This is a genomic window from Pseudomonas sp. MAG733B, from assembly GCF_036884845.1.
Classification (GTDB): domain Bacteria; phylum Pseudomonadota; class Gammaproteobacteria; order Pseudomonadales; family Pseudomonadaceae; genus Aquipseudomonas.
The window spans coordinates 3,827,809-3,885,479 of sequence record NZ_CP145732.1; the positions used below are offsets into that span (position 1 = coordinate 3,827,809).

General features: G+C 59.6%; 45 protein-coding genes and 3 pseudogenes (1 of these 48 running past the window's edge). 32 read left to right on the forward strand and 16 right to left on the reverse strand.

Annotation, left to right across the window (positions count from 1 at the left end; translation table 11 throughout):
• The first annotated feature begins 163 nt into the window (after positions 1–163).
• From V6Z53_RS17560 to V6Z53_RS17600, 9 genes are all read left to right on the forward strand, one after another.
• Positions 164–1,348, forward strand: coding sequence for a lipid-transfer protein (locus tag V6Z53_RS17560; protein WP_338580873.1), 1,185 nt, complete (start codon positions 164–166; stop codon positions 1,346–1,348).
• Positions 1,349–1,405: 57 nt separating this feature from the next.
• Positions 1,406–1,843: a MaoC family dehydratase N-terminal domain-containing protein gene (locus V6Z53_RS17565; RefSeq protein WP_338580874.1), complete on the forward strand. Its 438-nt coding sequence runs from the start codon at positions 1,406–1,408 to the stop codon at positions 1,841–1,843.
• 10 nt (positions 1,844–1,853) lie between these two features.
• Entirely contained in the window at positions 1,854–2,288 is a 435-nt protein-coding gene (locus tag V6Z53_RS17570) for a MaoC family dehydratase (RefSeq protein WP_338580875.1), read from the forward strand.
• A gap of 33 nt (positions 2,289–2,321) precedes the next feature.
• Positions 2,322–3,155 carry an SDR family NAD(P)-dependent oxidoreductase gene (locus V6Z53_RS17575; protein WP_338580876.1) on the forward strand — a complete coding sequence of 278 codons (834 nt, stop codon included), beginning with the start codon at positions 2,322–2,324 and terminating at the stop codon, positions 3,153–3,155.
• Between the two features lie 71 nt (positions 3,156–3,226).
• Positions 3,227–4,369: an acyl-CoA dehydrogenase family protein gene (locus tag V6Z53_RS17580; protein WP_338580877.1), complete on the forward strand. Its 1,143-nt coding sequence runs from the start codon at positions 3,227–3,229 to the stop codon at positions 4,367–4,369.
• Positions 4,370–4,441: 72 nt separating this feature from the next.
• The gene (locus tag V6Z53_RS17585) at positions 4,442–6,004 is read left to right on the forward strand and encodes a long-chain-fatty-acid--CoA ligase (RefSeq protein WP_338580878.1); all 1,563 of its coding nucleotides are present in this window, start codon (positions 4,442–4,444) and stop codon (positions 6,002–6,004) included.
• A 109-nt stretch (positions 6,005–6,113) separates the two neighbouring features.
• The gene (locus tag V6Z53_RS17590) at positions 6,114–7,934 is read left to right on the forward strand and encodes a DUF1302 domain-containing protein (RefSeq protein ID WP_338580879.1); all 1,821 of its coding nucleotides are present in this window, start codon (positions 6,114–6,116) and stop codon (positions 7,932–7,934) included.
• A 25-nt stretch (positions 7,935–7,959) separates the two neighbouring features.
• Entirely contained in the window at positions 7,960–9,327 is a 1,368-nt protein-coding gene (locus tag V6Z53_RS17595; protein ID WP_338580880.1) for a DUF1329 domain-containing protein, read from the forward strand.
• A gap of 84 nt (positions 9,328–9,411) precedes the next feature.
• The gene (locus V6Z53_RS17600; RefSeq protein WP_338580881.1) at positions 9,412–10,599 is read left to right on the forward strand and encodes a lipid-transfer protein; all 1,188 of its coding nucleotides are present in this window, start codon (positions 9,412–9,414) and stop codon (positions 10,597–10,599) included.
• Positions 10,600–10,784: 185 nt separating this feature from the next.
• Here the strand turns inward: V6Z53_RS17600 and V6Z53_RS17605 are convergent, their stop codons facing one another.
• Both V6Z53_RS17605 and V6Z53_RS17610 read right to left on the reverse strand, forming a co-directional pair.
• The gene (locus tag V6Z53_RS17605; RefSeq protein ID WP_338580882.1) at positions 10,785–11,525 is read right to left on the reverse strand and encodes an NYN domain-containing protein; all 741 of its coding nucleotides are present in this window, start codon (positions 11,523–11,525) and stop codon (positions 10,785–10,787) included.
• A 372-nt stretch (positions 11,526–11,897) separates the two neighbouring features.
• Positions 11,898–13,616 (reverse strand): hypothetical protein, encoded by a 1,719-nt coding sequence (locus V6Z53_RS17610; RefSeq protein WP_338580883.1) that lies wholly within the window; start codon positions 13,614–13,616, stop codon positions 11,898–11,900.
• Positions 13,617–13,809: 193 nt separating this feature from the next.
• Between V6Z53_RS17610 and V6Z53_RS17615 the strand changes: the two genes are divergently transcribed.
• A complete protein-coding gene (locus V6Z53_RS17615) occupies positions 13,810–14,925 on the forward strand; it encodes a CaiB/BaiF CoA-transferase family protein (RefSeq protein ID WP_338580884.1) in 1,116 nt (371 codons plus the stop codon).
• A gap of 39 nt (positions 14,926–14,964) precedes the next feature.
• A pseudogene (locus V6Z53_RS17620) lies at positions 14,965–16,011 on the forward strand (LuxR C-terminal-related transcriptional regulator); the annotation flags it as partial.
• A gap of 96 nt (positions 16,012–16,107) precedes the next feature.
• Here V6Z53_RS17620 and V6Z53_RS17625 read toward each other — a convergent pair.
• A complete protein-coding gene (locus tag V6Z53_RS17625; RefSeq protein ID WP_338580885.1) occupies positions 16,108–18,594 on the reverse strand; it encodes a LuxR C-terminal-related transcriptional regulator in 2,487 nt (828 codons plus the stop codon).
• Between the two features lie 294 nt (positions 18,595–18,888).
• On the opposite strand from V6Z53_RS17625, the gene V6Z53_RS17630 reads away from it, so the two are divergent.
• Positions 18,889–20,796 carry a DUF1302 domain-containing protein gene (locus V6Z53_RS17630; protein WP_338580886.1) on the forward strand — a complete coding sequence of 636 codons (1,908 nt, stop codon included), beginning with the start codon at positions 18,889–18,891 and terminating at the stop codon, positions 20,794–20,796.
• A 26-nt stretch (positions 20,797–20,822) separates the two neighbouring features.
• Complete coding sequence (locus tag V6Z53_RS17635) at positions 20,823–22,190, forward strand: DUF1329 domain-containing protein (RefSeq protein ID WP_338580887.1); 1,368 nt, start codon at positions 20,823–20,825, stop codon at positions 22,188–22,190.
• A gap of 48 nt (positions 22,191–22,238) precedes the next feature.
• On the opposite strand, the gene V6Z53_RS17640 is transcribed toward V6Z53_RS17635, so the two are convergent.
• Positions 22,239–23,204 (reverse strand): LuxR C-terminal-related transcriptional regulator, encoded by a 966-nt coding sequence (locus V6Z53_RS17640; protein ID WP_338580889.1) that lies wholly within the window; start codon positions 23,202–23,204, stop codon positions 22,239–22,241.
• Positions 23,205–23,393: 189 nt separating this feature from the next.
• Between V6Z53_RS17640 and V6Z53_RS17645 the strand changes: the two genes are divergently transcribed.
• The 6 genes and pseudogenes from V6Z53_RS17645 to V6Z53_RS17670 all read left to right on the forward strand — a co-directional run bounded on the left by V6Z53_RS17645 (position 23,394) and on the right by V6Z53_RS17670 (position 32,654).
• A complete protein-coding gene (locus V6Z53_RS17645; RefSeq protein ID WP_338580890.1) occupies positions 23,394–24,257 on the forward strand; it encodes an MBL fold metallo-hydrolase in 864 nt (287 codons plus the stop codon).
• A 214-nt stretch (positions 24,258–24,471) separates the two neighbouring features.
• The gene (locus tag V6Z53_RS17650) at positions 24,472–28,443 is read left to right on the forward strand and encodes an autotransporter outer membrane beta-barrel domain-containing protein (RefSeq protein WP_338580891.1); all 3,972 of its coding nucleotides are present in this window, start codon (positions 24,472–24,474) and stop codon (positions 28,441–28,443) included.
• 115 nt (positions 28,444–28,558) lie between these two features.
• Positions 28,559–29,386: a transposase gene (locus V6Z53_RS17655; RefSeq protein ID WP_338586511.1), complete on the forward strand. Its 828-nt coding sequence runs from the start codon at positions 28,559–28,561 to the stop codon at positions 29,384–29,386.
• A gap of 55 nt (positions 29,387–29,441) precedes the next feature.
• On the forward strand, positions 29,442–30,602 hold the full coding sequence (locus V6Z53_RS17660) for an acyl-CoA dehydrogenase family protein (protein ID WP_338580892.1): 1,161 nt from the start codon (positions 29,442–29,444) through the stop codon (positions 30,600–30,602).
• An 11-nt stretch (positions 30,603–30,613) separates the two neighbouring features.
• Positions 30,614–31,828, forward strand: a pseudogene (locus V6Z53_RS17665) (CaiB/BaiF CoA-transferase family protein).
• Between the two features lie 13 nt (positions 31,829–31,841).
• On the forward strand, positions 31,842–32,654 hold the full coding sequence (locus V6Z53_RS17670) for a CoA ester lyase (protein WP_338580893.1): 813 nt from the start codon (positions 31,842–31,844) through the stop codon (positions 32,652–32,654).
• Between the two features lie 25 nt (positions 32,655–32,679).
• Here V6Z53_RS17670 and V6Z53_RS17675 read toward each other — a convergent pair whose 3' ends face one another.
• From V6Z53_RS17675 to V6Z53_RS17690, 4 genes are all read right to left on the reverse strand, one after another.
• Positions 32,680–33,531, reverse strand: coding sequence for a LysR family transcriptional regulator (locus V6Z53_RS17675; RefSeq protein ID WP_338580894.1), 852 nt, complete (start codon positions 33,529–33,531; stop codon positions 32,680–32,682).
• A gap of 50 nt (positions 33,532–33,581) precedes the next feature.
• Complete coding sequence (locus V6Z53_RS17680) at positions 33,582–33,662, reverse strand: hypothetical protein (RefSeq protein WP_338586512.1); 81 nt, start codon at positions 33,660–33,662, stop codon at positions 33,582–33,584.
• Between the two features lie 137 nt (positions 33,663–33,799).
• Positions 33,800–34,747: a D-2-hydroxyacid dehydrogenase family protein gene (locus V6Z53_RS17685; RefSeq protein WP_338580895.1), complete on the reverse strand. Its 948-nt coding sequence runs from the start codon at positions 34,745–34,747 to the stop codon at positions 33,800–33,802.
• A gap of 130 nt (positions 34,748–34,877) precedes the next feature.
• Positions 34,878–36,776 carry a sigma 54-interacting transcriptional regulator gene (locus V6Z53_RS17690; protein ID WP_338580896.1) on the reverse strand — a complete coding sequence of 633 codons (1,899 nt, stop codon included), beginning with the start codon at positions 36,774–36,776 and terminating at the stop codon, positions 34,878–34,880.
• A gap of 241 nt (positions 36,777–37,017) precedes the next feature.
• Between V6Z53_RS17690 and V6Z53_RS17695 the strand changes: the two genes are divergently transcribed.
• From V6Z53_RS17695 to V6Z53_RS17725, 7 genes are all read left to right on the forward strand, one after another.
• On the forward strand, positions 37,018–37,500 hold the full coding sequence (locus V6Z53_RS17695) for an MSMEG_0572/Sll0783 family nitrogen starvation response protein (RefSeq protein WP_020294052.1): 483 nt from the start codon (positions 37,018–37,020) through the stop codon (positions 37,498–37,500).
• A 179-nt stretch (positions 37,501–37,679) separates the two neighbouring features.
• Positions 37,680–38,657 (forward strand): Nit6803 family nitrilase, encoded by a 978-nt coding sequence (locus tag V6Z53_RS17700; RefSeq protein ID WP_338580897.1) that lies wholly within the window; start codon positions 37,680–37,682, stop codon positions 38,655–38,657.
• Positions 38,644–39,726, forward strand: a complete 1,083-nt coding sequence (locus tag V6Z53_RS17705) for an MSMEG_0568 family radical SAM protein (protein WP_338580898.1) — start codon at positions 38,644–38,646, stop codon at positions 39,724–39,726. Before V6Z53_RS17700 ends, V6Z53_RS17705 begins: the two co-directional genes overlap by 14 nt.
• Positions 39,727–39,740: 14 nt before the next feature.
• Positions 39,741–40,301 (forward strand): MSMEG_0567/Sll0786 family nitrogen starvation N-acetyltransferase, encoded by a 561-nt coding sequence (locus tag V6Z53_RS17710; protein ID WP_338580899.1) that lies wholly within the window; start codon positions 39,741–39,743, stop codon positions 40,299–40,301.
• Positions 40,294–41,325: a sll0787 family AIR synthase-like protein gene (locus tag V6Z53_RS17715; RefSeq protein ID WP_338580900.1), complete on the forward strand. Its 1,032-nt coding sequence runs from the start codon at positions 40,294–40,296 to the stop codon at positions 41,323–41,325. Before V6Z53_RS17710 ends, V6Z53_RS17715 begins: the two co-directional genes overlap by 8 nt.
• Before the next feature lies 1 nt (position 41,326).
• The gene (locus V6Z53_RS17720) at positions 41,327–41,662 is read left to right on the forward strand and encodes an MSMEG_0570 family nitrogen starvation response protein (RefSeq protein ID WP_338580901.1); all 336 of its coding nucleotides are present in this window, start codon (positions 41,327–41,329) and stop codon (positions 41,660–41,662) included.
• Positions 41,663–41,714: 52 nt separating this feature from the next.
• Positions 41,715–43,016, forward strand: coding sequence for an MSMEG_0569 family flavin-dependent oxidoreductase (locus tag V6Z53_RS17725; protein WP_338580902.1), 1,302 nt, complete (start codon positions 41,715–41,717; stop codon positions 43,014–43,016).
• Positions 43,017–43,074: 58 nt separating this feature from the next.
• On the opposite strand, the gene catC is transcribed toward V6Z53_RS17725, so the two are convergent.
• Complete coding sequence (gene catC, locus V6Z53_RS17730) at positions 43,075–43,353, reverse strand: muconolactone Delta-isomerase (RefSeq protein ID WP_338580903.1); 279 nt, start codon at positions 43,351–43,353, stop codon at positions 43,075–43,077.
• Positions 43,354–43,594: 241 nt separating this feature from the next.
• On the opposite strand from catC, the gene V6Z53_RS17735 reads away from it, so the two are divergent.
• Together V6Z53_RS17735 and V6Z53_RS17740 are read left to right on the forward strand one after the other, a co-directional pair.
• Positions 43,595–44,776, forward strand: coding sequence for an MFS transporter (locus V6Z53_RS17735; RefSeq protein WP_338580904.1), 1,182 nt, complete (start codon positions 43,595–43,597; stop codon positions 44,774–44,776).
• A gap of 121 nt (positions 44,777–44,897) precedes the next feature.
• Positions 44,898–45,536: a dTMP kinase gene (locus V6Z53_RS17740; protein ID WP_338580905.1), complete on the forward strand. Its 639-nt coding sequence runs from the start codon at positions 44,898–44,900 to the stop codon at positions 45,534–45,536.
• 42 nt (positions 45,537–45,578) lie between these two features.
• Here the strand turns inward: V6Z53_RS17740 and V6Z53_RS17745 are convergent, their stop codons facing one another.
• Positions 45,579–46,358, reverse strand: a complete 780-nt coding sequence (locus tag V6Z53_RS17745; RefSeq protein ID WP_338580906.1) for an IclR family transcriptional regulator — start codon at positions 46,356–46,358, stop codon at positions 45,579–45,581.
• Between the two features lie 214 nt (positions 46,359–46,572).
• Between V6Z53_RS17745 and V6Z53_RS17750 the strand changes: the two genes are divergently transcribed.
• The 4 genes from V6Z53_RS17750 to V6Z53_RS17765 are packed head-to-tail and all read left to right on the forward strand — an operon-like array spanning position 46,573 to position 50,034.
• A complete protein-coding gene (locus tag V6Z53_RS17750) occupies positions 46,573–47,355 on the forward strand; it encodes an ABC transporter substrate-binding protein (RefSeq protein ID WP_338580907.1) in 783 nt (260 codons plus the stop codon).
• Positions 47,352–48,020 carry an amino acid ABC transporter permease gene (locus V6Z53_RS17755; protein WP_338580908.1) on the forward strand — a complete coding sequence of 223 codons (669 nt, stop codon included), beginning with the start codon at positions 47,352–47,354 and terminating at the stop codon, positions 48,018–48,020. The genes V6Z53_RS17750 and V6Z53_RS17755 overlap by 4 nt, the downstream gene beginning before the upstream one ends.
• The gene (locus tag V6Z53_RS17760) at positions 48,017–48,769 is read left to right on the forward strand and encodes an amino acid ABC transporter ATP-binding protein (RefSeq protein WP_338580909.1); all 753 of its coding nucleotides are present in this window, start codon (positions 48,017–48,019) and stop codon (positions 48,767–48,769) included. The genes V6Z53_RS17755 and V6Z53_RS17760 overlap by 4 nt, the downstream gene beginning before the upstream one ends.
• On the forward strand, positions 48,766–50,034 hold the full coding sequence (locus tag V6Z53_RS17765; protein WP_338580910.1) for an FAD-binding oxidoreductase: 1,269 nt from the start codon (positions 48,766–48,768) through the stop codon (positions 50,032–50,034). The genes V6Z53_RS17760 and V6Z53_RS17765 overlap by 4 nt, the downstream gene beginning before the upstream one ends.
• A 146-nt stretch (positions 50,035–50,180) precedes the next feature.
• On the opposite strand, the gene V6Z53_RS17770 is transcribed toward V6Z53_RS17765, so the two are convergent.
• From V6Z53_RS17770 to V6Z53_RS17795, 6 genes and pseudogenes are all read right to left on the reverse strand, one after another.
• Positions 50,181–51,584 (reverse strand): DUF1214 domain-containing protein, encoded by a 1,404-nt coding sequence (locus V6Z53_RS17770; protein WP_338580911.1) that lies wholly within the window; start codon positions 51,582–51,584, stop codon positions 50,181–50,183.
• 101 nt (positions 51,585–51,685) lie between these two features.
• A complete protein-coding gene (locus V6Z53_RS17775; RefSeq protein ID WP_338580912.1) occupies positions 51,686–53,053 on the reverse strand; it encodes a DUF1329 domain-containing protein in 1,368 nt (455 codons plus the stop codon).
• A gap of 25 nt (positions 53,054–53,078) precedes the next feature.
• Positions 53,079–54,986 (reverse strand): DUF1302 domain-containing protein, encoded by a 1,908-nt coding sequence (locus V6Z53_RS17780; RefSeq protein ID WP_338580913.1) that lies wholly within the window; start codon positions 54,984–54,986, stop codon positions 53,079–53,081.
• A 323-nt stretch (positions 54,987–55,309) separates the two neighbouring features.
• Positions 55,310–56,410, reverse strand: coding sequence for a CaiB/BaiF CoA-transferase family protein (locus V6Z53_RS17785; protein WP_338580915.1), 1,101 nt, complete (start codon positions 56,408–56,410; stop codon positions 55,310–55,312).
• A gap of 51 nt (positions 56,411–56,461) precedes the next feature.
• Positions 56,462–57,604: pseudogene (locus V6Z53_RS17790) on the reverse strand (acyl-CoA dehydrogenase).
• Positions 57,605–57,618: 14 nt separating this feature from the next.
• Positions 57,619–57,671 carry the final stretch of an acyl-CoA dehydrogenase family protein gene (locus tag V6Z53_RS17795; protein WP_338580916.1) on the reverse strand. Its footprint extends 1,144 nt past the window's final position, so only the last 53 of its 1,197 coding nucleotides appear in the window; its start codon lies beyond the right edge, outside the window — the gene reads right to left on this strand; its stop codon occupies positions 57,619–57,621.

Below are 57,671 nucleotides of genomic sequence, written 5' to 3' on the forward strand. Positions count from 1 at the left end.
CTACTCCCTCCAACCGTTCCTTCGAACGCCTCTCGCTATCTCCCCAACTTCATCCCTTCGACGGTCGAAGCGCACTTGTGCGCAAACCTAGGATGAATGCCAACGAAAACCAGCCGGCCGGCGGGTACGACAACTGAACGTGTACGCCAAAGGAAATTCATCCATGAGTGAAAAAGCCGTAGTTGCCGGGGTCGGCATGATTCCCTTCTCGAAGCCGGGTGCAAGCCCCAGCTACACCGACATGGGAGCCGCGGCGGTGCGCCTGGCGCTGAAAGATGCCGGCATCGACTATGACAAGGTGCAGATGGCCTTTGCCGGTTATGTCTATGGCGATTCCACCTGCGGCCAGACGGCACTCTATGAAGTGGGGCGCACGGCGATCCCGATCGTCAACGTCAACAACAATTGCTCCACCGGTTCTACCGCCTTGTACCTGGCCCGTGCTGCCGTACAGAGCGGTCAGGCCGACTGCGTGCTGGCACTGGGTTTCGAACAGATGCAGGCCGGTGCGCTCAAGTCGCACTGGGATGACCGCCCACAGACCCGCGCCAATTTCGTCCACGTCATGGAAGACCTGACCCGCGACGTCGACCTGCCGCGTGCCCTGAAAACCTTCGGCGGTGCCGGTCGCGAGCACATGCAGAAGTACGGCACCCGCATGGAAACCTTCGCCGCCATCCGCGCCAAGGCCAGCCGTCATGCGTCGAACAATCCGCTGGCGTTGTTCAAGAATATCCTGAGTACTGAAGACGTGATGAACGATCAGGTCATGTGGCCGGGCGTAATGACGCGTCTGATGGCGTGTCCTCCGACCTGCGGCGCGGCGGCGGCGATCATTTGTTCGCCGGCATTCGCCAAGAAGCATGGGCTGCGCAGCGACGTGGTGATCCTCGCGCAGTCGCTGGTGACCGATCCGGTGGAGTCGTTCGATCCGCCTTCGATGATTGCCTATGCCGGTTTTCACATGACCCAGCGCGGCGCGCAGATGGTCTACGAGCAGGCAGGCGTCGGCCCGCAGGACGTGCGTGCCGTCGAACTGCATGACTGCTTCGCCCACAACGAATTGCTGACCTACGAAGGCCTCGGGCTGTGCGCCGTCGGTGGTGGCGAGCAGTTCGTCCTCGATGGCGACAACACCTACGGCGGCCAGGTGGTGACCAATCCGTCCGGTGGCCTGCTTTCCAAGGGTCACCCGTTGGGCGCCACCGGCCTGGCCCAGTGCTACGAGCTGACCCATCAATTGCGCGGTACCGCCGACAAGCGCCAGGTCGAAGACTTGAACATCGCCTTGCAGCACAACCTCGGCCTGGGTGGCGCCTGCGTCATCACCCTGTACGGACGCAATTGAACTGAACCCCGGCGCGCCCTCGACCGGGCGCGCATAACAACAAGAGGAGTGAGACAAATGGCTGACAAAAGCCTGATCGGGCACAAGCTCGATACATTCAGCGTCGATGTCGAGAAGGGTCGCCTGCGTTTTTTTGCCAAGGCCATTGGCGAAACCGATCCGGTCTACACCAATGAGGCCGCCGCCTTGGCAGCCGGGCATAAGGCGTTGCCCGTGCCACCGACGTTTCTCAAGTGCCTGGAAGGCGAGGGTCGTGACCTGGCCGCTTTCCTGAAACTGGTGAATTTCGACCTCGGCCGCATCCTGCACGCCGAACAGTCCTTCGTTTTTCACGGCATGGCCTACGCCGGTGACGTGCTGACCTTCGACGCACACATTTCCGATGTGTACGAGAAGAAGGGCGGCGCCCTGCAATTCGTGGTCATGGAGTCGCGTGTGACCAACCAGGACGGCGTGCACATCGCCGATGTCCGCTCGTCCCTCGTCCAGCGTTGAGGAATTGTCGATGACCCTCTCTAACACCACCCACGCGCAGTTTTCCGATATCCAGATTGGCGACGTGATCCCGTTGCTGAAATTGCAGCCGGTCAACCGCACCACCCTGGCGCTGTACTGCGGCGCTTCGGGCGATCACAACCCGATCCACGTTGACATCGATTTTGCGCGCAAGTCGCGCATGCCCGACGTGTTTGCCCACGGCATGTTGTCGGCCGCTTACCTCGGCCGCCTGCTGACCCAATGGGTACCGCAGCAGCAAGTACGCAGCCTGTCGATCCGCTTCACCGGCATCACGCATCTGGGGCACATCCCGACCTGCACCGGAACCATCACCGAAAAGTTCGAAGAGAACGGCGAGAAGCGTGTGCGCCTGGCGATTCGTTGCGGCAACCAGTACGGCGAAGAAAAACTCGCCGGCGAAGCCGTCGTCGCCCTGGCCTGAACTCCTTACCCCTATTTCGCAGGAAAAAGACACATGAAAAAGCTTGAAGGCAAAGTTGCTCTGGTTACTGGCTCGGGCCGTGGCATCGGTCGCGAAGTCGCGCTGCAACTGGCCGCTTACGGCGCCAAAGTCGTGGTCAACGACCTGGACGCCGAACCGGCTGACGAAGTGGTCGCCGAGATCCGCGCCGCTGGCGGTGACGCCGTGGCTTGCGTCGGCAGCGTCACCGCGCCGGACTTCGCTGACCGTTTTGTGCAGACCGCCGTCAAGAGCTACGGCTCGATCGACATCATCATCAACAACGCCGGTTTCACCTGGGACAACGTGATCCAGAAGATGAGCGACGAGCAGTGGTACGCGATCATCGACTGCCACCTGACGGCGCCGTTCCGCATCCTGCGCGCCGCCCAACCGGTGATCAGCGCCCTGGCCAAGAAAGAAGCCGCCGAAGGCCGTGAAGTGCTGCGCAAGGTAGTGAACATCTCCTCCGGCGCGGCGGGCGGCAACGTCGGCCAGTCCAACTATTCCTCGGGCAAGGCGGGCATTCTGGGCCTGACCAAGACCCTGTCCAAAGAGTGGGGCCGCCTGAAGGTCAACGTCAACGCCGTGGCTTTCGGCCTGATCGAAACCCGCCTGACCCAGGCCCTGGCGGGCGACGAGAGCAAGACCGTGAACATCGAAGGTCGTGAGATCAAGGTCGGCGTCCAGCAGGCAATGATCGAAGGCGCCAGCCGCAGCATTGCACTGGGTCGTCCAGGCAAGCCGGAAGAAGCCGCAGGCGCCGTAGTGATGCTCTGCCTGCCGGAAGCTGACTTCTGCTCCGGGCAGGTCCTGTACTGCGGCGGTGGCCCAGGCTCGAACTTCTAATTGCGCCCAATGATGTATCGCGCCTGTTGACCTTCAACGGTCAACAGGCCTCAGAACCCGAGGTATTTGCAATGCTGGAAAACTACCGCTCTCCCTGGATGACCGAAGACCTGGAACCGTTCAATGACATGGTCCAGCGCTTCGCCAAGGAATACATGGAGCCGAACGAATTGAAGTGGCGCGAGCAGCACCACGCGGACCGTTCAGCTTGGCTCAAGGCTGGCGAACTGGGCCTGATCCTGCCCGACGTACCGGAAGAGTACGGCGGTGCCGGTGGCAGCATCGGTCACTACGTTTGTGTGATTCAGGCAATGAACGGCAATGGCAGTGGCTTGGGCATTGGTCTGAGCCACATCGTCGCGCACTACATCCTTGAATCGGGCACTGAAGCGCAGAAGAAACACTGGCTGCCGAAGATCGGCTCCGGCGAAACCATTTGCGCCATCGCCATGACCGAGCCGGGTGCCGGTTCCGACCTGCAATCGGTACGCACCCGCGCAGTGAAGCAGGGCGACAAGTACGTCATCAACGGTGCCAAGACCTTCATCAGCAACGGCCAGACCTGCGACATGGTGCTGGTGATCGCCAAGACCGATATCAGCCAGGGCGCCAAGGGTGTCTCGCTGTTCATGGTCGACACCAACACGCCGGGTTTCCGTCGCGGCAAGCTGCTGAGCAAGGTCGGCATGCACGCCCAGGATACTTCGGAGATGTTCTTCGACGACGTCGAAGTGCCAGCCGACTGCCTGCTCGGCGAAGTCGAAGGTCGCGGTTTCTACACGTTGATGAGCCAGTTGCCGTACGAGCGGGCGCAGATTGGCGTCGGTGCCGTCGCGGTGATGGAGCGCGCCCTGCGCCTGACCGTGGAATACACCAAGGACCGCAAGGCCTTCGGCAAACCGGTCATTGATTTCCAGAACAGCCGCTTCGTGCTCGCCGATGTGAAAGCAACCGTGCTGGCGGCGAAAACCTTCATTGACCTGATCGTCCAGCGCTGGATCGACGGCACCCTCGACACCACGCTGGCGTCGATGGGCAAGTTCTGGTTGACCGAACGCCAGGGCGAAGTGCTCGACCGTTGCCTGCAACTGTTTGGCGGCTACGGCTACATGAACGAATACCCGATCGGACGGATGTGGGCCGACGCCCGCGTTGCACGCATCTACGGCGGCTCCAACGAGATTCAGCGCGAGGTCGTGGCGCGGTCGCTCTAACCGGCGCAGCGCTGTCCGAGGCGTCGATAGTTCCAAATCGATTGAATAATAAAAAAGCAATTTGGAGTTTTCATGTACATCACTCAAGGGCTGCACCGTCATCTGCAGCAACGCCCCAATGCCATCGCGGTCCGTTTCCAGGGCCGCGAGATCACCTATGCCGAGTTCGGCGACCGTGTTGCTCGCCTGGCCGGTGCACTCAAGGGCCTGGATGTCGCCAGCGGTGATCGCGTGGCGATGCTGGCGTTCAACTGCGCGCGCTTTCTCGAGTATTACCAGGCAGTACCGTGGGCCGATGCCGTAGTCAATCCGGTGAATTTCCGCTGGAGTGCGGCCGAAATTATCTATTCGCTGGACGACTCGGAAACCACCATCCTGATCGTCGACGATCACCATAAGGAACTCGGCGCCCGGGTGCTTGAAGAAGCCAAAACCGTACGTCTGGTGATTTATGCCGGCGACGGCGAAACCCCACGCGGCATGCTCAATTACGAGTCGCTGATCGCCATCAGCGAACCGGTGGAGGACGCGCGTCGCGGTGGTGATTCGCTGCTCGGGATTTTCTATACCGGCGGCACCACCGGCCACCCCAAAGGTGTGATGCTCAGCCACAACAACGTGGCTTTTTCGGCACTCAATTCCTTGTCCCAGGGTCGCCTCGGCTTAGGCACGGTGTTCCTGCATGCAATGCCGATGTTCCACCTGGCCGACTTCGCCGCGATCACCGGGCTGTTCATCACCGGTGGCACCCACGCGATCTTGCAGACCTTCACACCGCAGGGTGTGCTGGAGGCCATTGACCAGGAAAAAGTCAACGAGATTCTGCTGGCACCGACCATGATCCAGATGCTGCTGGACTGGCGCGAAGCACACGGGCAGGCACTCGACGTCAGTTCGTTACGAATGATTGGTTATGGCGCCTCGACCATCACCCCGGCACTGCTCGATCGTGCCCGCGCCGTGTTCACCAACGCCAGTTTCTCCCAGGGTTACGGCATGACCGAACTGGCCCCGGTGGCCGCGACGCTTCCTGCCGAGTATCACAGCGCCGAGTACCAGGCCAACGGCAAGATGTATTCCGCCGGGATGCCAGCCATCTGCGTGGAAATTCGCATCGTCGACGCCAATGACAAAGAAGTACCGCGTGGCACCGTAGGCGAAATCATCGTGCGCGGTCCCAACGTGATGCTCGGTTACTGGAAGAAGCCGGAAGCTACCGCCGAGGCGCTACGCGGTGGCTGGATGCACACCGGTGATGGCGGCTACATGGACGATGACGGTTTCATCTACATCTGTGACCGCCTCAAGGACATGGTGGTCAGCGGTGGCGAAAACGTTTACTGCGGTGAAGTCGAGGCAGCCATCGGCAGCCATCCGGCCGTGGCGCAAAGCGCAGTGATCGGCATTCCCTGCCAGAAATGGGGCGAGACCGTTCACGCAGTGATCATCCTCAAGCCCGGTGCCAGCGCTACTCACGAGCAGATCATTGCCCATTGCCGTGAACTGATCGCCGGCTACAAGGTGCCGCGCAGCGTCGAATTCCGCGAAACACTGCCGCTGACCAGCGTCGGCAAAGTGCTGAAGACCGAACTGCGCAAACCCTTCTGGGAAAACCAGCAACGCACGATCGCCTGAACCCAACTGCCGCGCGGTCGGTTCGGCCGCGCCATTTTTTAATACCGGAATCCGTGCCGCATCGTTGAGAACGGTCGGGTTTCCTTGCGCCAAAACCATCGGAGGACGCATGAGCATTACGAGATTGCGTGGAGCTTGCTACCCACATCTGCTGGCAGTCGCCGTCGCAGCCGCAGTTACCCCACAGGCTTTTGCCAAGGATTTCAGCATCGGCGAAATCGAAGGCAGTTTCGATTCCGCATTATCGGTCGGCGCCAGCTGGGCCGTTCGCGGCCCCGACCCGGACTTCATTTCCAACTTCAACTCGCAGGGAACCCGAGGCAATGCGTCGTCGCGGACCAATGACGATAACCGCCTGAATTTCAAGAAGGGCGAAACCTTCTCGAAGATCTTCAAGGGGGTGCACGACCTGGAGTTGAAGTACGGCGACAGCGGTGCTTTCGTGCGCGGCAAATACTGGTACGACTTCGAGCTGATGGACGAGAGCCGTCCGTTCTACGACGTCGATGATCATGGCCGCCAGCGTGCGGCGAAGTCGTCCGGGGCGATGTTCCTCGACAGCTTCGTCTATCACAACTACACCCTCGACGATTTGCAGGGCAACGTTCGCCTGGGCAAGCAGGTGGTGAGTTGGGGCGAAAGCACCTTCATCGGCAACTCGATCAACAGCATCAACCCGATCGACGTGGCAGCGCTGCGTCGTCCCGGCGCCGAGGTCAAGGAAGGGCTGATTCCGGTGAACATGCTGTACGTCTCGCAGGGCCTGTCGGAAAACGTTACCGCCGAAGCCTTCTATCAGATCGAATGGGCACCGTCGGTGATCGACAACTGCGGCACCTTCTTCGGCAACGACGTGACGCCGGAAGGCTGTAATGACCGCGCCGTGCTGGCGGGCCTTGATCTGCCGCCCGGCGTGGCCAATAACACCGGCACACCCGGGCTGCTCGACGATGCCTACATTCCGCGCACCAAGACCAAGGATGCCCGTGACAGCGGCCAGTTCGGCCTGGCGTTGCGCTGGTTCGCCGCAGAGCTGAACGACACCGAGTTCGGTGTTTATGCAATGAATTACCACAGTCGCAACCCAAGCCTGAACTTTACCCGTGCGACCAGTACGGCCAACGCTGTGGCCGCGATTCGCAGTGCCAGTTACAACGTGGTCTATCCCGAGGACGTGCGCCTGTACGGCTTGAGTTTCGCCACCAACGTGCTCGGCACTTCGCTGGGCGGCGAGCTGAGTTTTCGGCCGAACATGCCGTTGAACCTCAACGGCGCCGACATCAACCTGGCCGCCGTGGGCAACGCTGCGTCACCGTTGTTCGTCAGCGGTCAGTCCGCCAATGTCGCCGGGGCAGCCGTCGATGGCTACAAGCGCATGCCGGTGTTGCAGGCGCAGATGACGGCCACGCAATTCTTCGATCAGGTCCTCGGCGCCGAGCGTCTGACGCTGGTGGGCGAGGTCGGTTACAACCGCATCAACGGCCTGGGCTCCAGTGACGGTACTGAAGAGCGTTTTGGCCGCAACTCCGTGTTCGGCGCCGGGCAACTGGTCAATCAGGCGGTCTGCGTCGGGCAGAACACGCCGGTTCCCGGTCAGCCCGGCGCCACCCGCCCGAGCAACCCGCAGCAGGAATGCAACAGCCACGGTTTCTACACCACCGACTCGTGGGGCTACCGCCTGCGCGGGAAGCTCGAATACCCCAACGTGTTCGCCGGCATCAACCTGTCGCCCAACGTGGCCTGGTCCCATGACGTCGATGGCGTCGGCCCGAACTTCGAGGAAGGCAACAAGGCGATCAGCCTCGGCGTGGATGCCGACTACATGAACACCTACACCGCGAGCCTCAGTTACACCGATTACTTCGGCGGAAAGTGGAATACCAACACTGATCGCGACTATGTCGCCCTCAGCTTCGGCGTGAACTTCTGACATCCATCAGACGGAGAAAATAAAAATGAAATCCAGCACTCTGATCAAAGCCTGCACATTGACCCTGACCCTGATTGCCTCCAGCGTGATGGCGGCCGTTTCCCCGCAAGAAGCGGCGCAATTGGGCACCACGCTCACGCCGCTTGGCGGGGAAAAGGCCGGCAATGCCAGCGGCACCATTCCCGCCTGGACCGGTGGCCTTAAACCCGGTGCCGCGCCGATGCAGAATGACTTTCTCGGCAACCCGTTCGAAGGCGAAAAACCACAGTTCGTGATCACGGCCGCCAACGTCGCGCAGTACAAGGACAAGCTCACCGCCGGGCAACTGGCGATGTTCCAGCGCTACCCGGACAGCTACAAAATCCCGGTGTACAAGAGCCAGCGCACGGCATCGGCACCGCAAGCGGTGTACGACGCGGTGAAAAAAAGCGCGGTAACCACCGAAGCGGCCAATGACGGTTATTCGTTGAAGAACTTCGAGCAGTCGCGCTACTACGCGTTCCCGATTCCCAAGAACGGCCTGGAAGTGGTGTGGAACCATCTGACCCGTTCCCACGGCAACAGCTATATCAATCGCCAGGTCCAGGCTACCCCGCAAGTCAACGGCGATTACACCTTGGTGCAGATCGAAATCGAGACCGGGTTTCCGTGGAAGATGTCGGACGCCAAGCCAGATGAAAGCGCCAACATTCTGTTCTATGCCAAGCAGACGGTGACTGCGCCGGCGCGTATGGCCGGCAGTGTGCTGTTGATTCACGAAACCCTTGATCAGGTCAAGGAACCGCGCATGGCCTGGGCCTACAACGCGGGCCAGCGCCGCGTGCGTCGTGCCCCGCAAGTGGCCTATGACGGACCGGGCACCGCCGCCGACGGGATGCGCGTCGCCGACAACGCCGACATGTACAACGGCGCACCGGATCGCTATGACTGGAAGCTGATCGGCAAGAAGGAAGTCTACGTTCCCTACAACAACTACCTGCTGCAATCGCCGAAGCTGAAGTACGCCGACATCATCAAGCCTGGCCATATCAACCAGGACCTGACGCGCTATGAACTGCATCGCGTGTGGGAAGTGGAGGGCACCCTCAAGCCTGGCCAACGCCACATTTACGCCAAGCGCCACATGTACATCGACGAGGACACCTGGGCTGCCGTGGAAATCGACCAGTACGACGGTCGCGGCCAGCTGTGGCGGGTCAGCGAAGGTTACCTGGTCAATGATTACCAGCAGGGCGTCGCCACCTACGCAGCCATGGGCATCTATGACCTGATCGCCGGGCGGTATCTGGTGTCGAACCTGGGCAATGAGAACAAGCGTGGCACCGACTACGCCTACCAGCCGACCATGAATGATTTCACTCCGGCCGCACTGCGCAACGCCGGTATTCGCTAAGCCATCCGAGTCACTGCCATTCGTCCTCGCTCGAGGGCGAACGGCTCTTTGTACTGCTTTTTTAACTGAATCTGGAGAAAAGTAATGCCGCAAAAACCTTACGTTGCCGGCGTCGGCATGATCCCGTTCGTCAAGCCTGGCACCAGTGGCACCTACATCGAAATGGGCTCCGAGGCGATTCGCCTGGCCCTGCAAGATGCGGGTCTGGATTACAAACTGGTGCAGCAAGCTTATGCCGGATACGTTTACGGGGACTCCACCAGCGGTCAGGCGGCCCTTTATGAAGTGGGCATGAGCGGCATTCCGGTGATCAACGTCAACAACAACTGCGCCACTGGCTCCAGCGCACTGTTCCTCGCGCGCCAGGCCGTGGAAAGCGGTGCGGTCGACTGCGCGCTGGCGTTCGGTTTCGAGCAGATGCAGCCCGGCGCCCTGAAAGGCAACTGGGACGACCGCCCGCGCGCCACCACACACATGACCCAGTCGGTGATCGACGAACTGACCGCCGACGTGGATATCCCGAGTGCCCTGCGGATGTTCGGCGGCGCCGGTCGCGAGCACATGCAGAAGTACGGTACCCAGATGAGCACCTTCGCCGCGATCCGCGCCAAGGCCAGCCGTCACGCGGCCAATAATCCACTGGCGCTGTTCCGCAAAGTGGTGACCACCGAAGACGTGATGAACGATCAACTGATCTGGCCCGGGGTGATGACTCGCTTGATGGCGTGCCCACCGACTTGCGGTGCTGCGGCAGCGATCATCTGCTCCGAAGCTTTCGCCAAGAAACATGGTTTGCGCACCGACGTGGTGATCCTTGCCCAGTCGTTGACCACTGACAAACCGGTTTGCTTCGAGACCCGCTCGATGATCGAAGTCGTCGGTTTCGACATGGCCCAACGGGCCGCCCGGGAAGTGTACGAGAAGGCCGGCGTCGACCCGCTGGACATCCGCGTCGCCGAAATGCACGACTGCTTTGCCCACAACGAACTGCTGACCTACGAATCCCTGGGCCTGTGCGATGTCGGCGGCGCCGAGCAGTTCATCCTCGACGGTAAAAACACCTACGGTGGCCAAGTGGTGACCAACCCGTCCGGTGGCCTGCTGTCAAAGGGGCATCCGTTGGGCGCGACCGGTTTGGCGCAATGCTACGAGCTGACCCATCAACTGCGTGGCAGCGCTGACAAGCGTCAGGTGGAAGGCGTCAATGTGGCGCTGGCACACAACCTGGGTCTGGGCGGTGCTTGCGTGGTGACGCTGTACGGCCGAGCCTGATTCATTCGGCGGGGCATGCCTGACAGGATGCACCGCCTAACCGAGCTCCTTATTTTGCCGGGCCTTGCGCCCGGTTTTTTATGGTTCACCACAAACCTGTAGGAGCCGAGCTTGCTCGCGATGGCGTCATGTCAATCAACATTAACGTCGCTGACACACCGCCATCGCGAGCAGGCTCCCAAGCCTCAGACAAGGCGTGCAGTGATTTCCGCCTTGTCTTCCTTTACTCGGGATGGTGGTTTTGGGCACGTCGAACGTAACCCGTCGATGTGTTCCATCAGGCTTTCAGGGATGCTTTGCCACATCGGGTCTAGCACAAAATCAATGCCTTCACGCCGGGCCAACTTTGCTGCCGGTACAAAGTCTGCGTCGCCAGCGATCAGCACGATCTGATCCACCTGTTTTTTGAATGACAGCGACGCTACGTCAACGCCAATTCTCATATCAACGCCTTTTTGTCGCGTGTCTATGCTGACGTCTTGCTCCGTCAGGTCTGCGAGCAGGATTTTGCCTTTAAGCAGGTCGGCTATTTTTGCCGCCTTGATGGTCCATTTCGTATCTTTCGACAGGTGTCCAAGCCGCAATGCCACTTTGCGCTTACTCCGCAGCCGCGCGTGGAGGTCCTTGCGAAACATCGCCTCCCTGGACTTAGAGAAGTCCACGGCTTTCTTGCTGATCGGATTGTGCTGCCTGGTTTCCAGCGGTGGGCAGTCGTAGAAAAAAATTCGATAAAGCTCTTTGCGATGCCGTTGTTGTAGCGACTGATTTTGCCCATTGGGGCGAGCGACAATTTTGCTTGATAAGTGGGCCATCGCCCATCGGTGAACAAGGTCTGCGGCACGCTCGGCATTGAATGCGTTTTGGGGTTCGATCCTTCGAAAGCGCTTGATGAAGTAGGCGCCGTCAACCAGTACTGCTGTGGACATGCTTTCTTCCTGATAGCAAAACGCCCAAGGTGTCGGCACGTCCTGGATGATTAGGACGGCGTACTGCCTTGGGCGGGATGGGGGCAGACTAGATGAGGTTGCCGATAGCGTCAACCGCTCCTTTTTTGTGCTTCCGTTTCAGGAACAGGGATGTTTGCTCTCTAACGGAAACCTCTTGCCGCTGATACTGGCGGTGGAAAGACAATAGATCCCGGGCGAGTTGCCTACAAGACGGCAGTTTCTGCAAAAGATGTAGGCAAAAGCCATAAAAAACGCCGGCCCTCGATGAGGGCCGGCGTACTCCGTAGGAGCGAGCAGGCTCGCTCCTACATGAAGGGACGCGATGAGCGTCAGGACCATCCCTCCATCGAGTTACTCGCTCTTGGCAACCTGATCAACCTTCTGCATGCGGTTGGTGTCCATCAACACCAAACCAAACGCCATGCCATACATCAGCCGACCCTGTTTATCGACCTTCATCGGCGCGTACATGCCGTTGAACACCGGGTCGCTGCCGGTCGCGATTTCGAGCACGGTCTTGCCGGTGTCGAGGTCCATGCCGATGTGGAAACCTTCACCCAATCGGTCGGAATAGAAGCCATTGATCAAGGCCATGTGGCTGCCACCGCTGATCATTGGCACGATCGAGATCGAACCCACATCGGTACGGGTCCACAGCGGGTTCCACTGGTCCTTGGCGCTGTCCCACTTGAGCATCGCCACGCCGCTCGGGGCAGGGCGGGTCATGCCGTTGAGCATGGTCACGTAGTAGCCGGACCGGGACAGCACAGGTTTTTCCACGGCAGGGATGTTGTTGACCACAAAGGCGTGACCGTCATAGACCGCCACCGATTGTTCCGACTGCACGGTCGGGATGTTCATACCCATGTCGACTTCACGCTGGTCAGCCACGCGCGGCGACAGGGTGCCAGGCTTTTGCTTCCAGCCCGCCGGAATCTTGTCGCGCCACATGGCGACCAGGTTCATCTTTTTCGCGCCGTCGGTGAACACCACCAGTTTGTCTTCATCGGGGCCGTAGCCCATCAAGGTTGGGGTGGAACCGGTGCCGTCGGCGATCTTGATCGAAGTGAAACGCGGCCCGCGCTCGTAAGGGGCTTTCCAGGCACCGCTGGCGTCGTCGGCGTGGATCCTGCCCTGTTTGTCGACCACCAGTCGGTACATGTTCTGGTTGGAAGCGACGTACACCGCGCCGCCGTTGACTTCCGGTCCGGTGGCGAACGAGTTGAGGAACAGTTCGTCGCTGCCTTCCACGCGGTAGCTGTCGATCAGCTTCAGGGTGTTGCGATCGAGGGTAGCGACGGTGCCGCCCATGGTGTTGATCACCAGGTAGCCATTGAGCGTCATGCCCATGCCGAAGGTGGCATCCATTGGTACGCCGATGCCGTTCTTGGTCTTTTCATTGTTGAACAGTTCTTCTGGCAGCTGCACCTCTTGGGTGAGCTTCATACCCGACTGCGGGTCTTTGTGGTCGTTCTGATCAATGCGGAACACCCGGCGCGCACTGGCGCCGATGAAGGCGTCATCGCGGGTCAACAGCGAATAGATTGCGCCGCCAACCAGCTGATCGGTGGTGCCGGTCAGCATGCGGTTGGGTTGCGCATTCATGTATTCCAGCAGGCCTTTCTCGTCCTTGACTTCGAGAAACTTGCGGGTCTCGGCAGCTTGCTGAAGACGTTGTTCAGGCGTGATCGGCTGGTAGTTAGGCAATTTCACCGGCAGGTCGACGCGGGCCACTTCAGTGAACTTGAAGTCGTCTTCGACCTTCACCTTGCGCAGCGAAAACCCGGCCCAGAACCAGTACATGTCGGTATCGCCGACCTTGTCGGTGTACTGCACCAGGCTGCCCGATTCGTTGGGCAATACACGGTAGGCGTCCGGCGTCATCTTGTAGGAACCGCGTGGCACGGCAATGCCGGTGCTGTCGGACGCGCCGTCGTTCCAGTGCGTCTGGTTGTTGTAGGACTGCGCCAGATAAGGGTTGGCCGGTGCGATGTGGCCATTGGCAGTGGCAAATGCCGGGACTGTCAGGCATGTCGCCAGTAGGGCCCAGTGCGGACGTAGAGCAAACATGTTGTCTTCCTTTGTTTTGTTGTTATTGCCTGCGGAGGAAGATCCAGAGTAGCGATCCTTTTTTCGACCTATAGCCCCCCATGCCGGGGGGCATGTTCGGGGTGGGTGCTCTGCTAGCGTACTGGCCATGCTTCGCGCATCGCAGGCGATCGCGCCCCCTGTGTCAGCTCACGACGAACAAGGAAAAAAACACATGCTGTCAGGTATCAAAATCGTGGAAATCTGTGGCATCGGCCCGGGGCCGTTCTGTGCCATGCACCTGGCCGATCTGGGCGCAGATGTCATCGCCGTGGAGCGCGCAGAATCCATCTCGATCACCGGCGAAGCCAACGCTCCGGCCAACCCGCTGAACCGGGGCAAACGCTCGGTGGTGGCCGACCTGAAAAGCCCTGAAGGGCGCGAAGCGGTCCTGAAGCTCATCGAAAGCGCCGACGTCGTGATCGAAGGCATGCGCCCCGGTGTCATGGAGCGACTTGGCCTCGGTCCGCAGGAATGCCAGGCGCGCAATCCAAGACTGGTTTATGGACGCATGACCGGTTGGGGCCAGAACGGCCCGATGGCCAGCGCCGCCGGCCACGACAACAACTACATCGCACTCTCGGGTGCGCTGTACCACAGCGGCACGGCTGGGGAAGCGCCTTCATCGCCGATCACCCTGATCGGCGACATTGGCGGTGGCGCGTTGTACCTGGCGGTCGGTGTGCTGGCCGGTGTCCTCAGTGCCCGGCAGACCGGCAAGGGCACCGTCGTCGACGCCGCCATCGTCGACGGCTCGGCGCACATGATGCAGCTGATGATGTCACTGACCCGCCGTGGTCTGCTCAATGAGCAGCGCGGCAAGAGCGTCCACGATGGTTCGCACTTCTACGCCACTTATCGCTGCGCCGATGACCAATACGTGGCACTGGGCTCGATGGAGCCGCAGTTCTACGCGCTGCTGCTGCAAAAACTGGGTTTGCAGGACGATCCGCGTTTCGCCAAACAATGGGATGTGAAGCGTTGGGAAGAGCTGCGTGGGCTGCTGGCCGATACGTTTGCCAGCCAGCCGCGCGCGCACTGGTGCGATCTGCTCGAAGGCACCGATGTGTGCTTTGCGCCGGTGCTGAGCCCGCGTGAAGCCTCGCAACATCCGCATATGGTCGAACGAGGCGTGTACTTCGAGCGCGACGGAATGCTGCAAGCCAGCCCGGCACCGCGTTTCGATGGCCAGGTCGCGACGCCGGGGGCGATTCCGACACGCGGCGCGCACACCGCCCAAGTCTTGGCGGCTCTCGATAGCAACGACCTCGCCGCCGTCTGGCAGTCGTAGTTTCTGGAAATCGCCGAAGCCATTTCCCTGGCCGATAGCCTGTTTGCCCTCGGGCGTTTCAACGACGCAAGGCGTTGGTTATCGCAGGCCATCGAGCTTGCCGCGCAGCAGGGTGACGACTGCGTCAATCCTGCCTTGACGGCCATGGAAAGCCTCATCGACCTGACGCAGGGCTCACTGGCAACGGCGCGTATCCGCCTGGAGTGTTTTTCCACGGGTTGCGCGCTGGTGGGCGTCGAGCAACAAGCGGTTCATGCCCTTGTGCTGTACGAGAGTGGTTCGCTGGATCAGGCACGGCGGTTGCTCAAGCAAAACCTGCGCGACATCACTGACGACAGTTCAGCGGATACGCTGATCGTCAGCCGAATCCTTCTGGCCCGTATCGCTTGGTCGCAAGGTGAAGTTTCCAGCTGTCATGGTCACCTCGCAGCGCTGGAGCAAACCGGGCGTGAGAGGGCATGCCGACGCATCCAATGCTCGGTCTGGATCGAGCGTGCGCGGATCGCGACGTTGCATGGTCGTATCGATGTCGCCGCCCAGGCGTTGGCTCAAGTGGACCGAAACGCTGATTGGGGCCAGGCGAATGCGCTCAACTTTGCCAACGATGTCGACACGCCGACCGTCGCACGCGTACGCCTGCACATCGCCCAAGGGCGTTTTGAAGAGGCGACTCGGGCGCTGCACCCGGCGATTGATCAAGCACAACAGCGCGGACGTTTGCGCCGCAAACTCAAACTGCGCTTGCTCCTGGCTTTAGCCCTCGACGGCATGGGGCGGCACGCTGCGGCAATGGCGGAATTGAGTGGGGTGTTGCCATTCGCCAGCGAGGAGGGGTGGCGCAGCACCTTTGTCGAAGAGGGTGCTGGCCTTGCCATGCTGTTGCAACGCTGGGCGTTTCAGGTGAGAGGCGGCGAGTCGGCAATCGTGCCGGGGTTTATTGGCGATCTGCTCAAGCGTTTTCCTGTCACGGGCAGCGCAGCCCTTACCGAGCGCGAACATCAGGTTGTCAGGCTGGTCGCACTGGGCCTTCAGATAAGTGCCATCGCCGAAACCTTGCGGCTTTCCGGGCACACGGTAAAAGCGCACCTGCGCAATATCTATCGCAAGCTCGGTGCCCACGGCCAGGTCGAAGCCGCCGCAATCGCCAGGGCACGAGGGCTACTGGATGAACCGCACAAACCTTCACACCAATACTCCCGTCGCCCTGGCGCGCATCACGGCCTGAGCCCGTCGGGTCACCCCCAGTTTGCTGTTGATGTGTTTGATGTGCGCCTTGACCGTGTTGGTCGAGATGTACAGACGCTCGCTGATCTCCCGGTTTGAGAAGCCTTCGGCCAGCAGCTCCAGCACGGCGAACTCGCGCCCGGTGAGCTTTTCATGATTCGCGGGACCGATCAGCGGTTTGCCCGGCTGCGACGTCCGCGCTTCGCTGACCAGCAGATTGAACGAACCGGCATTGGGCGACGGCTGACGGGCAGGTGGCGATTCTTGTGACGCTTGTGTGAGGCCGTCCAGCAGGCGCAGTGCCTTGGCCTGAAGTCCGTGAAAATTCAGACGCCGACATTCGCGCAACGCTGTCTCCAGACGCCTCGCAGCATCCCGGGTTTGCCCGTTACCGTGTTCGGCAATGGCCAGCAGCATCTGACTGTGCACGGCCAGCGAAGGCTCATGAATGCTCGTCAGCCGTGCGGCGGAGCCCCGCAAATATTGCTCGATCATCTGCGCCATGAGCAGCGCCTGCTTCCAGTTTTTCTGATGGATCAGGACACTCAAGGTCTGCAGATTGAGTACCCCGCGATAGCTGCTTTCCTGGACATTGGCACACTGCATTCGACGTTCGGCGTCCTGCAGGAAAGCGAAGGCGCGCTGGAAATCACCCCGGCAGGCACAGACGTCCGAGAGACCCATCAGCGCTTGCAGCAGCGTCAGCCCATGATCGGGAATGACTTGCAGGGCCTGGCTCAGGACACACTCGCCACTGTCCACTTCACCTCGTTGCAGATGCAACTTGCCCTGCAGCACCAACAATCGCCCGAGCAACATCACATGCCGATTGCCATCGGCCCGCAACAGCAAGAGGTTCTCTTGCAACAGACGTTCGGCGAGGTCGCTTTCTCCACAGAGAATCATCAGGCAGATGCGCTGGATGTTGGTCTGCACTTCTCTGACCAGGCTGCCCTGGCGTCGGGCCTGTTCGATCGCGAGCATCAGGATCTGTTGAGCTTGAAGGGTTTCGCCCGTGCTCATGGCCAGCCGTGCAAGGATGACCGTGCACACGAACGACACAGGCTGATCATCCTCGCCCAGTTGTTCCTGCGCAGCACGGCAATACTCCGTGGCCAGGGTGCAATTGCCCAAAAGGCCATGGATCGTGCCCCACAACGCTTGCCACACGGCCAGCAAACGGCGGTTCTGTTCTGCCGTGGGTTGTGGCAGGAAGCGACTCAACTGCTCCGTGCAGGTCTGTGCCTCATCCAGTCGTGTGTTCATCATCAGCGCGCAGGCATTGAGCGCCACCAGTTGCGGCGTACTCAACGACAAGCTCACGGGCAACTGATGGCGCCAGTCGAGCAGGCGCGACAGATTGCGCTCGGCCAGGAGCCAGCTCGGGTTAAGGCGGGTCATGTAGTTGGCCGCCACGTCCGGGCGGTTGGCACTCAACGCGAGGTCGATGGCATCCTCGATGTACCCCGACGCGCTCAATCCCCGACAGGCGCGCAGGCGTAATCGGTTCAGTTCGGTCAGGTCGTTCGTTCCCCGTAATGCCTGCGCCACGGCCGGCAGCATGCAATACCATTGGCCATTGCTGTCCAGTGGCTGGAAGAACGCCTGCGAAAGCAGCAATCGGCGCACGCACGTCTTGTCGTCAAGTTCCTCCCACAGGTCCGCGCACAGGCTTTCGCTGAACCGTGGCAGATGCGCCAGCCCCCCCAGCAGGCGGCGTTCCTCTGCACTCAGGTGTGACAGCAATTCTCGCTCGAGGTAGTCGCATAACATCCGCGTATCGGTGAGCAATAAACGTATGCCGGCGCACCAGCCCAGAGTCTGCCGCCAGATAGCCTCAAGGTCCGCGCCAAACTTCGCCGGTGCAATCAATCGAACGAGATCGTCGGACTCCTCACGGGAAAGGGCGAGGGCCTGGGTATCGAGCTCCCGCAGTTCGCCTTCAAGCAACAGGCGCGGCAGGTTCCATGCCGGACGTTGCCGGCAACTGACCCACAGTTGAATGGGCGCAGGTGAGTGCAAGAGCAAGTGGTCGATCCACGCGTCGAGCTCGGTATCGGTCCCGGTGGGATAATCGTCGAGGATCAGCGCGCAGGGCGCTTTCAGTCCCTCCAGCAAACTCAGCAGCGCGGGACCTGTGTCGACCGGATGCGGGTGATCGCCAAGCTGCTCGGCGATGCACGTGCAAAACCGCGACAGTGAAAGAGCTTGCCCGGCCAGATTGAGTTGCAGTACGAGCGGCGCAGGCACGGATCGAGCGATGCATTGGCGGATCAGCGAGGTCTTGCCATAGCCCACGGGCGCACAGAGCAAGCGCAGGCGTTGCGGTTTTTCAAGCATCAGCGCCACGAGGTGGCTACGCGCCAAGAGCCGGGTTGAGGGGGAGGGCGTGAGGCTGACCGGAATGCAGGCCTGCTGGGCAACGGTTGTAAGGGACTGCGACATTTCACTCTCCCGGACCGCAGGGCAACAACCCCGCGCCGACTGCACAGCGTGCTGATTAATGATTGGTTACTGCGCGCAAGAATCCGCAGCGCTGCCATTACCGGCAATACCCCTTTCGATTGAAACGTCGATGCTTTCGTCAAAAGCGCAGGCAGCGTTACTTCTTGTATCGATGGCAAACCGGTAATCACCCACACGGGTAATCCGAAATCACCCCATCAGGGAATGTCCCGAGCACGCGTCCGGTCCCTATCGTGACGGCTCCAACACACCCGTAGTATTTCGGAGAGCCGCATGACAAAAACAACAAAGCGCGCAATCTTTCAGCCGCAGTTGCTGGCAGCAGCAGTCGCCCTGGGGATTAGCACGCAGGCTTGCGCAGTAAATTTCAGCGTAGGGGAGATTGAGGGCAGTTTCGATTCATCGCTCTCGGTAGGTGCCAGTTGGGCCGTGCGCGGACCTGATCCGGACTTCATTTCCAACTTCAACTCACAAGGCGTTCGGGGGGGCGCCTCGTCCCGAACCAACGACGATAATCGGCTGAATTTCAAGAAGGGCGAAACCTTCTCGAAGATATTCAAGGGCGTACACGACCTGGAGTTGAAGTACGGCGACAGCGGCGCTTTTGTGCGCGGCAAATATTGGTATGACTTCGAACTGATGGACGAAAGCCGTCCTTTCTACGACATCGACGACCACGGCCGCCAGCGTGCGGCGAAGTCGTCCGGGGCGATGTTTCTCGACAGTTTCGTCTACCACAACTACACACTCGACGAGTTGCAGGGCAACGTGCGTCTGGGTAAGCAGGTGGTGAGCTGGGGTGAGAGTACGTTCATCGGCAACTCAATCAACAGCATCAACCCGATCGACGTGGCAGCGCTGCGCCGGCCGGGTGCCGAGGTCAAGGAGGGGTTGATCCCGGTCAACATGCTGTATGTCTCGCAGGGCCTGTCGGAAAACGTCACCGCCGAAGCGTTCTACCAGATCGAATGGGCGCCGTCGGTGATCGACAACTGCGGCACCTTCTTCGGCAACGACGTGACGCCTGAAGGCTGTAACGACCGCGCGGTGATTGCCGGCCTCGACCTGCCGCCAGGGGTGGCGAGTAACAGCCGCTCGGGTCTGGCAGTGGCCGGCACGGCGGCGCAGGGCGGCGGCGTGGATGACGCCTACGTGCCACGCACCAAAACCAAGGATGCCCGTGATGGCGGCCAGTTCGGCGTGGCGTTGCGCTGGTTCGCCGCAGAGCTGAACGACACCGAGTTCGGGGCCTATTTTCTCAACTATCACAGCCGCAACCCCAACCTTGATTTCACTCGGGCCACATTGACCGCCAACACCGGCGCGGGCGCTGCAACCGTTCCGGGCGCGATCAACTCGATCCGCACCGCGAGCTACCACGTGGTCTATCCCGAAGACATCCGCCTCTACGGGCTGAGCTTCGCGACCAACCTGGCCGGCACTTCGCTGGGTGGTGAAATCAGCTATCGGCCGAACATGCCGCTGCAACTCAACGGCGCTGACCTGAACCTGGCGGCAACGGGTAACAAGAACGCACCGTTGTTCATTGCCGGCCAATCGCAAAACGTCGCCGGCGCGCCGCTTCATGGCTATGAGCGGATGCCGGTGCTGCAAACCCAACTCACTGCCACGCAGTTCTTCGACCAGGTCATGGGCGCCAGTCGCCTGACGCTGGTGGGAGAGGTCGGCTACAACCGCATCAACGGCCTGGGCGATGCCGACGGCAGCAACCTGCGCTTTGGCCGCAGCACGATATTTGGTGCCGGCGCACTGGCCACCGGAGCGGGGCCGGGCGCGACCGGTCCACAGACCTGTGCCGGGGCTCCGAGCCAGGTTCCGGGCGCTGCTGCGGGCGTCACCCGTCCAAGCAACCCGCAGCAGGAATGCAACAGCCACGGTTTCTACACCACCGATTCCTGGGGCTATCGCCTGCGCGGCCGACTGGATTACCCGAACGTGTTCGCCGGGGTCAACCTGGCGCCGAACATCGCCTGGTCCCATGACGTCGATGGCAACGGCCCGAACTTCGAAGAAGGCCTGAAGGCCGTCAGCCTGGGGCTGGATGCGGACTACGCCAACCTCTACACCGCCAGTCTCAGCTACACGGATTTCTTCGGCGGCCATTTCAATACCAACGGCGACCGCGACTACGTTGCGCTCAGCGTCGGCGTGAACTTCTGATAGCCCAACAGCAAAGGATCGAGACCATGAAAAAAATCATTCTTGTTGCCTGCGGCACCCTGGCGCTGAGTCTGCTGTCCACCAGCATCATGGCCGCCGTGTCAGCGGAAGAAGCGGCAAAACTGGGCACCACCCTGACACCGCTGGGCGGTGAAAAGGCTGGTAATGCCAGCGGTACTATTCCCGCCTGGACCGGTGGTTTGAAACCGGGCGCCGCGCCGATGACCAACGATTTTCTCGGCAACCCGTTCGAAGGCGAAAAGCCGCAGTTCGTGATCACCGCCGCCACCGCTTCGCAATACAAGGACAAGCTGACGGCCGGGCAACTGGCGATGTTCCAGCGTTACCCCGCGACCTACAGGATTCCGGTGTACAAGACCCAGCGCACGGCATCGGCGCCGCAAGCGGTCTACGACGCGGCGAAAAAAAGTGCGATGACCACCGAGGCGATCAATGACGGCTACGCGCTGAAAAACTTCGAGCAGTCGCACTACTACGCCTTTCCGATTCCGAAGAATGGCCTGGAGGTGGTGTGGAATCACCTGACCCGTTCACGCGGCACCAACTTCATCAACCGACAGGCCCAGGCCACGCCGCAAGTCAACGGTGACTACACCATTGTCGACATTGAAATTGCTGCTGGTTTGCCGTGGAAGATGGCGGACGCCAAGCCTGAGGACAATGCCAATATCCTGTTTTTCGCCAAGCAGACCGTGACCGCACCCGCGCGCATGGCCGGTAGCGTTTTGCTCATCCACGAGACGCTGGATCAAGTCAAGCAACCTCGCATGGCCTGGGCTTACAACGCTGGCCAACGACGCGTACGGCGTGCTCCGCAAGTGGCCTACGACGGGCCGGGCACCGCCGCCGACGGTCTGCGCGTCGCCGACAACGCCGACATGTACAACGGCGCGCCGGACCGCTACGACTGGAAGCTGATCGGCAAAAAAGAAATCTACGTTCCCTACAACAGCTACGCGCTGCAATCACCGAAGCTCAAGTACGCCGACATCATCAAACCCGGCCACATCAACCAGGACCTGACCCGCTATGAGCTGCACCGGGTATGGGAAGTGGAGGGCACGCTGAAGCCGGGTGAGCGTCACATCTACGCCAAACGCCACATGTACTTCGACGAAGACACCTGGGCGGCGGTGGAAATCGATCAGTACGATGGTCGCGGCCAGTTGTGGCGAGTCAGTGAAGGTCATGTGGTCAATGACTATCAGCAAGGTGTGGCCGTGTATGCGGGGATCGGTATCTACGATTTGCTGGCGGGGCGCTACGTGATCTCCAACCTGGGTAACGAAAACAAACGCGGCACTGACTACAGCTACCAGCCGACCGTGACTGACTTCACCCCGGCCGCTTTGCGTAACGCCGGTATCCGCTAAGCGACTGTCCGTTATTCTCCAGGCCACGCGGGTGGTCTGGAGAACCGGTCACTCCAGCCATCCATTAAAACGGGCAATGGCCAGTGCCTGGGAACGACTGCGGGCACCCAGCTTGACGTTGATTCTGTGCAGATGGGTTTTTACCGTGCATTCGCTGAGGAACATTCTTTGCGCAATCACCCGGTTGCGATGACCGAACGCCAACAGTTGCAGCACCTGTGTTTCCCTCTCGGTCAACGCTGTGGAACGGTTGCCAATACCCAGCCGCTGCAGCAATTGAGCTACGAACTGCGGATTGATGGCCTGATCACCTTGGCCACATCGACGGCTGACCCAGCGTCGCAACAGCGCAGCCACAGGCTCACCCTCATCGATAAAACTGCGCAACAAACCCTCATCGCCAGCCAGACGCAACGCCTGACCAAACGCCTGCATCGCCAGCCGCGAGCATTTACGACCGTCCTGAGCCATGGCCAACAACAGATGCAGTTTGATTTGCAGGCGCAGAGGCTGATTAGCCTGAGCATTGCCGATTGCCACGAGCAAGTCTTCGACGGCAGCGTTGTAATTGCCCTGGGCAATACGCAAGCGCTGGTAGGCGATCAGTAGATTGTCGACTTCGCCAGCGGGCCACCGTCCTTCAAATGGCTCCCAGGCGCTGACACTTTGCGCCGAGCGCAAGGCCAGTTGCGCCACATCCAAATGCTTCCTCAAGGTTGCCACGCGGGCTCGTTCCAGCCAGGCGGAACACTGGATGCGCAGAGAGCCGGACTGTTGCCCGAACCGCTCAAGTTCCACCAGAAAACGCTGCCAGGTTTCGCAGTCGCCGTGTGCCAGGGCAACGCGCGCCATCAGAATATGGCTGATGATCAGGGTGGCTGGTGTGCAGACCTGCCTGCCTTCGGGCAAGACGTTTACCAATAGTTGCTCGACCTGATTCAGTTCATCGCGATCATAGAGTTCGAGGGCGGCGAGGATGCCAGGCATGTCGGTGATCCCGCTAAATTGGTCCACGATCTCCTGTTTTTTACCGGTCGGCGAGGAGCAAAATTGCGAGATTGCAGCTCCTTCCACCGGACGTTCTTTTGGACGTCGTACGCATGCTCCGTGGGTTCATTCCTTTGACCGTCGAAGCAAACGCGGACACTCCATAGCATTGGAGAGAAGTCTCGAACGTCATCTTCACTCAAGGTAAATCGCGCAATGAACCGTCGTATTTCCGCATTGGTCGGCACCGGTCGCAGGCTTGATGGTGGAGTCATGTTCGGCAACACACCGCGCTCGCAATGGTCCGACTGGGTCAGCCCCGATCACGAAAACCAGATCAGGCTCGCTTCACGTGCCTTGCTGGTGCAGGAGGGCGACAAAAACGTTCTGGTTCTGGCGGGCAGTGAAGCGCTCCTGGCGCCTTTACCCAGGACCTGTCGCTGCCAACAACACACCAGGGGCTTGCTTGATTCTCTGGCCCAGCATGGCCTGGGTGAGGGCGATATTCACGTCGTGGTGCTTGTTCACCTGCACGCTCGACTATCGCCGCAACTGCGCAACGCCATCGAGGACGGTGAAACACCTCGCCTGCTATTTCCCAATGCCCGTTACTTGGTGGGTGAACGTCATTGGGAGCGCGCCCGGCGCCCGCATCCGCGTGACCGGGCACTGTTCATCTCGCCGATCCTCAATCGACTGGAAAACAGCGATCGCCTGACGTTGATCAAGGGCACCGACAACGAGCTGCTCGGCAGTGGTTGGCAATTTCATCTCAGTGATGGCTACACCCCCGGGCAACTGCTGCCAGAAATCGCCATGCCGGGCGGGCCGGTGCTGTTCGCCGGCGACCTGATCCCGGGAAGCCATTGGCTGGAGCTGGCGCTCACCAGCGGTTACGACCGCAACCCTGAATGCCTGATTGGGGAGAAAGAACGTTTGCTCGACCACATCGTCAGCGAGCGCGGCCGAATCTTTTTCAGTCGCGATCCGGACGTGGCGATGGTCAAGGTGATGCGCGACAGGCAGTCGCGATACCTGGCGTTTGACCTGTATCGCGCGCTCAGCCAATTCGACAACTGAGTCTCCGTTTATCCGGTATCTGGCGTGGTGCAGGTTTCTTTAACTACGCTGCCTAGACGCCACATTGGGGCAGTTCCCGTCAGTTGGACTGGATTCTTCCGCGAGCGGCGAATGGAACGTGCCGTAGGGCACGCGTGGAAAACTCTCTGATATCAGTACTCAGAGCAGACCGATGTGAGCCGTACGGTAGATCTCTGGGGAGCGAGGGAACGCAATGCCCGAGTTTCCTGTTAGCCATACCCGCAATAACGTCTGGAACCCGCCGCTGGCTGCGGATTCAGCCCATTCATATCCCCGCCGACTTCAGCTTAGCGTCATCGTCGTGATCGCATTGAGCTCAGCCGATCCGGCCTTGGCCGTGGACTGCCCGGCGGGGCCGGTCTCGGTCAACGCCAGCGCCTGCACGGTGGTGCCTGCGACCACCATCACCGTCACCAGCGCCGCTACACCCGGGCTCAGTGCAACCGGGGCAGGCGGGAACATCGTGGCCGATGGCATCAACGTTAACCTTGGCCCCGGAGCATTGCCTCGAAACTTCATCGGCGCGCAGGCTCTGGGTGGAGGAACCATCAGTTTCAACGGCAGCACGATCACGACGGCTCAGATTGGTACGGGCCAAAGAGGCCTTGTCGCAGACGGCGCCGGTAGCCTGATCAGTGCGACGGGCGCCACGATTACGCTAGGGCTCGGTGCAACGGCGGCCAGTGATTTGCTCGGCGTTGTCGCGCAGAACAGGGGTGCGGTGTTGTTGACCAACTCTGCGGTAACAACGCTGGGCGGGGCCAACGGGGTGGCCAATCATGGCCTGCAAGCGATCGGCGTGGGCAGCCGGATTACCTTCAATGGTGGTTCGGTCAGTGCGCTGGGGCGCGGTTCCTTTGCTGCACTGGCAGACAGCGGCGCTGTCGTGACACTCCAGGGCGGCGCGCAACTGGGCACCACTGGCGCACAAATCGTCGCCGGTTCGCTCGGCAGCCACGCGGTTGTGGCACGAGGCAGCGGCAGCCAGGTCAACGGCACCGGAGTGACATTGACCGCGACCGGCACCTTTGCCAATGGTGCGCGTGCGGAAGACGGCGGGGCAGTGACCCTTTCCGGCAGTTCGGTCAACACCAGTGGCGTGGGCAACAAGTTGATCACCAACGTGCAGAACGCGGCCGCCATGGCCATATCCGGTGGCTCGATTCAGTTGAACGGCAACAGCACAGTCGTCACGTCCGGCCAATACAACCATGGCGTGATGGCCCAAGGCGCGGGTTCAAGCGCAACGGTGACCGATACCACGATCACTACCAACGGCAATGGCGCTGTCGGTGTGCGCGTAGCAGATGCAACGGCCACCGTGACCAATACAAGCATTTTTACCAACGGTTCCGGTGCCATCGGCACCTGGGCTGAGGGCCCGGGCTCGACACTGAATATCACCAACAGTCACATCACCACACAAAGCAATGTCGCGCCCGCGGTACGTGCCAGCCTCGGCTCTATTGCGGCCATTACGGGCGGCACGATCACCACCAATGGCCTCGACTCCGCCGGGTTGTCGGCGGGAGGCGGCGCGAACCTTACCGCTACCGATGTCACCACACTGACCACCGGCAACGACAACGCGATGGGTGTCATTGCTGACGTCGACGGGCTGATCACGCTCAATCGCGGGACGGTGACCACCACCGGCAGCCTGGTTCGGGCAGGCGCCCGACCGCATGCATTGGCTGCTCGGGGTAGCGGGGCGACGCTGGTTGCCAACGGTACAGTCGCCCGCACCCAAGGCAACGATGGCATGGGCGTGGTGGCCGATGACGGTGGTTCGGTGAGGCTCAATGTTGATACCGCCAGTGGAGCCGGCGTGTCGGTCCGGACCGAAGGATTGCGCAGCATCGGTTTGTTTTCCGTCGTCGAGCAGGTCGGACCGCAGTTTCTCGCGGACATCACCACCACCGGTGCCACAGTCGAGACGTTGGGCGCCAATGCCCACGGTGCGCTGGCCCAGCAAAACTTCCTGGCCGCTCCCGCCACGATCAATCTGAACACAACTTCTGTCACCACCCGTGGCGCTGATGCAGTGGGGCTGAGGGCGGTGTCGGCGGGCAGCGTTGTCGCCAACAACAGTGTCGTGCTGACTCAAGGTGTCGCGTCCCATGGTGTGATGGCCAGAGACGCCCAAGGCGGACTGCGCAGTTCAATGACGGTGAACCAGACGTCCGTCACCACCTCCGGTGCTGTCGCACATGGTGCCGTCGCGCAAGCTGGTGGGCTGGTCACCGGCAACAATTCGACTATCACTGCCAGCGGCGCCGATGCTTCGGCGCTTTATGCCATGGGCGCCGCGGGATTTGTCTCCAATGCCAATTTCAGCAACAGCGCCTTGAGCAACGCCAGCGGCGCGACCGTGGCTATCGGCGGCGTTGCCGATGTTTCGCTGACCAACACCACGGTGTCAGGCAGCGGCCAATGGCTGCGCGTCGCCACTGCCGACAGTTTCGCGCCCTTGCCGCAACCGGCTGCGCCCATTACCGGCGTTCCCGACGTACCGGAATTCGACGAAGTGGCCGGGCCGCCGCCCGTTGCGCTGCCAACCCCTGGAGCAATTCCCACCAATGTTCCGGGTCTGGCGAACATCGTCGCTACCAATTCAACGCTCACAGGCTCGGCATTGACCGATACCGGGAGCGTTTCCAACCTGACGTTGATCAACAGCACCTGGAACCTGACCGGCAACTCGAACCTGACTACCCTGGTCAACGATCCCAGCCTGATCGACTTCTCGGCGCCGGTCGGCGGCGTGTTCAAGACACTCACCGTCAACACCTACAGCGGCGACGGCGACATCGCCCTCAATACCTTTCTTGAAGGGGATGGATCGCCTTCGGACAAATTGGTGATCGACAGCGGAACGGCAACGGGCAGCAGCCACCTGATCATTCGTAATGCTGCCGATGCCAGCGGCGTACTGGGTCGCGGCGCCTTGACCACCGGCAACGGCATCCAGGTGATTGACGCCGTCAATGGCGGCACCACTGCACCCGGCGCGTTTGCCCTTGGGGGGCCGGTGTATGCCGGTCCCTACGAATACACGTTGCATCGCTCCAGCACCGATAACAGCAACGAGCAGGCCTGGTATCTGCGCTCCAACGTGGCACCCGACGGACCGTCTCCCGGCCCCGATCCCGAACCGGCGGTGCCCAATTTCCGCCCGCAAACTTCACTCTACGGTGCAGTGCCCGCGCTGGCTCTGGTCTACAGCCGCAGCATCATCGATACGCTGCATGAACGGGTAGGGGAGGAGCGCCGCTTGACCGGTGCCCCATTGCCAGCAGAAGACCAACAGGAATATGGCCCGTCACTGGGCTGGGGCCGGTTGATCTACCGCAGTGGTGAGCGCGAAAGCGATAACGGCCCCTTCGGCAATTCACCCGGCTACAACTATGACCTGAATGCTTTCCAGGTCGGCGTTGACCTGTATCGCAGTGAAGAAACCGACGGCAATACCGAACAGGCCGGTGTGTCCCTGGCCATCGGCAATATCAAAGGCGGTATCGATCATTACAACGGCGCCAATGCCGGTGAAGACGTATTACGCGCCTACAGCCTCGGCGGATACTGGACCCACTTCGACCCCGAAGGCTGGTATCTGGATACCGTGCTGCAACTCAATCGATTCGACATCGAAGCCAAACCCGGCAATATCGGAAAACTCAAGACAGACGGCTGGGGGTACACAGCGTCACTGGAAGGCGGTTATCCCTTTGAAGTCCGCAAAGACCTCTACATCGAGCCGCAAGCGCAAATCATCTATAGCTACGTGGAACTCGACGACAGCGATGACCTGGCCGCTGACGTGCGTTTCGAGGACGTCGATTCATTGATCGGGCGGCTGGGAGTGCGTATCGACAAGGACTGGTTCCGCGAAGACGACGATGGCAAGACCCGCCGCACCAACGGTTGGATTCGGCCGAGTATCTGGCATGAATTCAAGGGCGAGCCGAAGACCGAGTTTTCTTCAGCCAACGGCTTTGTGCCTTTCGAGGCCGACATTGGCGGCACCTGGGGCGAGATCAATCTCGGGGTGGACTATCAGGCCAACGAACGCACCACGTTCTATGTGTCTGCCGGCTATCAACGTGCCTTTGACGGCGAGAGCCACAGTTACGAAGGAATGCTCGGGGTCAAAGTGGCGTTCTAGCGTCGTCATTGGCGAATTGTCGTATCGCCCCCCCAAGCAGGGGAGTTCTGCGCAGGGCATGAACATCCGAGCATAGGGCTCACGCGCCCTGACAGGATTTTTGTGCATGACGTCCATGACTGACTCCCCCTATGCCGCCTTGATCGGGCGTAGCGAACGAACGACCGAGCATTTGAGTGTCAGCCTGGCCAAGCGGATCGCGGCCACGCTGGGTGAATCGGCGCCAGCTTCGGGACAGACGCTGCCTGCCTTGTGGCACTGGGCATTTTTCCAGCCAGCAATGGAAGAAGAAGGCCTCGGGAACGACGGCCATCCAGCCCACAGCAGCCTTTTACCGGCGATCCAGAATCGCAATCGGATGTGGGCGGGCGGACGTGTTGAGTTTCTTGAGGCTCTGCGTGTTGGCGTTGAAGCCACCCGAATCACAACCGTGCTGAAGATCGAAGAAAAAAGCGGACGCACCGGCTCACTGCTGTTTGCCACCCTGCGCCACGACTATGTGCAGGACGGGCGCCTGGCGATTCGCGAAGAGCAGGATATTGTCTATCGCGAGCCAACTCCGCCCAGACTTGCCAGCGGCGAAGCATTGCCCCTCGCGGGTTGGCAAGAGTCGATAACGCCCACGCCGGTCCTGTTGTTTCGCTACAGCGCGGTGACTTTCAACAGTCACCGCATCCACTACGACTGGCCGTATGTCACCGAAACCGAAGGTTACCCCGGCCCGGTGGTGCATGGACCACTCATTGCCACGCTCAATCTGCGCGCCTTCTGCCGGGCGAACCCGCAAGCGCGGGTGCGGCACTTTGAGTATCGCGGCATTCGTCCGTTGATTTCGCCGCACCCCTTCATCGTTGGCGGGCGCCTCTACGCGCCTGGCAGGGCTGAGTTGTGGGCCGGCAACGAGGCTGGCGTGGCGCAGCGTGCCGAACTGACTTTCGACTGACTTTTCGTTCCTGGCTTTTGCCTTGCACCACAACAACAAGAATCGAGGAAAACCGATGAACCGCAACAGTGACGAACTCAATGCGATCCGTGAAGGTGTGCGTGCGTTGTGCGCTGAATTCGATGCCGCTTACTGGCGTGGGATTGATGAGCAAAAAGGCTTTCCGGAAGCCTTCGTCGACGCATTGACCAAGGCCGGCTGGTTGGCGGCGATGATTCCGCTGCAGTACGGCGGCTCAGGATTGGGCCTTGCCGAAGCCTCGGTGATCCTGGAAGAAGTGAACCGTTGCGGCGGCAATTCCGGCACGGTGCACGGGCAGATGTACAACATGTTCACCTTGCTGCGAAATGGCAGCGAAGCGCAAAAAAGCTACTACCTGCCCAAGTTGGCCAGCGGCGAACTGCGCCTGCAATCGATGGGCGTCACCGAGCCGACCACGGGCACCGACACCACCAAGATCAAGACCAGCGCCGTGCGCAAGGGCGACAAGTACGTGATCAACGGCCAGAAAGTGTGGATCTCGCGCATCCAGCATTCCGACCTGATGATTCTGTTGGCTCGCACCACACCGCTGGCCGACGTGAAGAAAAAGTCCGAGGGCATGTCGATTTTCCTCGTCGACCTGCGCGAAGCCATCGGCAACGGACTGACCGTGCAGCCGATTGCCAACATGGTCAATCACGAGACCAACGAATTGTTCTTCGACAACCTGGAGATTCCGGCCGACAGCCTGATCGGCGAGGAGGGCAAGGGCTTCAAGTACATCCTTGATGGCTTGAATGCCGAGCGCACCCTGATCGCCGCCGAATGCATCGGTGACGGTCGCTGGTTCATTGAAAAGGCCAGCGCCTATGCCCGCGACCGGGTGGTGTTCGGCCGTCCAATCGGGCAAAACCAGGGTGTGCAGTTCCCGATTGCCGAGGCCCATATCGAAATCGAAGCCGCGGACCTGATGCGCTGGCGCGCCTGCGAGGAATACGACAGCGGGGTCAACGCCGGCGCCAGCGCCAACATGGCCAAATACCTGGCCGCCAAGGCGTCCTGGGAAGCAGCCAACGCGTGCCTGCAAACCCACGGTGGCTTTGGCTTCGCCTGCGAATACGACGTGGAGCGCAAATTCCGAGAGACGCGGCTTTATCAGGTTGCGCCGATTTCCACCAACCTGATTCTTTCGTATGTAGCCGAGCACTTGCTCGAGCTGCCGCGCAGCTTCTAGGGGCCATAGCCATGACTGATAAAACCCTGAATTTGCGCCCCCTCGATGGCATCACCGTTGTCAGCCTCGAACACGCCATTGCCGCGCCGTTTTGCACGCGGCAACTGGCGGACCTGGGTGCGCGGGTGATCAAGGTCGAACGGCCCGGCAGCGGCGATTTTGCCCGTGGCTATGACCAACGCGTGCGCGGCATGGCCTCGCATTTCGTCTGGACCAATCGCTCCAAGGAAAGCATCGCACTGGATCTCAAGCAACAGGAAGCTCAGGTCATTCTCGAGCAGCTATTGTAGCAAGCCGACGTGCTGGTGCAAAACCTGGCGCCGGGCGCTGCTGCACGCATGGGCCTGTCGTTCGAGGCATTGCATAAGGACTACCCGCAATTGATTGTTTGCGACATTTCCGGTTATGGCGAAGGCGGCACCTACGAAGACAAAAAGGCTTACGACCTGCTGATCCAGAGTGAAAGCGGCTTTCTCTCGGTCACTGGCAATGGTGAGGAGGAGGGCATGGCCAAGGCTGGTTGCTCGATCGCCGACATTTCCGCCGGTATGTATGCCTACACCGGCATTCTCTCGGCACTGCTACTGCGGGATAAAACCGGGAAGGGCAGTCGAGTCGAAGTTTCGATGCTGGAAAGCCTGGTGGAATGGATGGGTTTCCCGATGTACTACGCCTTTGAAGACGCCACGCCGCCGCAGCGCACGGGTGCGTCTCACGCGACGATTTATCCCTATGGGCCATTCCCGTCAGGCGACGGCGGCACCGTCATGATCGGGCTGCAAAACGAGCGTGAGTGGGTGCAGTTCTGCGAGCAGGTGCTTCAGCGTCCCGAGCTGATCGCCGACGAGCGTTTTTCCGCCAACTTCAAACGCTCGGACAACCGTCAGGCCTTGCGCGCCATCATTGTCGAAGTGTTCGTCCAACTGGATGCCGCGACCGTCATCGAAAGACTCGATGCCGCGCAAATCGCCAATGCCCAGGTCAACGACATGTCCGGCGTCTGGGAGCATCCGCAGCTCAAGGCGCGCAACCGCTGGACCGAGGTCGCCAGCCCGGTAGGCATCCTGCCCACACTGCTGCCACCGGCCAGCAGCAACGCGTTTTCACCCCGCATGGCGGCAGTACCGGGGCTTGGTCAACACAGCATCAAGTTGCTGATTGAATTGGGTTACAGCGCCATCGATATTCAACGCCTGAGCGAAACAGGCATCGTCCAGAACGGTTGAGGGAGTGTTGTGTATGTCCAGTCTGTTTGTTCGCACGGCGCTGTTTGTGCCGGGCAATCGTCCTGAACGGTTTGCCAAGGCGTTGGCCAGTGGTGCCGACGCGGTGATCATCGACCTCGAGGATGCCGTGCCCAGCGCGGAAAAAGCGGCGGCGCGCCAGCACCTGGCGCAGTTCATCCTGTGGAACAGGGACGTGCAGCTGCTGGTGCGGATCAACGCCACCGGCACCGTGGAACACGAAGCCGACCTTGAGGTGTGTCGTCAGCATCCGGACGTGGTCGGGATCATGTTGCCCAAGGCCGAGTCCGCCGCTCAGGTGAACCATGTCGCCACCAGCGGCAAAGCGGTCTGGCCCATCATCGAAAGTGCCCGGGGCATACTCGCGATCACCGAAATCGCCGCCTGCACCGGCGTCCGGCGCCTGACGTTCGGCGCACTCGATCTTGCGCTCGACCTGGGGTTGAAGGCTGGTAGTCCGGCCGCCGAAACCGTGTTCGACCAGACCCGTTTTGCGCTGCTGTTGCATTCACGGGTCAATGACCTGCAGCCGCCGCTGGACAGCGTCTATCCGAATTTCGAAGATGACACCGGGCTTGCCAACGCCATGCGACGTGGTCGCGATATGGGCATGGCCGGCGCCTTGTGCATCCATCCGCGTCAGGTGAATGTCGTGCACTCAGCCCTGGCGCCCAGCGCAGAAGAAAAAGCATGGGCACAGCGCATCGTCAGCGCGGCTGAGTCCGGAGAGGCAGCGTTCAAGGTTGACGGGGAAATGGTCGACGCGCCGGTGCTGGGTCGAGCACGAAGGTTGTTGGCGATTAACTAGGTTGATCACAGCACGGCTGGCAGTCTCAAACGGGAGGAGCCAGACACTGGGCCAGAAACGTCATGACAGCCTGCACCGACGCGGTATGACGAATATCGTTGTGAGTCACCAGCCATACTTCGCGCTCTAACGCGGGGCCGGAAATGGCGGCAGGCTTCAGTGAATATTGTTCACCGAGAAAGTAGGGCAGTGCTGCAAGTCCGACACCTGCTTTCGCAGCCATGGCCTGAATGTTCAGATCGTTGCTGCGTAGCAGGATTGGACGATCAGCGGCCTGTTTCAGCAGCCATACCTGCTGAGTGGTTTGTTCCATGCTTTCGTCATAGGCGATGAAGTTCAGTTGGTCGGCAGGCGTTCGATCCAGATAGTCGGCTGAACCATATAAGGCAAACGCAATGGTGGCGACTTTTCGGGCAACAAAGTCCGGCTCTGTGGGGCGACTCAAGCGAATGGCAACGTCCGCTTCCCGACGGGTGAGGGAGACGCTGCCAAGGTTGCCCAACAATTGCAAAGACAGTTGAGGATGTTCCCGACGAAGTTTCCCCAGATGCGGCGCGATCAATGAGCAGGCCAGCGCGGGTGGTGCGCTGACGGTCACCTCTCCGACTGCCCCGGCCTGACCTGCCAGCGCACTACGCTCCACGGCGAAGGATTCGACTTCCATGCGCTTGCCCAGTTTGGCAATACGCTCACCGTCCGCCGTCAGCTCATAGGACCTGGGGCGACGGTCTACCAGCTTCAGGTTCAGTGAAGCCTCCAGAGCGCTGATTCGCCTCGCTACCGTTGCGTGATCGACCTTCAACTTGCGCGCCGCTGCGGATAACGATTGTTCCTGGGCAAACACCGAGAAGTAGCGCAGATCTTCCCAATCAAACATCACATAACTCCTTCGTCGAGTCAGGGTGACTGCCTGTCACGTGGCAAACATCAGTTCTGGGCGCTGCACGATTGAGCGAACTTGCGATAACTGATCCGTTTCAGGCTACCCGCGGTCGTACTGTAGGTCATATGCGCCTCGACCACCTGGCACGCCGATGGATCAGGTTCCCCAGTCACGCACACGTTCTATGCAATTTTGCACAAGCGCGTCATCACTTTTGCCTTTGTAGACGGGGACCAAATTGCCGCCGAGAAAGGGCGATGCTTCAGGACTGAGGAAGGAAACGTGGGACATCTACGCCTTGCTTCCAACCCAACAGTGCATCAGCCGCGGCGTCGGCGAACTGCGCATACATCTCATCAGTCGGCCAGCCGAGATGGGAAGTCAGGATGACATTCGACAGACCCGTCAAGGCGTGCCCTTGAGGCAAAGGCTCCTGATCGAACACGTCAAGTGCAGCGCCCGCAATACGACGTTCCTGAAGGGTTTGCACCAGCGCGGCTTCATCGATAATCGGGCCACGTGCCGTGTTGACGATGTAGGCTGATGGCTTCATCAAGGCCAGGCGCCGTGCGTCAATCAGCCCTCGGGATTCGGGGGCCAGCGTGGCGTGAACGGAGACGATGTCGGACTGCCTCATCAGGTCATCCAGCTCCAGTGCCGTGGCACCCATCGCCGCAGCGTCTTGCGTTGTCAGCCTCAGGCCCCACGCTACGACATTCATGCCGAACACTTGGGCAACTTGTGTGACGTAACGACCGATATTGCCCATGCCCACGATGCCCAGTGTTTTGCCGCGCAGCACGCGCGTCATTGGCGTTGGCCATTCACCGCGTTTGACGGCGCTGTCGACCCATGGGATTTCTCTCATCAACGCCATCATCAGGCCAAAGGTGAATTCACCCGCGCTGGTGCAGAAACCCCCAGTGGCCTTGGCAATCACGATACCCAGCCTTTGCGCCGCTTCCAGATCGATGTGATAAGCATGATTGCCTGTTTGGGCGATGATGCGCAGTTCCGGGACTTGTTCCATGAACTCGGCGGTGAACAAGGTACGCTCACGATTGGCGATGACCGCGTCAAAACCTTGCAAGTCTTCTGGACCCTCAAGCGGCCCGGTGAAGATTTTGACCTGGGCGTGTTCACGCAGCCGGCGGATGCCTGAGGTGCTTTCGTAGGCATGGTGAATATCGTTAAGGACGGCAATACGCATCTTTGATTACCTGTAATTTTTTGATCAAACCGAACAGTGATCAGTGTCCCAACGTATTCAGCTTGCCCATTGCGGGCAACCGAGTTTTTAGCCACTTTCGGTTTACAAAAAATCAAGGAATGCGCGGAGGTTATTTGATTTCCAGCCGCTTGAATCTCGACGCCAGTGTCGTGGGCTTGATCCCCAGTAACTCGGCGGCGCCACCCTTGCCAAACAACTTTCCATCCGAGGCTTTGAGTGCGGCTTGCATGTTGCAACGCTCAAGCTCGCGAATCTGCGCGTCGGTCAGAATCTCGGTCGGTGGGGAGGGCTGCATGATTGCTGAAGGGCTCGGTTTCGGTTCGTCGGGCAGGTCCAGGTTCAAGTCAGCGCCGTTCGAGGTGATCAATGCGCGTTCAATGACGTTTTGCAGCTCACGAATATTTCCCGGCCAGGAATAGCGTTGCAGCCGCTCGATGTCGCTGTTGCGCAGACGCCGCCCCGGCATATTCAGGCGCTTGCCCGTCTGTTTGAGAAAGTGCGCGGCCAGAGGCGCAATATCCATCGGCCGTTCGCGCAGTGCCGGCGACTGGATAGGGAAAACGTTGAGCCGGAAATACAGGTCTTCGCGAAAGTTTTTCGCGGCGACTTCTTGCCGAAGATCCCGGTTGGTCGCGGCAATGATCCGCACATCGACCTTGCGGGTGCGTTCTTCGCCGACCCGTTCGAACTGGCCTTCCTGCAACACCCGCAGCAATTTGCTTTGCAGCTCCAAAGGGATTTCTCCGATTTCGTCGAGAAACAGCGTGCCGCCATCCGCCAGTTCAAAGCGTCCGACGCGGTCCCGCACGGCGCCGGTAAAGGCGCCCCGAATGTGCCCGAAAAACTCGCTTTCAAACAATTCGGCCGGAATCGCCGCGCAGTTGACGCGAATCAGCGGACTGGCATTGCGCCGGCTGGCTTGATGGATTGCGCGGGCGATCAGTTCCTTGCCGGTCCCCGATTCGCCGTTGATCAGCACGCTGGCATCGGTGGGGGCGACCACGTCGATCTGTTTGATGATTTTTTTGATCGGCTCGCTCTGGCCGACGATTTCGCGGAAGTTGTGCTCGATGTGAATCTCTTCCTGCAAGTACGCGTTTTGCTCTTCCAACCGATCCTTTAGCACCTTGAGTTCTTCCAGGGCACTTTGCAGTTGGTTTTCAGTGCTGCGCCGTTCGGTGATGTCACGAAACACCACCACAGCACCCACAATGCGCCCATCGGAAATCACCGGTGTGCTGGTGAATTCCACCGGAAACGAACTGCCGTCACGACGCCAGAACACCTCCTGACGTCCCTCATGCATCACGCCGTCGCGCACGGCCTTGTAGATAGGGCAATCATCGACCGGGTAGTGGCTGCCGTCGGCGTGGGTGTGGTGGTGGATGCGATGGATATTCTTGCCGATCATGTCCTGCGGTTCCCAACCCAGCATGCGCGCACCGGCCGGGTTGACGAAGGTGGCCAGACCGTCGCTGTTGATGCTGTAGATGCCGTCACCGACCGAACTGAGCAAGAGCTGATTGTCGCGTTCGGTTTCCTGGAACAGGTTGAGAATGTTGCGCCATTCGATCAGCCCACCGCGCATGGTGCGCTCGGTGTGGGCCTGGTCGCGCTGATACTTCTCATGGCTCAGCTCGCGCAGCACCAGGATCAGCTGTTGCTCTCCCTTGATCTGAAGGATGGTGGCGGAGATTTCCAGCTCGATGCGTTCGCCGCTTTTGCAGTTGCAACTCAGCTCTTCGCTCCAGCCGCGACCTTTGTCCATGACCGCTTGCGTGAACACAATCAGGTCCGCGAGTTGATGGCCGAACAGCTTGCTCACCGGCAGTTCCAGCAACTCCTGACGCGGATAGCCGAGCAACTTGCAGGCGGCGATGTTCAGATCGCCCAGCCGATCGGTAAACGGATTGAGCAACACGATGGCTTCGGCGCAATGCTCGAACACCATGTGCCGTGACGAGTACGCCAGATCGGCCCAGCCGGTTAAAGAGTCTGCTTCGTTCATGACTACGAAATCTCGTGAATGAGCGCTACGAATAATCGTATTTCTACGGGAATACGTGATTCGCCGATAGCAGCAGACACTTCAAATAAAACCGGCTCAGATTGGCATTTACAGCTAAATCAACCACTTACTTATTCGCAAAAAATAATTTTGTTTCCTGGCACGGCGTTCGCTCTATCTCCTGCAACCCGGCAGCCACACAGGCTGGCGTTCAAGCACGAAGAAACTGGAGAGCAACACTATGCCAACCGTGGACATCCCCCATTACAAAGACGGCGACTTCCTGGTCAATTACGAAGAGAAAGTCTTCGAGGACGTCAAAGCCGAACCCGGCGAAAAAGTCCTCATCACCTTTCACACCATCGCCTTCGAGGGCTCCATTGGCCTGGTCAACATGCTTCAGGCCAAGCGCCTGCTGCGCAAAGGCTTTGAAACCAAAATCCTGCTGTACGGCCCAGGCGTGCAACTTGGTGTGCAGCGCGGTTTCCCGACCCTGGGAGCAGAAGCGTTTCCCGGTCACCTGGCGGTGAACAAGCAACTCATGCAGTTCATGGAGGAGGGAGGCGAGGTCTACGCGTGCCGCTTTGCCCTGCAAGCCTTGTACGGCCAGACCGAAAAAGCCCTGATCGAAGGCATCCGCCCGATCAACCCGCTGGACGTGATGGACCTGCGCCTGCTGATGCGCCGCGAGGGCGCGATGATCATCGATACCTGGACTGCCTGACCGCACAGTTGAAATACCCCTGTGGCGAGCGAGCTTGCTCGCGCTCGACTGCGCAGCAGTCGCAAAAAACGGCTTCGAATGCCCGATTTTTGGGGCCGCTACGCAGCCCAGCGCGAGCAAGCTCGCTCGCCACAACAGCGACATCGATCTTTTGATCACTCATCAATTCAGGACCGAACATGGCCATCATTCGCGCAGCCGCCGTACAAATCAGCCCGGTGCTTTACAGCCGCGAAGGCACCGTCGACAAGGTCTGCCAGCAGATCATCGCCCTCGGTCGACAAGGCGTGCAGTTCGCCGTTTTCCCGGAAACGGTGGTGCCGTACTACCCGTATTTTTCCTTTGTGCAGCCGGCATTCGCAATGGGCGCACAGCACCTCAAATTGCTCGATCAATCCGTTACCGTTCCGTCCGCCGCCACGCTGGCCATTGGTGAGGCGTGCAAGCAAGCGGGCATGGTCGTTTCGATTGGCGTCAATGAACGCGATGGCGGCACGATCTACAACGCGCAATTACTCTTCGATGCTGACGGCAGCCTGATTCAGCATCGCCGCAAAATCACGCCGACCTATCACGAACGCATGGTCTGGGGGCAGGGCGACGGTTCCGGCCTGCGCGCCATCGACAGCGCTGTCGGGCGCATCGGTTCGCTGGCGTGCTGGGAACATTACAACCCGCTGGCCCGTTACGCCTTGATGGCGGACGGCGAGCAAATCCATGCCGCGATGTTTCCGGGTTCCCTGGTGGGAGACATTTTCGCCGAGCAGATCGAAGTCACCATCCGCCATCACGCCCTCGAATCCGCTTGTTTTGTGGTCAACGCCACTGCGTGGCTGGATGCCGATCAGCAAGGCCAGATCATGCAGGACACCGGCTGTGGCCTTGGACCGATCTCGGGTGGTTGCTTCAGCGCCATCGTGTCGCCCGAAGGCAAGTTGCTCGGCGAGCCGTTGCGTTCCGGCGAAGGCGCGGTGATTGCCGACCTTGATCTGGCCTTGATCGACAAGCGCAAACGGATGATGGATTCGGTCGGGCATTACAGCCGTCCGGAACTGCTCAGCCTGCTGATCGACCGTACGCCCGCCGTGCATGTGCATGAACGCAGGCCGCAGCTTGCAGCGGTGGCGACCGAGGAGTTCGATCATGCAAACCAATGAATTGCTGGCCGAGCTGCAATGTCATGGCGTGCGCTGGCCCGCTGCGCAGAACGGCCTGTCCCGGCAGGGTGGCGCGGGACCGTCCGACCACAAGGCGCTGAGTTTTGGCAGCCGGACGATGATGGTGCCGATCCTCAATCAGGCCTCGCAGGATTCGCCCTATCAAGCGCAACCCAGCGCCGATGGCAGCCAGGCGCTGATCTTTCGCGAAGGCTTGCAGGTCGGTCAGGTGCAAATGCCCGGTGTACCGAAGTTCTACGGGCTGAGCACCGCCGACGGCATTCCCTATTGGAAAATCGCCACGCTACACAGCAGTGATGTGCTCGCGACCACGGTGTTGCAGCACTGCATCCGTTTCAACGATCGCGGCAGCTCTTGCCAGTTTTGCGCCATCGGCCAGTCGCTGGCGGCGGGCAAAACCATCGCCCGCAAACGTCCGCAACAACTGGCGGAAGTGGCAAAAGCCGCGGTGGAACTGGATGGCGTCAAGCACATGGTGATGACCACCGGCACGCCACAAACTCCGGATCGCGGCGCGGCGATTTTGTGTGAATCCGCCGCCGCGGTGACCGCTGCGGTCGACCTGCCGATTCAGGCCCAGTGCGAGCCGCCGGATGACGATCGCTGGTTCCAGCGTCTGGCCGACAGCGGCGTGGTCTCGCTGGGTATGCACCTTGAAGCGGTCACCGATGAAGTGCGCCAACGCATCATGCCCGGCAAGGCCGAAGTGCCGCTGAGCCGTTACTTCGAGGCATTCAGCGCAGCGGTCGAGGTGTTCGGTCGAGGCCAGGTCAGTACCTACATTCTTGCCGGCTTGGGCGACAGCGAAGCGGCGATCAGTGCGATGAGCGAGCGTTTGTGTGAGCTGGGGGTGTACCCGTTCGTGGTGCCCTTCGTGCCTATCGACGGCACGCCGTTGGCCCATCACCCCAAACCCGACAGCGCGATGATGGCCCGTTTGTATCCGCAGATCGGCGCGAGCCTGCGTCGTCACGGTTTGCACTCCGATCAGATCAACGCCGGTTGCGCCAAATGCGGCGCGTGCTCGGCCCTGAAAAGCTACGAATAAGCCGGAGAACACCCATGCCCAATCTCGCCTTTGCTTTGGTCGACAGCACGTTTGAACCGTTTCGTGCGGGTGAATTGCTGGTCAAGCCCGCCAGCGAACACTGGGAGAAACAGGCCTATTTCGCCCTGCGGCGCTCGGTGTTTTCCGATGAGCAACAACTGCTGGCGCAAGACAAGGACCGCCATGATTTTCAGGCGATTGCCATCGTTGCCCTGGCCGGTAATTGCGGGATCTCCGATCAGGTGGTCGGCGCGGTGCGTATCTATCAGCCCGAACCGGGCCTGTGGTTCGGCGGACGCTTGTGCGTGGCCCCGGCGTATCGACGCCACAGCATGATTGGCAAGGCGCTGGTCAACGAAGCGGTGTCGCGTGCCAAGGAACTCGGCTGCGAAGTGTTCCGCGCGACGGTGCAGGCGCAAAACGAAACGTACTTTCATGCCTTGCGCTGGCAAACCCTGGAGCAACTGGAGTTGCTCGGCCAGCCTCATTGCCTGATGCAGGCGGATTTACCCAGCTACCCACTGATGCCGCGTCAGGTGTCGTTGCGCGCGTTGAAGGTGGCTCGTCATGGCTGAGGTCATTGATTTGGCAGCGCTGCTTGAGACGTTGCGCAGCACTCGCGCCATGCACTCGAAACAGGCGATCCAACAGCCAGCGGCGCTGATCGGCGGTGCAAATCCGGCACTGACCCGCGAGCAGCTTTATGCCTTGCCCGGCGATGACACGGCGGCGATAGGCTGCGGCGACCATTTTCAGTTGCTGGCCATCGAGGGCATGTTGCCGGCCTTTGTTGAAACGGCGCCTTGGTTTGCCGGGTGGTCGGCGGTCATGGCCAACGTCAGCGACATCAGCGCCATGGGTGGACGGGCGACGGCGGTGGTCAACGCGTATTGGCATCACGACAACGCGGCCGCGCAGCAATTGCTCGCGGGCATTCACGCTGCGTGCGAAGCGTATGGCTTGTTGCTCGCCGGTGGGCACACCAGCCTGACGACGGGGAATCCGACCGCGCTGGCCGTGGCGATTATCGGCGTCGCGCAAAATCTGCTGTCGACCTTGCATGTCGCGCCCGGTCAGGTCATTGCCATGGCGGTGGACCTTGATGGGCATTGGCATGCCGACAGCACCTATTGGAAAGCCTTCGAAGGTGTGCCTGCCGAACGCCTGCGCAGCAAGCTCGACGTACTGCCGCGCCTGGCAGACGCGCGACTGCTGCATGCGGCCAAAGACATCAGCAACGCCGGGGTCCTCGGCAGCCTGTTGATGCTGCTGGAAACCTCCGGCTGCGGCGCGACCATCGATTTGGCGGCAGTGCCGTGTCCGCCGGATACCGACCTGTTTCGCTGGCTGCAGGTGTTCCCCAGTTATGGCTTCTTGATGACGCTGGACGAACGCGACTGGCCGCAAGTGCAGACCGCATTCGCCTTCGAAGGCGTGCGCTGTGAGCGAGTCGGCCAGGTCAATGCCAGCGGCGCGTTGAATGTGCTGCTCGGCGAACAGCGCGGCGAATTCTGGAACCTGCGCGAGCAGGCATTCACCGGTTTCAGCTATCCCCATCTCGACCTGAGCCCCTTAAACCGCAAACAACAGGAGCACTGACATGCCCGCCGTCAATTTCAAAATCCGTTGGCCGAATGGCCAGGAAGCGAACGGTTATTCGCCCTCGACCGTGATTTTCAACTACCTGGAGGAGGGCGCCAGTTACTCGCTGCCGGACTTTCTGCAACGCCTCGAGAGCGCTTTGAACAACGCCTCGGAGCGGGTGAAGCAGGTCAAGGGTTTCTATTGCAGCTCCGCCATGGACACGTTGAGTTCACTCAAGGGCCAGGCCAGTTATCTGGTCGAGCCAGACCACGCGGCGGGACAAGTGAACATTCTCAGCCTGCGTACTGAAGGCGCAGGGCAGGTGTTCGGCGCAGGCTGGAGTTCATTTTGATACATCGATTTTTCCATTCGACCCCTTTCATTACCGAGTACCGGAGTGCCCCATGACCAGCCCACTCACCACAATCAAATCTCCACATCACAGCGTGATCGTCGTTGGCGGCGGGCAGGCCGGGCTATCCGCCAGCTACTACCTGCAACAACAGGGTATCGACCACCTGGTCCTGGAAAAACACCGACTGACCCACACCTGGCGCGATCAGCGCTGGGATGCCTTCAGTCTGGTGACGCCCAACTGGCAGTGCGCTTTGCCGGGTTACACCTATACCGACGATTTCAATGGCAGCGATCCCCACGGGTTCATGAAGAAGGATGAGATCAACCAATACCTGGCCGGCTTCGTCAAATCGGTGAATGCCCCGGCCCGTGAAGGTGTCACGGTTCAGCGCGTGGTGCCCGGTAGCCTCGGTGGTTTCGAGGTGCACACTTCGCAAGGCGAGTTCACGGCCGATCAGGTGATTGTCGCATCGGGCGGCTACCACACGCCGATCATCCCGCGCCTGGCCGAACGCTTGCCGGCCGGCATTCAGCAGATTCACTCCGAGCAATATCGCAATCCGCAGGCCTTGCCCGCCGGTAATGTGCTGGTGGTCGGTTCGGGGCAATCGGGCGCGCAAATTGCCGAGGACCTGCACCTGGCCGGGCGCAAGGTGTATCTGGCCGTGGGTGATGCACCGCGGTGCGCGCGGTTTTACCGTGGCAAGGATGTGGTCGATTGGCTGGCGCAAATGGGTTACTACGAGATTGGCGTTGACACCCATCCGCTGCGTGAAGGCGTGCGGGATAACACCAACCACTACGTCACCGGCCGCGACGGTGGGCGCGATATTGACCTGCGCAGCTTTGCCCGCGAAGGCATGGAGTTATACGGTCGCCTGGAGGGTTTGCAGGGCACTCGCCTGCAGTTTGCCAACAACCTTGGCGAAAGCCTGGACAGTGCCGATGCGGTCTACAACCGCATCAATGCGTCAATCGACAAGTACATCGAACAGCACTCGATTGATGCCCCGACCGGAGCGCGTTACCAGCCGAGCTGGACGCCCGCTCAGGAGCGCAGCGAACTGGACCTGGAGAGCGAAGGCATCACCAGCATCATCTGGTGCATCGGCTTCAGCCCGGACTTTAGCTGGGTCGATGCGCCGGTCTTCAACGGGCGAGGTCACCCCGGCCACCAACGTGGGATCACGGCGCAGCCTGGTTTGTATTTCCTCGGCCTGCCATGGCTGTACACGTGGGGCTCGGGGCGTTTCTCCGGCGTGGCGCGGGATGCGGAGTTTCTCGTGCAGCACATTGTCGACGGCGCGCAGGAGAGCACAGCGCGCCGCCGGCGTTCGGCAGCAGGCTAAGTATCAACGGGCGGTTTGTGTCACTTCGCGGATCTTTTTCACTTGCCCGGCTCATCCGTCAGACGATGGACGCCGGGTGCTTGCTCAACGGCGTGACTTCCAGTGCCATGAACGGAAACAAGGGCAGGGAGCTGAGGATTTCGTGAAGTTCGTCGTTACTGTCGACATCGAAAATGCTGACGTTTGCCCACTTGCCAGCTACCCGCCACAGATGAAGCCATTTGCCTTCGCGCTGAAGATTCTGCGCTAGCTTCATCTCCGTTGCGCTGAGGTTTCTTATTTTTTCCTGATCGGCGTCGTGGGGAATGTGGATCTGCATCGTTACTTGAAAGAGCATACGTGTCTCCTATTAATTAAAGGCGACCATGCGCCTGCGTGGCTTCATTACAGGAGCGGGCAATTAAAAGTTCAACTGACTTTTTGGAGTGTGAAGATTGAGAAAAAGCCAATCGTAAGTTCGAGTATAAAAAAAGTGCTTGTGAATTTCTGCACATCAGCTCCGCATTTTCGGCCGTATGTAGGCTAAAGAGCAGTCTGTATGCTCGCCTCACTACGGGAATTCATGCGGAGTACAAACAATGACTACTGAAGCGAGAGTCGATAATACACTTGGCGTGATGCGAGCAGCCTGGGTCATCACAGCCATTTTTATACTGTCCAACGCAGCAACACCCTTATATGGCTTCTGGCAGGATAAGTTGGGATTTGCGTCAGGAATACTGACCGTCATTTTTGGTTGTTACATTCTCGGCTTGTTATTGACGTTAGTTGTTGCCGGGCAACTCTCTGATCACTATGGGCGCAAGGCGATGCTGCTGCCGGGCATTGTGATTGCCATCTTGGCCGCGCTGCTATTTGAAGCGGCAGACAGTGTTCTTGTCTTGATGCTTGCACGCTTTTTAACAGGCGTTTCAGTGGGGATCGTTGTTTCGGCGGGAATGGCCAACGTCGTTGAGCAGACCTCGTCGCATCGCCGGCAATTTGCTTCGTTAATAGCCTCTGTCGCCATGGTGGCGGGCGCTGGATCGGGGCCGCTGCTAGCGGGGCTGATCGCCCATTCCTATGCGGATCCGATCCGACTGGTGTTCAGCGCTGAAATCTTGCTGTTGCTGCTTGCGCTGGTCGCGGTTGTTCGCCAGCCACACCGCAAGCTAGGCACAGGAGCATTTCGTCCCAAGTTTCCTTCTATTCCAAAGCAGAGCATCGGCATTGTGTTGCTGGGAATCACCTTTTTCGGGCCCGGCATAACGGCCACGTCTTTTGTACTCTCCTTGGGACCGAAGATGCTCGCGACACTGTTGCATACCAATCAGCCACTCCTGAGTGGGGTGATGGCGTTTTTCATGTTTCTTGTCGCGGTGCTTGTGCAATTTGCGATGAAGCCGTTCGGTGTTAGACGGATGTTTGCGTTGAGCGGGCTCTCGACGATTGTCGGGATGATCAGCTTGTGGCTTGCGCTGCACTTTGGTTCTGCGGCTTGGCTTTTGGTCGGCGCTTTATTCGCGGGTGCCGGTCAAGGCCTGGGGCAATTGGGCGGGTTGACGCTAATTGCCGAAAACGTGTCGGCCAATCGCCGCGCTGAAGCGAACGCGATCTTCAATATCGGCGGATACATTCCAGCGGGCATCATTCCAGTCGCCACGGGTTATCTGATTGAGTTTTTTGGCCTGGAAGCCGGCGTGACCGCGCTTGCCTGTTTCATTGCCGGCAGCGCTCTGTTGGCGTTGGGCGGATTGGCGCAGACCAGGACGGTCTCCTGAGTGTTAGAGTGTTCTTCGATGTCCGTTCTTAAGGGCCCTCCACTCGATTCGCGTATTCGTCCCAAACGGGTCTGGCGAACGAACAGGGCAAAAAAACCGTATATCAATTGTTATGTGAAGAATGAATCGTCCGCTGTTTGTTTCTCTAGATGGTCCCAAGGGAGCCGGAAAAACCACACTGTTGGAGGCCGTTACGAAAGTACTGAGGGCAGACAACAAAAAAGTGATCCGGCTTTGCGAGAAAAAAAGCGATCCCTTTCGGGGGGAAACAATGACCCTCGTAAACAAACTCGTCAGAAATCCCACCCGGGATTTGGAGTTGGAGGTTTGTGAGCGCTTTGCTGATAGCCGTGCGTGGATCTCCCGGCACGTCCTGGCTAAACAGCCACCAGACAGCATCGTCTTGATCGATCGCTGGTATCCGTCGGATGCTGCGTTTCGGCGAATAGTCCCGTTTGCAGAGATTCTGCAGTTGAACCTTGATCGAAACGTGCGAGTGCCAGACCTGCATGTCGGGGTTGTCACCGACCCTGATATTTCATGGGCGAGGGCAGCGGCACGATCGCGTGGGCTGAGCAGTACTGTGATCCATAAGCTCGAAGAACATGTCGCTTGTACCAAGGCGTTCGAGCGAGCGGTTGCGGATCACGGCTGGGTTTTATGCCGAAATGAAGGAACGATCGAAGAGGCAACGAAGCAGGTGGTTTACGAGATCTATAGAGTCCTTCGATGCCCCGCAGGCGAAGTTCGCCGGTCTTGATGCGGTGGAAAATGCCGGAGTGCTCGATTCAAAGGCACGAGATCAATCCAGGTTCCGCGCCGAGTTGGTCAACGCACGGGAACATTGCAACAGCGCCGGCGCCAGTTGCCGCTCGGCATCCGCGCGGCTCCAGCGACTGGTGGGTGCTACCACATGCACCGCCGCTACCGGCCGGCCGTTAGCCCCCAGCACCGGTGCACCGATGGTCATATCGCCGAGGAAAAGTTCCTGGGTATTGACTGCATAACCTTGCTCGCGCACCACCTGCAGCGATTCCAGAATACTGTCGACCTGCGTCAGCGTATGGCTGGTATGGGCAATTCGCTGGCTATGTTCGATTAACACCAACGCTTCATCCTGGGGCAGCGCACTTAAGTAGGCCCTGCCAGACGCGGTGCAATACATCGGCACACGCGAGCCGATCGGCATATGCACCGGCACAAAACCTGAGCTGACGAAGCGCGCAATGTAGGTCATGTCGTAACCCGCTGGCTCCGTAAGGCAGGAGGTCTCTCCGGTCAGTCGCGTCAGTTCGGAAAGGAACGGGTTGGCCACTTCAATCAGCGAATGAGCATCCAGATAACTGAACCCCAGCTCCAGCACACGTGGTGTCAGTTGGTAATGACGTGTGCGCGGGTGTTTCCGAAGGTAACCAAGGCTTTCCAGGGTAAACACCATGCGCTGGGCGGAGCTCTTCGTCATGCCAGCGGCGGCAGCCACCTCTGCAAGGCTCATGCTACGGCGCTGTGCACTGAAAGCCTTGAGCACTGACAGGCCTTTTTCCAAGGATTGATTGTGCAAACTGTTGCGTTCTTCTGGCATGGCGAACTCGTTGTCAGATTGATCAATTACAAGGAGATTTCTACAGCATAAAGCAAAAATAGACCATTAAATATCGCATATCGATACGAACAGATCATTTATAGCGTTTTGTGAATCGATATTCGCCATATTTCAATCGGAATGGCATGAGGCTTGCGATTGTTCTCCTGCCGCCAGCGGTACTGACGATCCGTTTTCCTTTTGGAGTAACCCGATGAACAGTCTTTCACAGTTGTTTCGCCATCTTGCGTTCGGTCTATGCGCCACCGTTTGCGTGGCCAACGTGCACGCTGCCAGTGCAACCTCGTACAAAGTGGGTGCAACAGCGAGCGGTTCGCCGTTTACCTTTCTCGATATCAAGAGCAATAGCATCCAGGGGGTGATGGTCGACGTCGCCGAAGCGGTGGGAAAGGCAGGGGGCTTCACCAGCCAGATCGAACAGACCAACTTCGCCGCGCTCATTCCCTCTCTGACATCCGACAAGCTCGACTTCATTTCCGCCGGCATGCTGAAAACCGAAGAGCGTAAAAAAGTCGTCGACTTCAGTAACCCGGTCTACGCCTACGGTGAAGGCCTGATCATCAGCGCCGATGACAATGCCGCCTACCCCGACCTGACTTCGCTCAAAGATCAGGTAGTGGGGGTGCAGGCCGGCACCATCTTTTATGACCAGCTCAACAAGCTCGGCATCTTCAAGGAAATCCGTACCTACGACTCCATTGGCGAGATGGTCCGTGACCTGTCCCTGGGTCGCATCAAGGCCGCTGTTGGTGACCAGCCGGTGGTGGCGTATCAGATCCGCCAGAATCTATTCAAAGGCGTGAAACTGGCCGCCGACTACAAGCCCACAAATGTCGGCGAGGTTTGCCTGGTGGTGCGCAAGGGCGATACCGAAACCCTCGAGCGATTGAACCAAGCCATCGCCAGCATCAAGGCTGACGGAACCTTGGCCAGTATCCTCAAGAAGTGGGGGCTTGATGCCCAGGTGAACCTATGAGCCCCACTGAATTCCTGCAAAGCGCCGTGGATTTTTTACCCATCCTGCTTCAGGGCGCCTGGGTGACTATCCAGATCACCGTGCTGTCGTTCCTGCTCAGCAGCGCCATCGGCCTGGTGCTTGCATTGCTCAAGCTGTCGCCGATCCGCGCGCTGTCGGTGGCGGCGAGCACGGTGATCAACGTGATTCGCGGCCTGCCGATCATCGTGCAGCTGTTTTACATTTATTTCGTGTTGCCGGACATGGGCGTGCACCTCAGCGCCTTCCAGGCCGGGGTGATCGGCATGGGTATCGCTTACTCCGCCTATCAGGCTGAAAACTTTCGCACCGGCATCATTGCCGTGGAGCAAGGACAGCGCGAAGCCGCCGAAGCCTTGGGAATGCGCTCGGTATTGATGATGCGCCGCGTGATTCTGCCCCAGGCATTCCGCATCGCACTGCCGCCCTATGGCAATACCTTGGTGATGATGCTCAAGGACTCGTCACTGGTGTCCACCATCACCGTCGCCGAAATGACGCGCCAAGGGCAATTGATTGCCTCATCCACCTTTCAGAACATGACTGTTTACACCCTGGTAGCTCTGCTTTACCTGCTGATGAGCCTGCCGTTGGTGTATGGCCTGCGTCGCATGGAACAGCATCTGGGCCGGAGGAAAAAAGCATGATCAAGATTCGACAACTGCAAAAACATTACGGCAACCACCGCGTACTGCACGGAGTGGATCTGGACGTGGCCAAGGGTGAAGTGGTGTGTCTGATTGGCCCCTCTGGCTCGGGCAAATCCACGCTACTGCGCTGTATCAATGCACTGGAAACCTACGATGGCGGCGCCATCACCGTGTTCGGCGAAACCGTGCAACGCAGCAGTAAAACCGTGCACGCGCTCAGAAGTCGCATGGGCATGGTGTTCCAGCGTTTCAACCTGTTTCCCCATCGCACCGTATTGGAAAACGTCATGGAAGGCCCGGTATACGTCAAAGGTGAATCACCCTCTCAAGCACGTGAGGAGGCCTTGGCCCTACTGGAAAAAGTCGGCCTGTCGGCAAAGGCGCAATCCTATCCGGAACAACTTTCCGGCGGTCAGCAACAACGGGTGGCCATCGCGCGTGCCTTGGCGATGAAGCCCGAAGCCATGCTGTTCGACGAACCTACCTCGGCCCTCGACCCTGAGCTGGTGGGCGATGTGCTGGAAGTCATGCGCACCTTGGCGGATGAAGGCATGACCATGATCGTGGTCACCCATGAAATGGGTTTTGCTCGTGAAGTGGCCGACCGCGTGTGCTTCCTCCATGGCGGTTACATCGTTGAAAGCGGCCCGGCAGAGCAAGTCCTGGGCAATCCGCAGCAACCGCGAACGCAAGACTTTTTGCGCCGGGTACTGCATCCGACCGCCAGCACCCGGAGCCTGTCATGAAGTCACTTTGGGCAGCGACTGCGCCAACAGCCGTACCGACGCCTGCGTTGAGCGAATCGTTGAAGGTAGATGTGGCGATTGTGGGGGCAGGGTATACCGGTTTGTCGACGGCCCTGCATCTGGCTGAGAAGGGTGTAAGTGTCTGCGTCCTGGAAGCCAACGAACCTGGCTGGGGGGCCTCGGGCCGTAATGGTGGGCAGGTCAACCCGACGTTGAAATACGATCCGGATCAACTGGTGCAAATGTACGGTGCTGAGCGCGCTGAACCGTTGATCGATGTTGTGTCGAGCTCTGCTGACCTGGTGTTCAATTTGATCCAGCGGCATGAGATTGATTGCGCGCCGGTGCGAAAGGGATGGATGCAGGTTTCCTACTCGGACAAAGGCGTGGCCGGGCTGCATGCCCGTGCGGATCAGTGGGCCCGGCGTGGCGTGCCAGTGCAGTGTCTGGATGCGAGAACAGTGGCGACTCGCATGGGCAGTGAAGCTTTTGCCGGCGGTTGGCTGGATGGTCGAGCCGGCGCGATTCAGCCTTTGGCTTATGCACGCGGATTGGTGCGTGCGGCGCTGACGGCAGGTGTGCGGATTCATGGTCAGAGCGCCGTGACTGCGTTGCAGCGTCAAGGCTCCGGGTGGCAATTGCAGACCGCTGGGGGCGCACAAGTAACGGCGGATCAGGTGGTGCTGGCAACCAACGGCTACAGCAGCAACCTGTGGCCCGGTATGGCGCAAAGCATATTGGCTGCCAACAGTTTTATCGTCGCCACCAAACCGTTGAGTGGGTCTGTTGCCGACAGTATTTTGCCTGGACAGGAAACGGTTTCTACGGCGCAACGATTACTGCTGTATTTCCGTAAGGATGCCTACGGACGTCTGTTGATGGGAGGGCGCGGCTTGTTCAACGATCCCACTGGGCCGACGGACTTTGCTCACCTTGAGCGCTCGCTGGCATTGCTGTTTCCGCAGTTGGGGCCACTGGAGTTTGAGTATCACTGGGCTGGACGGATCGCCATCACTCGGGACTTCATGCCCCATGTTCATGAACCGGCGCCAGGGCTGACCTTGGCGCTTGGGTGTAATGGGCGGGGGATCGCTTTGTGTACCAGCCTTGGGCAACAGTTGGCCGGGCGCTTATGTGACAACCGCGCGGCATTTGCGTATCCGGTGTCGCCATTGCAGCGGCTGCCATTACATGGATTGCAGAGGTTCTATATTGGCGCGGGGGTGGCGTGGTATAGCTTGTTGGATCGGTTGAATGTGAGCTGAGGATTCTCTATTGCAGTCGCTGTCTCCGAACTCTTGTTCATGAGCAATTTAGAGCTTTGAAGGGACGCCGAGGGCGCAGGAGCGTTCTTGAAACGTCACAGGGATTGCGATGTCGGGCACCGTGCACCGACACCGCAATGACCATTTCAGTCCACGCGCTTGATCGCCGGGAGGCGATAAGAACCATCAAGCACGGATGATCCAGGTCCGTAGAAACGCATGGTCAGGTTGAACGGCCCGGCCGGTGCCGGTAGCCAGTTTGACGTGTCGCTCGGGCGTTCCTGCTGGATTAGCAGGGTCAGCGAACCGTCTGCGGCCGGTTTGAGTCCTGCGGTCATGCTGCCAATGCTGTATCGGCCGAAGGCGTTTTCGACAAACAGCATATCCGCGCCGTACATCGACAGATTCCAGAACAACGAGGCAGGCGGTTGCTGGCCCTCGGCGAATTGCATGACGTACTTGTGCTTGCCATCCAGAGCGCTTCCCTGGTCGTCCACCTGTGTGTTGGGATATAGCACTTGCTCCGATAGCTGTGCACCAATCACGTTTTTGGCCAGCGCAGCGCGCATCGCGTAATCATGACCAGCGCGGCCACCGACCATGAAGTAACGCCAGCCGTTGGTGACTTCGCCCAAATTCTTCCAGCGCTGATCGACGATCTGCTGGGCGGCTGCAACAGCACGGGTCAGCCCACGCAAGGTCGCCTCATCGAGTGAGCGCCAATCAAACCCCATATCTGGGCTCAAACCAATCAGGCGCAATTGCGTCATGAACGCCTCATCCTGATCGCCACTCGCCGGCATGAACTGCTGCATGGCGTGCCCGAGCTGGTCAAAAAAACGCACGCCTTCCGGGGCCGTACCGTTGAAGACAGGAATGTCTGCGGTACTCGGCTTGTATTGCAGACCATCGCGCAAATAAGCGGACAACGGCATGATCTGGAAACCTTTTTGCGCTTCGATGGCGGCGGCGACATCCTGCTCGCCGTTGGCGAAAATACGTACCGCAATTACCCCCCACTTGGTGCGGCTCGGCACCTGGGTCATTTCACGAGGCACCGTGCCATGAAAGTCCGGACCGGTGATCAGGTAATCGCCCGGTTGAGCGCCTTTGATACCACCAATGTTGTGGGTGACTTCATCGAAGGTGTTGCCAATCTGGGTCAAATACCAGCGTGGTTCAGTCAGCGCGGGGACATGCACAACCAGCGGTTCCTTGGACACGTCAAAGCGCGCGTAGGCATCGATCGTCACATTATTGGGTGTGACAACCGTGCGGTCCTTTGCGGTTTTCAATGCGCTGTACTTGCGCAGGGTGTTCATGCCCACCGCGCCGGCCTGAAGACTTTTCGGCCCCGTCACATCATAAAAATACAGGGGAAAACCCCACAGGTAAGCCTGCACACCAAGGGTGTAAGCGTTTTCTTCGCGGGCCTGTTCGGCTGAAAGGATAGATGTTGCTGGCGCGTCGTTACTGGCCGATTGTGCGGGGAGGGGAAGAAGTAGCGAAAGACTCAGACCGATGGCCAGAGCGAGTCTTGTCATTATCATGTTCGGTTCCTTGACGAATGAAGATGCCTTTCACTTGGAAAGCTGCATCACGTGCTTCATCCGTCATCCAGATGAAGTACGTGATTAGGCACAACCGACGCTTAACGAATACCGGCGTTTCGCAGTGCCGCGGGGGTGAAGTCGGTCATGGTCGGACGGTAACTATAGTCCTGCCCGCGTTTGTTTTCGTTCTGCAGGTTGGAAACGACATAGCGCCCGGCGATCAGGTCATACACCGTAATAGCAGCGTAGTTCGCGGTACCCTGGACATAGTCGTTGACCAGAAGACCTTCCCCGACCCGCCACAGTTGACCGCGACCGTCGTAGTGGTCGATTTCCAGTACCGCCCAGGTGTCCTCGTCGAAGTACATGTGTCGCTTGGCATAAATATGCCGCTCGCCCGCCTTGAGCGTGCCTTCGACTTCCCAGACCCGGTGCAGTTCGTAGCGGGTAAGGTCCTGGTTGATGTGTCCGGGTTTGATGATGTCTTCGTACTTCACCTTCGGCGAAAACAACGTGTAGTTGTTGTATGGCACGTACATCTCTTTCTTGCCGATCAGTTTCCAGTCGTAGCGGTCCGGAGCGCCGTTGTACATGTCGTTCTGGTCGGCAACGCGCAGGCCATCGGCGGCGGTACCCGGGCCGTCATACGCCACCTGCGGCGCACGACGTACACGACGTTGACCGGCACTGTAGGACCAGGCCATGCGCGGGTCTTTGAGCTGATCGATTGTCTCATGGACCAGCAACACGTTGCCCGCCATGCGCGCCGGCGAAGTGACCTCCTGCTTGGCGTAAAACAGCACGTTGGCGCTTTGCTGCGGGTCGGTATCCTTCATCTGCCAGGGAAAACCGACGCTCTGCTGGACATTGACGAGGGTGTAGCTGCCATTGACCTGCGGCGTCGCCTGTACCAGGTTTTGCATGAAACTGGTGCCGCGGTAGCGGGTCAGGTGATTCCACACCACCTCAAGGCCAGACTTCGGAATAGGAAACGCGGTGTAGTGCGACTTCTCGAAGTTCTGCAAGCCATAACCATCGTTCACGGCGACGGTGTTCAGCGCGCTGGACTTCACCGCGGCATAGACATCCTGTGGCGAAGACGCGGTACGCTGAGTCTTGTACACCGGAATCTTGTACGTGTCGGGATAGCGCTGAAACATCGCCATCTGGCCCGGCGTCAAATTGTCCTTGTACTGAGCGGCGGTCGCGGCCGTAATGACGAATTGCGGTTTCTCGCCTTCGAACGGATTGCCGATAAAATCGTTTTGCACCGGAGCCGCACCAGGCTTGAGGCCGCCGGTCCAGGCTGGAATGCTGCCATCGGCATTGCCTGCTTTCTCGCCACCCAGTGGCGTCAGGGTGGTGCCCAGTTTGTCGGCTTCCTGTGGCGAAACGGCTGCCATCACGCTACTGGCCAGCAGGGTCAGCGCCAAAGCACCGGCAGTCAAAATTGTGGTCTTTTTCATTGTTTTATCCTCTGTCTGTCGGCTGTCAAAAGTTCACGCCGACGCTGAGCGCAACGTAGTCGCGGTCGCCGTTGGTGTTGAAATGGCCGCCGAAGAAATCCGTGTAGCTGAGACTGGCGGTGTAGAGGTTGGCGTAGTCGGCATCCAGACCCAGGCTGACGGCTTTGAGGCCTTCCTCGAAGTTCGGGCCGTTACCCTCGACGTCATGGGACCAGGCGATGTTCGGCGCCAGGTTCACGCCGGCGAACACGTTCGGGTAATCCAGACGGCCGCGCAGGCGATAACCCCAGGAATCGGTGGTATAGAAGCCGTGGCTGTTGCACTCCTGCTGGGGGTTACTCGGTCGGGTAACACCGGCTGCGGCGCCGGGAACCTGGCTTGCCGCACCCGCGCAAGTTTGCGGTCCGGTGGCGCCCGCGCCAGGTCCGGTTGCCAGTTCGCCCGCACCGAAAATCGTGCTACGGCCAAATCGCAGATCCGTGCCATCCGCCTCGCCCAGACCATTGATGCGGTTGTATCCGACTTCACCCACCACGGTCAGACGACTGGCGCCCATCACCTGGTCGAAGAATTGCGTGGCACTCAATTGCGTTTGCAGTACCGGCATCCGCTCATAGCCCTTGAGCGGCGCTCCGGCGACGTTTTGCGATGCGCCAGAGATGAACAGCGGCGAGTTTTTGTTGCCCGTCGCCGCCAGGTTCAGGTCGCCGCCATTGAGTTGCAGCGGCATGTTCGGGCGGAAGCTGATTTCGCCAGCCAGGGCGGTGCCATCGACGTTGGTCGAGAAGCTCAGGCCGTAAAGACGAATGTCCTCTGGGTAGACCACGTGGTAGCTGGCCGTGCGGATTGAGTTGATAGCACCAGGGACAGTGGCCGCACCAGCACCGGTATTGGCGATATTGGTGGCGCGGGTGAAATCCAGGTTGGGGTTGCGGGCGTGATAGTTGAGGAAATAGGCACCGAACTCGGTGTCGTTCAAGTCCGGCGCGAACCAGCGCAAAGCCACGCCAAACTGGCCGCTGTCCTTGGCATCCTTGGTCTTGGTGCGCGTCACGTAGGCATCATCCACGCCACCGCCCTGTGCCGCTGTGCCCGCCACCTGCAAACCAGATCCGGTGTTAGTCGCTGCGCCCGGAGGCAGGTCGAGACCGGCGATCACCGCGCGATCGTTGCAGCCTTCAGGCGTCACGTCGTTACCGAAGAAGGTGCCGCAGTTGTCCAGGACCGAGGGTGCCCATTCAATCTGGTAAAAAGCCTCGGCGGTGACGTTCTCGGACAGGCCTTGCGAGACATACAGCATGTTGACCGGGATCAAGCCTTCCTTGATTTCGGCGCCGGGCCGGCGCAAGGCCGCCACGTCGGTCGGGTTGATGCTGTTGATGGAGTTGCCGATAAAGGTACTTTCACCCCAGCTCACCACCTGCTTGCCGAGACGCACGTTGCCCTGCAATTCGTCGAGTGTGTAGTTGTGATAGACGAAACTGTCGAGGAACATCGCTCCGGACGACTTCGCCGCACGTTGGCGGCTATGATCATCGATGTCGTAGAACGGCCGGCTCTCGTCCATCAATTCGAAATCGTACCAATACTTGCCGCGTACGAAAGCACCGCTGTCACCGTACTTCAGTTCCAGGTCATGCACGCCCTTGAAGATCTTCGAGAAGGTCTCGCCCTTCTTGAAGTTCAAGCGGTTGTCATCGCTGGTACGCGCAGATGCGTTACCCCTGACCCCTTGGGAATTGAAGTTGGAGATAAAGTCCGGGTCTGGTGCGCGTACGGACCAACTGGACCCAAGCGACATCGAACTGTCGAAGCTGCCCTGAATCTCCCCAATGCTGAAGTTGACTGCGTAAGCCGGTGCATTGATGCCCAAAGCAACAGCCGTGGCCAGCAGTTGCGGCCGAAAAATTCCGCGCATTGTTGTTTTTCTCATGCGGTACTCCGAGTGGGGTGAAAAGTGTGTAAGCGCTGAACCCGATTGCGGGTAATTGCCGACTGACTGGTCAGTTCTCAGTGCCGTCCCGATGCTACGGTCAGCAGCGCTGGACTAGCCCACTCGGGAGGAGGGGAAAAGGAGTGGGGGGAGTGGGGGGGGGCGGCAGATCTTTTCGAGTCGAACAAAAAAATGTGGGAGCGGGCTCGCTCGCGAAGGGGGCATCAGCTTCAACGTCAATGTTGACTGACACACCGCATTCGCGAGCAAGCCCGCTCCCACAGGTTCCGGGTCTTATCTGATTGGTGTCGGCGGTGCGAGAGTCAAGAAGACTGCCAGACAGAACCTCGCGCCGGTGAGTTCAGGATGCCCATGATCTGCTCCGTATGTTCACCCGTTTTCGGCACGCTTGCAGGCTGCACCACCTCGCCATTGAAACGCGGTGCGACGGCGGTTTGCAGCAACCCATCGCGCTCGAACCAGGTTCCACGAGCAGTGTTGTGCGGATGCAGCGCGGCTTCGCTGGGTGCCAATACCGGGGCAAAGCACACATCGCTACCTTCCAGCAATTCGCACCAATGCGCACGTGTCCTGCTGGAAAACAGCTCGGTGAAATGCTGGTGCTGTTCTTTCCAGAACCGGCGATCCCATTGCCAGACAAAGCGCGAGTCAGCCTGGAGGCCGAGTTTTTCCAGCAGCAGTGAATAGAACTGCGGCTCGATCGAACCCAGCGTAATGAATCCGCCATCAGCGCAGCGATAGGTTGCATAGAACGGCGAGCTGTCATGAATATTCTTGCCGCGTTCATCACTCATAAAGCCCAGGTTACGTGTCGAAAGCATGAGCTGAAGCATGTGTGCCGAACCGTCGACGATGGCCGCATCGACCACCGCCCCTTTGCCGGTGGCCCGTGCGTTGAGAATGCCGCTCAGTAAGCCGATGGTCAGGTATAGCGCGCCGCCACCGACATCGCCTAACGTGGCGAATGCGGAGGAGGGGGGAGCTTCGGACGCACCGTTGTGAAACAGCGCGCCGGACAGCGACGCATAGTTATTATCGTGCCCGGCGACCTTGGCCAGCGGTCCGGACTGACCCCAGCCGGTCATGCGGCCGTAGACCAGGCTCGGGTTACGGGCCTGGCAATCTTGCGGTCCAAGACCCAGGCGTTCCATCACGCCAGGGCGCATGCCTTCGATCAGCGCGTCTGCGTCTTCTATCAGGTGCAAGACCAGCTCCCTACCCACGGCACTTTTCAGATCGGCGATCACCGAACGCTTGCCTCTGTTGAGCACGTTGACCCTCGACGCGCCACTGGCATCGCGCTCAACCGCAATCACTTCAGCGCCCAGATCGGCCAAATGCATGGCCGAAAACGGGCCAGGACCGATACCGCAAATTTCCACAATCTTTATGCCTTGCAGCATGAAAACACCTCAACGGTTACACAGGTTGCAGCCGGGGAAAAAAGTACGGGCTCATGCGACATCCATCAGGCGGCTGTACGCCGCGAGGTGGTAGTCATCATCGCCAAACTGATGGCTGAACATCACGAGGCGCTTGGCGTGGTGGGAGAGGTTGTATTCCTCGGTCATGCCAATCCCGCCGTGCAGTTAAATGGCTTGCTCAGAAATGTGACGGGCCGCGCGGGTGACAATGAACTTGGCCGCGGCCAGGGCACGGCTGCGCTCGAGGCTATCGGGATCGTCGGCCACACAAGCGGCAAGAATGACCATCGACGCCGCCTGATCCAGTTCACTGCGCATGTCCACCATGCGGTGCTGAAGTACTTGGAACTTGCCGATGGGCTGACCAAACTGTTTGCGGGTCTTGAGGAAGTCCAGGGTCAGGCTGCAGGCTTCTTCCATGCTGCCCAGCGCTTCAGCGCATTGTGCCGCGATGGCGCGACCCTGTTGGTAACGCAGTGCCGGGAAGGCCTTACCGGTTTCGCCCAGTTGCTGGGAGTCACTGACAAATACGCCATCCAGATAGAGTTCGCTGGCCCGGCGACCGTCGATGGTTTGATAATCGCGGCGCCGTGCATGCGCGTGCGCGGCGTCAATCACGAACAGACTGATGCCGGCTTCATCATCCTCCTCACCGGCAACGCGGGCGGACACCATAATCAGCTCAGCGAACGGAGCGCCGATGACCACCGATTTGCGACCCGACAGTCGCCATCCTCCGGCGGCCAGTGTAGCGCGAGTTTGCACGGAGCTCAGTTGGTAATGGCTGTCCAGTTCTTCGGTTGCCACGGCGACCTTCAATTCGCCGCTTGCAATGCGTGGCAATAGATCGCTTTGCTGTGCCGGGCTACCCAGTTGGCTGATAAGGCCGCCGGCCAGAATCACCGAATCCATATAGGGTTCAAGGCACAGTCCACGGCCGAGTTCGGTCATGATCAGCATGGTGTCCACGCTGTCACCGCCGAAGCCACCCAGTTCCTCGGTGAACGGTACGGCGGTCAGGCCGAGTTCGCCGAGCTGAGCCCAGAACAGCGGGTTGAATCCGGCTTCGCTGAGACGAAAACGCTCGCGTTGCTCGAAGCTGTAGTGGTCGCGAACCAGGCGCGCGACGGTGTCCTGCAGCATCTGCTGCTCTTCAGTCAATTTGAAATCCATGATCGGGCGGCCTTTTACAGTTCAAGAATCATCTTTGAGACGATGTTTTTCTGAATCTCGTTGGAAC

What these genes read in the sequence shown, in the direction of transcription:
- V6Z53_RS17560 (WP_338580873.1), top strand. Translation starts at nt 164, where the DNA reads ATGAGTGAAAAAGCCGTAGTTGCCGGGGTCGGCATGATTCCCTTCTCG.
- V6Z53_RS17565 (WP_338580874.1), top strand. Translation starts at nt 1,406, where the DNA reads ATGGCTGACAAAAGCCTGATCGGGCACAAGCTCGATACATTCAGCGTC.
- V6Z53_RS17570 (WP_338580875.1), top strand. Translation starts at nt 1,854, where the DNA reads ATGACCCTCTCTAACACCACCCACGCGCAGTTTTCCGATATCCAGATT.
- V6Z53_RS17575 (WP_338580876.1), top strand. Translation starts at nt 2,322, where the DNA reads ATGAAAAAGCTTGAAGGCAAAGTTGCTCTGGTTACTGGCTCGGGCCGT.
- V6Z53_RS17580 (WP_338580877.1), top strand. Translation starts at nt 3,227, where the DNA reads ATGCTGGAAAACTACCGCTCTCCCTGGATGACCGAAGACCTGGAACCG.
- V6Z53_RS17585 (WP_338580878.1), top strand. Translation starts at nt 4,442, where the DNA reads ATGTACATCACTCAAGGGCTGCACCGTCATCTGCAGCAACGCCCCAAT.
- V6Z53_RS17590 (WP_338580879.1), top strand. Translation starts at nt 6,114, where the DNA reads ATGAGCATTACGAGATTGCGTGGAGCTTGCTACCCACATCTGCTGGCA.
- V6Z53_RS17595 (WP_338580880.1), top strand. Translation starts at nt 7,960, where the DNA reads ATGAAATCCAGCACTCTGATCAAAGCCTGCACATTGACCCTGACCCTG.
- V6Z53_RS17600 (WP_338580881.1), top strand. Translation starts at nt 9,412, where the DNA reads ATGCCGCAAAAACCTTACGTTGCCGGCGTCGGCATGATCCCGTTCGTC.
- V6Z53_RS17605 (WP_338580882.1), bottom strand. Translation starts at nt 11,525, where the DNA reads ATGTCCACAGCAGTACTGGTTGACGGCGCCTACTTCATCAAGCGCTTT.
- V6Z53_RS17610 (WP_338580883.1), bottom strand. Translation starts at nt 13,616, where the DNA reads ATGTTTGCTCTACGTCCGCACTGGGCCCTACTGGCGACATGCCTGACA.
- V6Z53_RS17615 (WP_338580884.1), top strand. Translation starts at nt 13,810, where the DNA reads ATGCTGTCAGGTATCAAAATCGTGGAAATCTGTGGCATCGGCCCGGGG.
- V6Z53_RS17625 (WP_338580885.1), bottom strand. Translation starts at nt 18,594, where the DNA reads ATGTCGCAGTCCCTTACAACCGTTGCCCAGCAGGCCTGCATTCCGGTC.
- V6Z53_RS17630 (WP_338580886.1), top strand. Translation starts at nt 18,889, where the DNA reads ATGACAAAAACAACAAAGCGCGCAATCTTTCAGCCGCAGTTGCTGGCA.
- V6Z53_RS17635 (WP_338580887.1), top strand. Translation starts at nt 20,823, where the DNA reads ATGAAAAAAATCATTCTTGTTGCCTGCGGCACCCTGGCGCTGAGTCTG.
- V6Z53_RS17645 (WP_338580890.1), top strand. Translation starts at nt 23,394, where the DNA reads ATGAACCGTCGTATTTCCGCATTGGTCGGCACCGGTCGCAGGCTTGAT.
- V6Z53_RS17650 (WP_338580891.1), top strand. Translation starts at nt 24,472, where the DNA reads ATGCCCGAGTTTCCTGTTAGCCATACCCGCAATAACGTCTGGAACCCG.
- V6Z53_RS17655 (WP_338586511.1), top strand. Translation starts at nt 28,559, where the DNA reads ATGACTGACTCCCCCTATGCCGCCTTGATCGGGCGTAGCGAACGAACG.
- V6Z53_RS17660 (WP_338580892.1), top strand. Translation starts at nt 29,442, where the DNA reads ATGAACCGCAACAGTGACGAACTCAATGCGATCCGTGAAGGTGTGCGT.
- V6Z53_RS17670 (WP_338580893.1), top strand. Translation starts at nt 31,842, where the DNA reads ATGTCCAGTCTGTTTGTTCGCACGGCGCTGTTTGTGCCGGGCAATCGT.
- V6Z53_RS17675 (WP_338580894.1), bottom strand. Translation starts at nt 33,531, where the DNA reads ATGTTTGATTGGGAAGATCTGCGCTACTTCTCGGTGTTTGCCCAGGAA.
- V6Z53_RS17680 (WP_338586512.1), bottom strand. Translation starts at nt 33,662, where the DNA reads ATGACCTACAGTACGACCGCGGGTAGCCTGAAACGGATCAGTTATCGC.
- V6Z53_RS17685 (WP_338580895.1), bottom strand. Translation starts at nt 34,747, where the DNA reads ATGCGTATTGCCGTCCTTAACGATATTCACCATGCCTACGAAAGCACC.
- V6Z53_RS17690 (WP_338580896.1), bottom strand. Translation starts at nt 36,776, where the DNA reads ATGAACGAAGCAGACTCTTTAACCGGCTGGGCCGATCTGGCGTACTCG.
- V6Z53_RS17695 (WP_020294052.1), top strand. Translation starts at nt 37,018, where the DNA reads ATGCCAACCGTGGACATCCCCCATTACAAAGACGGCGACTTCCTGGTC.
- V6Z53_RS17700 (WP_338580897.1), top strand. Translation starts at nt 37,680, where the DNA reads ATGGCCATCATTCGCGCAGCCGCCGTACAAATCAGCCCGGTGCTTTAC.
- V6Z53_RS17705 (WP_338580898.1), top strand. Translation starts at nt 38,644, where the DNA reads ATGCAAACCAATGAATTGCTGGCCGAGCTGCAATGTCATGGCGTGCGC.
- V6Z53_RS17710 (WP_338580899.1), top strand. Translation starts at nt 39,741, where the DNA reads ATGCCCAATCTCGCCTTTGCTTTGGTCGACAGCACGTTTGAACCGTTT.
- V6Z53_RS17715 (WP_338580900.1), top strand. Translation starts at nt 40,294, where the DNA reads ATGGCTGAGGTCATTGATTTGGCAGCGCTGCTTGAGACGTTGCGCAGC.
- V6Z53_RS17720 (WP_338580901.1), top strand. Translation starts at nt 41,327, where the DNA reads ATGCCCGCCGTCAATTTCAAAATCCGTTGGCCGAATGGCCAGGAAGCG.
- V6Z53_RS17725 (WP_338580902.1), top strand. Translation starts at nt 41,715, where the DNA reads ATGACCAGCCCACTCACCACAATCAAATCTCCACATCACAGCGTGATC.
- catC (WP_338580903.1), bottom strand. Translation starts at nt 43,353, where the DNA reads ATGCTCTTTCAAGTAACGATGCAGATCCACATTCCCCACGACGCCGAT.
- V6Z53_RS17735 (WP_338580904.1), top strand. Translation starts at nt 43,595, where the DNA reads ATGACTACTGAAGCGAGAGTCGATAATACACTTGGCGTGATGCGAGCA.
- V6Z53_RS17740 (WP_338580905.1), top strand. Translation starts at nt 44,898, where the DNA reads ATGAATCGTCCGCTGTTTGTTTCTCTAGATGGTCCCAAGGGAGCCGGA.
- V6Z53_RS17745 (WP_338580906.1), bottom strand. Translation starts at nt 46,358, where the DNA reads ATGCCAGAAGAACGCAACAGTTTGCACAATCAATCCTTGGAAAAAGGC.
- V6Z53_RS17750 (WP_338580907.1), top strand. Translation starts at nt 46,573, where the DNA reads ATGAACAGTCTTTCACAGTTGTTTCGCCATCTTGCGTTCGGTCTATGC.
- V6Z53_RS17755 (WP_338580908.1), top strand. Translation starts at nt 47,352, where the DNA reads ATGAGCCCCACTGAATTCCTGCAAAGCGCCGTGGATTTTTTACCCATC.
- V6Z53_RS17760 (WP_338580909.1), top strand. Translation starts at nt 48,017, where the DNA reads ATGATCAAGATTCGACAACTGCAAAAACATTACGGCAACCACCGCGTA.
- V6Z53_RS17765 (WP_338580910.1), top strand. Translation starts at nt 48,766, where the DNA reads ATGAAGTCACTTTGGGCAGCGACTGCGCCAACAGCCGTACCGACGCCT.
- V6Z53_RS17770 (WP_338580911.1), bottom strand. Translation starts at nt 51,584, where the DNA reads ATGATAATGACAAGACTCGCTCTGGCCATCGGTCTGAGTCTTTCGCTA.
- V6Z53_RS17775 (WP_338580912.1), bottom strand. Translation starts at nt 53,053, where the DNA reads ATGAAAAAGACCACAATTTTGACTGCCGGTGCTTTGGCGCTGACCCTG.
- V6Z53_RS17780 (WP_338580913.1), bottom strand. Translation starts at nt 54,986, where the DNA reads ATGAGAAAAACAACAATGCGCGGAATTTTTCGGCCGCAACTGCTGGCC.
- V6Z53_RS17785 (WP_338580915.1), bottom strand. Translation starts at nt 56,410, where the DNA reads ATGCTGCAAGGCATAAAGATTGTGGAAATTTGCGGTATCGGTCCTGGC.